Raw genomic sequence first — 56,790 nt, 5'->3', positions numbered from 1 at the left:
CGATTCGGTGTCCCGCGACGGGTCACCGCGATGCCGCCGGGTGTCCGTCCGGGCGTTGCCCGGGCGCTTCGCGACACACCGGGGCGCGCTCGACGAACAGGAGTGTGCGGGTGTACGTGGTGATCATGGGGTGTGGACGGGTCGGATCCTCGCTCGCCGGTTCACTGTCGCGGCTCGGACACGACGTCGCCGTGATCGACCGGGAGCCGGGTGCCTTCCGGCGTCTGGACGCCGACTTCGCCGGCACCACCGTGGTCGGCATGGGGTTCGACCGGGACGTGCTCACTCGCGCCGGGATCGAGCGCGCCGATGCCTTCGCGGCGGTCTCCTCCGGCGACAACTCCAACATCATCGCGGCCCGCGTCGCGCGCGAGACGTTCGGAGTCGACAAGGTGGTCGCCAGGATCTACGACGCGAAACGTGCCGCGGTCTACGAACGGCTCGGCATACCGACCGTCGCGACGGTCCCGTGGTCCACGGATCGTTTCCTGCACACCCTCACTCAGGACGGCGAACTCGCCAAGTGGCGTGACCCTTCGGGCACCGTCGCGGTCACCGAACTCCCGCTCCACGAGGACTGGGCCGGCCGGCCCGTCACCGAACTCGAGGCCGCCACCGGCTCCCGCGTCGCCTTCCTCATCCGGTTCGGCACCGGGGTACTCCCCACGGCGAAGACCGTCGTCCAGGCGGACGACCAGGTGTACGTCGCCGCCGTCTCCGGCACCGTCGCCGAGGCAGTGGCACTGGCCGGGCATCCACCGCCCGATCGGGAACGGTGAGGAGCCCTCGATGAGGAGCCGAACGTCCCTGCCCCCGACGCCGATCACCTACCCGAACGGAAGTGCCCGATGAGAGTCGCCGTTGCCGGTGCCGGAGCGGTCGGCCGCTCGATCGCCCGCGAACTGGTCCGGAGCAACCACGAGGTCATGCTCGTCGAGCGCAAGCTCGAACACGTCGAACCCGAGTCCGTCCCCGACGCGACCTGGGTTCACGGCGATGCGTGCGAGCTCAGTCTGCTCGAGGCCGCCGAACTCCAGACCTACGAGGTGGTCATCTCGGCGACCGGGGACGACAAGGCCAATCTCGTCCTGAGCCTGCTGGCGAAAACCGAGTTCGGGGTGCGGCGGGTGGTGGCCCGGGTCAACGACCCGCGCAACGAGTGGCTCTTCGACGAGTCGTGGGGCGTCGACGTGGCAGTCTCCACGCCACGCATGCTCGCCTCTCTCGTGGAGGAAGCGGTGTCGGTCGGCGACCTGGTCCGGCTGATGACCCTGCGGCAGGGCAACGCCAACCTCGTGGAGGTGACCCTGCCGGACAACACCCCGCTCGCGGGCAAACCGGTACGCAAGTTCGACCTTCCCCGCGATTCGGCTCTGGTCACCATCCTGCGCGGCGGCCGGGTGATCGTGCCGCAGCCGGACGATCCGCTCGAGGGCGGCGACGAGTTGTTGTTCGTCGCGTCCGCGGAGGTCGAGGACGATCTACGGCGTGCGGTCGGCCTGACTCCCTGAGTCGGAGCGCGGGGCGATCTCCCCTGCCTCCACCTGATCGAGCTCCACCCGATCGATGTCCGGTGCCTCGCCATCCGGGGCATCGCTGTCCGGGGCATCGCCCTGGTCGTCCTCGCGAGGCCCGGGCTCGACCAGGCGATCCGCTCGGCGCACGGCCCAGATCGTCACCAGCAGCGCCAGCCCGGCCAGCGGCCACCCCATCGCGATCCGGGCGACCGCGAGCCACCCCGTCGAGTCCGCGTCGTAGAGCTGCGACTGCACCAGATAGCGGGCGGCGAAGACGAGCATCCAGGCCCCGGTCGCGATGTCGTAGGCGCGCAGCGCGCCTCGGTGCTTGCGCCACAGGCTGCCCGAACCGTTGAGATAGCCCCAGATCACACCCACCAGCGGCCAGCGCACCAGGATGGAGATCAGGAACACCGCACCGTACGCGAGGGACGTGAAGATTCCGAAGAGGAAGTAGCCCTTGGCGTCTCCGGTGCGATAGGCGATGAACGCGGAGATTCCGACCCCGAAGAACCCGGAGATGGCGGGCTGGATCGGTTCGTGACGCCAGAGCCGCAGCAGCAGGATGGCCAGCGCGACCCCGAGTGCCGCCCAGATCGCCACGGTCAGATTCGAGATCGCGTTGACCGGCACGAATACCAGAATCGGCACCGTCGAATACACCAACCCGCTGAAACCACCGAGCTGTTCGAGGATGGACTGCTGCTTCGTTTCGGTCACCCCTCGAGAGTGCCATACGGGAGGTGGGGCCGTTCACCGGCGAGTGCCGACGCCGGTCCGGGTCAGGAATCGTCGCGCAACTCGTAGTACGGGTTGAAGATCACCTTGCGACCGCCGCGCTCGCCCACCCGGCCTCGGACCAGGATGCGCTTGCCCGTCTCGAGCCCGGGAATCCGCCTGCGACCGATCCAGACCAACGTGATCTCGTCGGTGCCGTCGAAGAAGCCCGCTTCCACACCCGTGCTGCCGGTGGTCGAGCGCGCCTCCACGCTGCGGAGACGACCCACCATCGTGACCTCCTCGCCCCTGCGGCAGTCACAGGCCTGGGTCGCGCCCTCGGCCTTCGACGACTCGGCCATCTCCTCGGCGTCGAGTTGGTCGACGTCCTCGGTGAGCTTGCGCGTCAGCCGGCGGAAGTAGCCGGTCGCGACGGATGCCATGAAGACTCCTGCAACTGCTGGACTGCGGTCGGAAATTCGGGACTCTACCCGGCAACTCTAGTCCTTCTCCCGACGCCGATCCAGGCCGCACCCGGCGGGACGAGCGCAGGAGGACGGTGCGTCGGCAAGGGTATGGGAAAGCAGGGTGCGGGAAAGGCAGGGTGCGGGAAAGGCAGGGTGCGGAAAAGCCACGTTCCGTGCGGCGGGCAAGATCGGTGTATGCACACATCCGAACGGCCGGAGGTGGCCGTGATCATGCCCGGCACGGGATCCGATGCGGCGTTCGCCCGCGCTGCGTTCGCCGCTCCCCTCGCCCGACACGGCATCGACGTCGTCGCCGTCGAACCGGACCCGGCACGCGTCGTGGGAAGCTACCGCGACGCACTCGACGCGGCGGCGGAACGCCACGGTCGCATCCTCCTCGGCGGGATCTCCATCGGGGCGGCAGTGGCCGTCGACTGGGCGCGGGAACACCCGCTGTCGTCCTGCGCCGTGCTGGCCGCGCTGCCGCCGTGGACCGGAGCACCGGACGACGCACCGGCGGCCCTGAGCGCCCGGATCACCGCCGACTCCCTCCGCGCCGACGGGCTGGCGGCAGTCACCGATCGGATGCGCTCCTCGAGCCCGGCGTGGCTCGCCGACACGCTGTCGCGGTCCTGGCGTACCCACGGGGCCGGACTGTCGGGTGCGCTCGACGAGGCGGCCGCGTACGTCGCCCCCTCCCTCGCGCAGATGCGCACGCTGAACGTCCCGGTCGCGATCGCGGCGGCCACCGACGACGCGGTCCACCCTCTGGCAGTCGCCCACGCATGGGCCGATGCCCTACCCCGGGCCGTGGTGCACACCCTGTCCCTCGACGACCTCGCCGTCGATGCCGCGGCCCTGGGGCGCACGTGCCTCGCCGCGTGGGACGAGCTCGCCGGAGCCCAGAGCACCGGCCGGGCCGCCGGAGACTAGCCGCCCAGCTGCTGCATGGCGGAACCGCCCGAGCCCCGGCGGCGCTGTTGCTCCTGGTTCGGGCTCGCCTGGTTCGGGCTCGTCGGGGAACTCGGCGCCTGTGGCGTTTCCGGCTGGGGCGCTTCCGGCTGGGGTGTTCCTGCCTGGGGCGTCGCCGCTCCGGCGGGCGACGCGGCAGGCGGCTGGGTCTGCCCGCCGTTCTGCTGTGCTGCCGCCTGCTGCTGACGAGCGGCGAGCTGCTGCTCGTGTGCAGCCGCCAGCTGCTGCGCCAGCGCGGCCGGAAGCACCACCGGCAGCGGAGTGCGCGCCGGCTGCGGCTCGTCTCCACGTTTGACCACGGTGTCGAGGAGGATGTCGCGCGCCGTGGCGACCACCGGCGACTCGGGACCGACACCGTCGCGGGGTCCGGCCACGACGCAGCGGATCATCCAGCGATACCCGTCGATGCCGATGAATCGCAGATCGGCGTTGGCCGTGACAGCGAACACCTCCCGGCCCCACGGGCCGTTCTCGACAGCCACGCTCGCCTGGTCTCCACGCAACGATTCGGCGAGGTCCGCGGCCACCTCACGCCACTGCCCCGGCGACTTGGGTGCGGCGTAGGCCGCAACCGTGACCCGCCCGTGCTCGGTGACCACGTGCACGGCCTGGGGTGTGCCGTCCTGTGCCATCTCGACCTGGAGCTGCGACCCCTCGGGCATCGGCACGTAGACCGACCCCAGGTCGAGTCGGTTCCACCGCGCTCCCACCGCGGGGTCCGCGTCGGCGTCGAGATCCTCGAAGTCGTACGGGCCCCCGTCCGGAGGCGGGACGCCCTCGTACTCGTCCGCGTAGTCGTCCTCGTCCGCATAGTCGTTCTCGGCCGCCGACTCCTCGCCGTCGCCGGCCTCGGCGAGGTACTCCTCGTCGACGAGATCGCGACGGGACTCGTCGTCGCGGGGTGCGTTCTTCTTACGCCGACCGAACATCACCGGGCTCCTTCTCCGTCGAGTGCAGAGACCCGCTCGGACGTCTGCACTCCATCGTTCTGCTCCGTGCCGTCGCTCGGCAGTGAGCTCTCGACCAGGCTCGCGTGACCGCCGCTGGATCCGTAACCGCCACTGCCCCGACTGGTCTCGTCGAGCGAATCGACCTCGACGAAGGACACCAGCTCGACGCGCTGGACGAGCAATTGAGCGATCCGGTCGCCCCGGGCGATGTCGATCGGGGTCTCCGGATCGTGGTTGATCAGGCAGACCTTGATCTCGCCGCGATAGCCCGCATCGACGGTTCCCGGCGTGTTGACCACCGACAGTCCGGAACGCGCCGCCAGCCCCGAACGGGGATGGATCAGGCCCACCGTGCCGACCGGCAGCGCCACGGCGATACCGGTACCGACCAGGGCTCGACGGCCCGGTTCGATGGTGACGTCGCCGGTGGCACACAGATCGACACCTGCGTCACCGGGGTGCGCTCGTCGAGGGACGGGAATGCCCGGGTCCAGCCGCTGCAGGGCGATCGGCGGCAGGGGGGAGGGAGAAAGGTCGCTCACGTGCAACGAGCCTACTCGTCGCGGGCGACTATCCTGGATGAGTGCCCGAAACACCATCTCGTGAAGACACCGCCGCCGGTTCCACCGCCGACGCGGCACCGACCGTGCTCTACTCCGAGCGCCTGTGGGTGCCGGTGTGGTGGTGGCTGGCCGGCCTGTTCGTCGCCGGCCTGCTCGCCGCCGAGGTCCACATGGGGGCACCCGGCCTGCGGGCGTGGCTCCCCTACGTGTTGCTCCTCCCCCTACCGATCTGGGGCGTGGTGTGGCTCGGCCGGCACCGGGTCCGGGTGGTCGACCACGGAGGGGACGTCCGTCTCGAGGTGGGCGGGGCGAGCTTGCCGGTCTCCGTCATGTCGCGGACCGCCGCGGTGCCGGCCTCGGCGAAGAGCGCCGCACTGGGGCGCCAGCTGGATCCGGCTGCCTTCGTCCAGCACCGCGTGTGGGTCGGCCCGATGGTCCTGGTCGTCCTCGACGACCCCGAAGACCCCACCCCGTACTGGCTGGTCAGCACCCGTCGGCCCGACGAGCTGGTGAAGGTCCTCGATGCAGCGAGAGGGCCGCAGGACTGACGTCCCGCGACCCTCCCGGTCGGCTGTCGGCCCACAATCTCGCGCTCAGGCCGCGATTCTCTCGCTCAGGCCGCGCAGTCCCGGCACACCAGTTCGCCGCCGGCCTCGCTGGCCAGCCTGCTGCGGTGATGCACCAGGAAACAGCTGGAACAGGTGAACTCGTCCGCCTGCTTGGGCACCACCCGGACCGACAGCTCCTCGCCGGAGAGGTCGGCGCCCGGCAGTTCGAAGGACTCCGCAGTGTCCGATTCGTCGACGTCGACGACCGCCGACTGCGCCTCGTTCCGGCGGGCCTTCAACTCCTCGAGAGAATCCTCCGACACGTCGTCGGTCTCGGTCCGGCGCGGTGCGTCGTAGTCAGTTGCCATCTCGTCTACCCCTTGTCTTCTTTTCGTATATCCCGGCCCATCGCGTGCGATCACTCCGACGTTTCGGACAATCCGCGCGGCGGCCGCCACAACGCTGCGGTTCACTGCCTTCGGTGGAGCACAACGCAGGAAGCTCTCCGACTAGTGCCCGAAATCGCCGATCGAAAACATGATCTGCGCCTCATTTCTCGTCGCCGGCGAACACGCCCCCGTCGTGCTGCTCAATCACTCGGGCGGCCAGACAGTAGCCGACGCCGGGGCTCGAGTGATAACCGATTCCGGGTATTCCGCAAATCGTCTGCAAATCGACACCAACACCCGCGCATGTTGTGACATTCGCCAGTACGCCCGTACCGCGGCTGTGACGAGGCCGGAATTGCACCGCGGACACGCGTGGAATCTAGAGTGGTTCGCGCGCGGCAAGCGGTATATACCAAGCGCAGTGTCCGACGAGAGACGAGGCGAACGTGGTTTCACTGATCACCGAGGGAAGCTCCACCGACGACCAGGGACGGCCGTTCCGTCGCCGGCGGGCGGCACCGATCCTCGCGGTGTTCTCCGTCCTGGCCCTCCTCGGCGCCGTGCTGTGGGTGACGATTCTCACGTCCGACGAGGAGACGACCGAGGCGGTCAGCTGCAATCCGCCGCCGTCGGAAGCGGTCGACGCCTCGCTCTCGGGGGACCCGGCCGCCGCGCTCGGTACCCGGGTGGACCGGTCCGTCGTCACCGACGTGGAACCGGCAGCTCTCTCGGCGACCAAGGTGCGGGTGTTCAACGGCAACGGCGAACACGGCCAGGCCGCTCAGGTCGCCGCGCAACTCAACGACTACGGATTCGCGAGCGCACCCGACGTCCAGGTGGGCAACGATCCGATCTACACCGACCAGAACCTCCAGTGCCAGGGGCAGCTTCGATTCGGCCAGGAGGGTCGTGCCGCGGCGAGCGCCCTGTGGCTGATCGCGCCGTGCGCGGAACTGATCGAGGACGCCCGCCCGGACGACACGGTCGATCTCGCCCTCGGCACCTACTTCCGGTCGATCGCACCGAACGCCGACGCCGAGGAAGTTCTGCGCTCGCTCGAGGACGCCCCTCCCGGCGCCGAGCCCGCACCCCTGGATCCGGACCTGCTCGCCGCGGCGCGCACGGCTCGCTGCTGACGATCCCGCCGGGGATCAGCCCGCCGCAACCCCCTCCGGGATCGGCTCGTCCAGCCCCAGCTCGGCCACGGTGGCGTCCAACTCGTCGGCGATCCCCGGCGCGGACGCCACCGTCAGGTCGCCGGCTGCTCCACTCGACCGCGCCGACGGCACCCGCACCCGCGCACCGGCTTCCTCCGCGACGAGCGCGCCCGCGGCCCAGTCCCACGGATTGAGCCCGTGCTCGTAGTGGGCGTCCACCCGCCCCGAGGCCACCATGCACAGATCCAGTGCGGCTGAACCCATCCGGCGGATGTCCCGTACCCGGGGCAGCAATCGCGCCACGAACTCGCCCTGCCGCCGCCGGCGGTCCGCGCCGTAGCCGAAACCGGTCGCCACCAGCGCCATGGCCAGAGCGGTGATCGGGTTGCAGCGCAACGGTGTCGAGTGCCCGGCCGCATCGGTCATGCTCGCGCCCGCCCCCCGTGCCGCCGAGTACGTCACGTCCGCGACGACGTCGACGACGGCGCCGGCGATCGACACACCGTCCCGCTGGACCGCGAGCGACACCGAGTACGCCGGAATGCCGTACAGGAAGTTCACCGTGCCGTCGATCGGGTCGACCACCCACCGCAGCCCCGCGGCATCCGCGTGGTCACCGCCGCCTTCCTCGCCGAGGATCGCATCGCCGGGGCGCAGGAGCTCGAGGCGCGCGCGGATCACCTGTTCCGCCTCGCGGTCGACGACGGTGACGGGGTCGGTGCGCGTCGACTTGGTCTGCACGGACGATTCGGCCTCGTCCCGGGTCCCGCTGACGGCGAAGATCTCCGGCCGTCGGCGCCGGATGTGCGCGGCCGCCTCCCGGGCGACCTCGACCGCCACCGCGCGCAGCGCCGGCAGTCCGGTCCCGGTGTCGGGCGGGGTGACCCCGTCGTTCGGTGCAGGGGGATTCGTGGTGTCGGAACTCGTGGTGCCGGAACTCGTGGTGTCGGAACCCTGGGTGTCGGAACTCGGGCGGGAACTCTCGGTTGCGCTCACCGGCCCATCGGACCACATCCCGATCCCCCGCCGCACCGGGAGCGCGTCGTATCGGGCGCCTGTCACCATCCACACGCACTACTGTTGCCCTCGTCGCAACACGCCCGTCTCACGTCCTGGAGGAGAGCACCCATGGGAAGACACGGCTTCGGCGTCGACGTCGGCGGTAGCGGAGTCAAGGGCGCACTGGTCGACCTCGACACCGGCGAACTCGTCGGCGACCGGATCAAGATCCTCACTCCGCAGCCGTCCACCCCCGATGCCGTCGCGGACACCGTCGCCGAGATCACCCGTCTCGCCGGCTGGTCCGGCCCCGTCGGGGTCACGATTCCGGGTGTCGTCACCGGCGGGATCGCCCGCACGGCGGCCAACATCGATCCGTCGTGGATCGGTACGGACGCGCGGGCCCTGTTCGGCGACGCGCTGGGCGGGCGGGCGGTGACGGTCCTCAACGACGCCGACGCCGCAGGCCTCGCCGAGGACACTTTCGGCGCCGGGCGCGACCGCCGGGGCCTGACGATTCTGCTCACCTTCGGTACCGGCATCGGGTCGGCGCTGCTGCACGACGGCGTCCTGATCCCCAACACCGAGTTCGGTCACATGGAAGTCCACGGCAAGGAGGCCGAGCACCGCGCGGCCTCGTCGGTGAAGGAAGATCACGATCTCTCCTACAAGGACTGGGCCAAGCAGGTGTCGAAGGTCCTCATCCGGTTCGAGGAACTGCTCTGGCCGGATCTGTTCATCGCCGGCGGCGGAATCAGCCGCAAGCACGACAAGTGGATCCCGCACCTGACCAACCGCACGCCGGTCGTTCCCGCGGCACTCCGCAACACCGCGGGTATCGTCGGTGCAGCGCTCGCGGTGGAGGCGGGAATCGCTCCCTGAGCGAGCCGGGCCGCCCCGCGTGGACGACGTCCGGACGCCACGCCGCGGCGCTCCGACGTCGGTACTTACGGGCAAGTCCGAATCGGTCGTTACAATGAAGGAGCCCGGCTGCGCGCCAGGGCAGAACCAACAGACCTCTCCGCCGGACCATCACTCTGGCGCGACGCCGCACGACACCGTCACGAAAGGGCGTACGTGGCAGCCACCGATACACGTCAGACTGCTGAATCTGCTTCGCAGACGGAACCGGAAGGACCCGCCGCCGAGGCGGCCGACGGCTCCGCTCCGGCCAAGAAGGCACCTGCCAAGAAGGCCGCGAAGAAGGCACCTGCCAAGAAGGCTGCCCGCAAGGCTCCGGCCAAGAAGGCAGCGGCGAAGAAGGCCGCGGGCAAGGCCGGCACGAAGAAGCCGGGCGATGCCGAGGACGGCGACGCCGAAGTCGACATCGAGGACATCGAGGTCACCGAGGGCGACCTCGCCGCGACCGAGGTCGTCGAGGTCGAGACCGCCGAGGAGGTCGAGGAGCCGTCCGAGAAGGACAAGGCTTCCGGCGACTTCGTCTGGGACGAGGAAGAGTCCGAGGCCCTGCGGCAGGCCCGCAAGGATGCCGAACTCACCGCATCCGCGGACTCGGTGCGGGCATACCTCAAGCAGATCGGCAAGGTCGCGCTGCTCAACGCGGAAGAGGAGGTCGAGCTCGCGAAACGGATCGAGGCCGGTCTCTATGCCACGCAGTTGATGCAGGAACTCGCCGAGAAGGGCGAGAAGCTGCCCGCCGCGCAGCGCCGCGACATGTCCTGGATCTGCCGCGACGGTAACCGCGCGAAGAACCACCTCCTCGAGGCCAACCTGCGATTGGTCGTCTCGCTGGCCAAGCGGTACACGGGGCGTGGGATGGCGTTCCTGGACCTGATCCAGGAGGGCAACCTCGGCCTGATCCGTGCAGTCGAGAAGTTCGACTACACGAAGGGCTACAAGTTCTCCACCTACGCCACGTGGTGGATCCGCCAGGCCATCACGCGCGCCATGGCCGACCAGGCCCGCACCATCCGCATTCCCGTGCACATGGTCGAGGTCATCAACAAGCTCGGCCGCATCCAGCGTGAGCTGCTCCAGGACCTCGGCCGCGAGCCGACTCCGGAGGAACTCGCGAAGGAAATGGACATCACGCCCGAGAAGGTGCTGGAGATCCAGCAGTACGCGCGTGAACCCATCTCGCTCGACCAGACGATCGGCGACGAGGGCGACAGCCAGCTCGGCGACTTCATCGAGGATTCGGAAGCGGTCGTCGCGGTCGACGCGGTGTCGTTCACCCTGCTGCAGGATCAGCTCCAGTCGGTGCTCGACACCCTCTCCGAGCGCGAGGCCGGCGTCGTGCGGCTGCGCTTCGGCCTCACCGACGGCCAGCCCCGCACGCTGGACGAGATCGGCCAGGTGTACGGCGTCACCCGCGAGCGCATCCGTCAGATCGAGTCGAAGACGATGTCCAAGCTCCGGCACCCGTCGCGGTCCCAGGTACTGCGCGACTACCTGGACTGATCGACCGGATCATTCGCGCACGACACCGATCAATCGCGCACGACACCGGCGCCGCCCTGTGCGGCGCCGGTGTCGTGCGTCGTGGTGGCCCTCACCCGTCGACCACCGCGTCGAGCAGGCGCACCACCGTCCGCACCGCGGGCGACGGATGCGCACCGTCCCAGGCGAGCGCGATCGGCAGCGTGGGAGCGTCCGACATCAGGGGAACGTAGACGACGCCGTCGAGGGTGATCCGCACCGTGGACTGGACGACCACGGCGACTCCCAGGCCGGCGCCCACCATCGCCAGAAGGCTGTAGGGGTCGGGCGCCTCGTGTGCGACGACCGGCGCGAATCCGGCGTCCGCGCAGAGCGCCGTCGTCGCGTCGCGCACCACCGAACCGTGATCGGACGGGTACGCCACGAAGCGCTCGCCCGCCAGATCCGCCGGGACGATCTCGGCGCGAGTAGCCAGGGCGTGGCCGTCGGGGACGGCGAGGACGAGCGATTCGCGGCGTACGACCCGCGTGGCCAGCCCGGCGGGGACGGGGAGCCCGACGATCCCCATGTCGAGCGTCCCGCGTGCCAGCGACTCGACCACCTCGCCCGAGTACATCTGAGGCCGCAGGTCGAGTTCGATCCCCGGCGAGCTCTCCGCCAGTTCACGGGTGAGGGCGGAGAGCACGGCGTACCCGCTGGCACCGCCGAATCCGACACTGACACGTCCGGTTTCTCCCGCACCGGCTGCTCGCGTGACGCGCCGCGCGGCATCGACCTGGGCGTCGATGATGCGCGCGGGTGTCAGTAGCGCCTCACCCGCCGCGGTGAGGCGAACCGACCGGGTGGTGCGCTCGAACAATCGTGCGCCGAGTTCGCGTTCGAGCGCCCGGATCGTCTGACTCAGCGGCGATTGCGCCAGATGAAGCCGCTCGGCCGCTCGACCGAAGTGCAGTTCCTCCGCCACCGCCAGGAACGCGTGCAGCTGGCGCAATTCCATCTCTGCCTCCGACCCGTTCGATTATGTGTGCCAGGCTCTTGATCCTCTGCGATTAGGTCTTGGACAGTACACGGTCTCCGGGCTCATAGTGATGTCGATCTCTTCTTCATCGTCCTCGTGACGGCCACCTCCACATGCCAGGGAGATTCCGTGAGCACCGCACAACCTCCGAACACCGACGCCCCCGCCGCGCCCGCCTACAACCCCCGTCAGGCCAAGCGGGCCGGAGTCACGGCATTCGTCGGTACCACCATCGAGTGGTTCGACTTCTACATCTACGGAACGGCGTCGGCGCTCGTGCTCGGCCGCCTCTTCTTCCCCGACGTCTCCCCTGCCGTCGGCACGCTGGCCGCGTTCGCCACCTTCGCCGTCGGATTCGTCGCCCGGCCACTCGGCGGGGTGATCTTCGGACACTTCGGCGACAAGTTCGGTCGCAAGAACGCCGTCATCATCACGCTGCTGCTCATGGGTATCGGGACCGTCGGAGTCGGACTACTGCCCACCTACGCGCAGATCGGCGTCTGGGCTCCGATCATCCTGGTGTTGCTGCGCATCCTGCAGGGGATCGCGATGGGCGGCGAGTGGGGCGGCGCCGTACTCATCGCCACGGAGTTCGCGCCACCGGGAAAGAAGGTCCTGTACGGAGCGTTCGCACAACAGGGTTCGCCGGTGGGCAATCTGCTGGCGACGGTGACCTTCCTCGGACTGACCGCGCTGTCCGATGCGGCCTTCGAGAGCTGGGGCTGGCGGATCCCCTTCCTCGCCTCCGCCGCGCTGATCGTCGTCGCCCTGTACATCCGGCTGCGGATCTCCGAGACACCGGAGATGCGGAAGGCCTCCGCCAACCAGGAGCGCACCCGTATCCCGCTCGTCGAGGTCCTGCGCAACCATCGCGCCGTCGTGGTGCTCGGAATCGGGGCCGTCGTCGCCGGAGTCGCCATCACCTACGTCAAGACCACCTTCGCCCTCGCGTGGGCCACCTCCGAACTCGGTTTCGCGCGCAGCGAGTTCCTCCTGGTCATCACGATCGCCCTGGTCGCCCAGGTGATCCTGCAACCGCTCGGAGCCGTACTCGCGACGCGGATGGCACCCGCCCGCGCAGTGCTCTGGATGCTCCTGCCGGAGCTGGTCCTGCTCCCGCTGATGTTCGTCCTGATCCAGACCGGCTCTCTCCCACTCGCCGTCCTCGGCATGGTGCTCGCGACCGCGCCGCACGCGATGTACTACGCGGCACTCGCCGGGATCCTCGCCCAGGTGTTCCCGACCGAGGTCCGCTATACCGGAATCTCGCTCTCGTACCAGATGTCGACGGCCCTGTTCGCCGGCACCGCCCCGATGGCCAGCCAGTTCCTCCTCACCCGCACCGCGTCGATCTGGCCGGTGGTGGGCCTCGGCATCGGCTATGTCCTGATCTCCGTCGTGTGCATGTCGCTCCTGCTCGCCCGCGGCACCGCCGACTCCCCCACCGTCGCCGTCGTCCCCGACCGCGTCGGCAGCCGCTCGTGACCGAACCGTCCCCCGCTCCCGAAGAAAGGCCCTGCGCCACCATGAACTTCACGCACCGCGACCCGGCACTGCACGCGGTTCTCGACCGCTGGATCGCCCCGTCCGACCGCGCGCTGCTCGACCCGCTCCTCGACCGACTCGGTGCGGATGCCGCCGGGCGTCTCGACACGCTCGCCGCGACTGCCGACAAGAATCCGCCCACTCTCGAGCAGTTCGATCGCGACGGAACTCGCGTCGACCGGATCGCGTACCACCCCGCCTACCTCGAGCTCTGCCGCGCCGCCTACAGCGAGTACGGGCTGTCCGCTCTCTCGCACCGCGCGGGCCTGCACGGCTGGGACACGGTTCCGCCCCATCTCGTGAAGTACCTCGCCTCGTACGTCTTCGTCCAAGCCGAGTTCGGGCTCGCCTGCCCCGTGTCGATGACCGACGCCGCCGCCCGCACTCTCCGGATGTTCGGCGACCCCGAGGTGTTCGCGCCCTGGATCGACGCGCTCTCCTCCACCGATCCCGACCGGTCGATGACCGGCGCGATGTTCATGACCGAGATCCAGGCCGGGACCGACATCGCCCGCACCGAGACGCAGGCGGTACCCGATTCCGACGGAACCGGGTGGCGCCTCACCGGACGCAAGTGGTTCGCGTCCAACCCCGACGCGGACGTCGTCGTGACCCTGGCCCGTTTCCCCGGCGGGGCGCCCGGCAGCACGCGCGGCGTCGGAATGTTCATGGTGCCCCGAACACTCGGGAACGGCGATCACAACGCGTACACGATCGACCGACTCAAGGACAAGATGGGTACGCGGTCGATGCCCAGTGGCGAGGTCACCCTGCACGGCGCCTATGCGCTGCAGGTCGGTGATCTCGACCGCGGGTTCCGGCAGATGGCCGAGATGGTGAACACGTCGCGGCTGTCCAACGCCATGCGCTCGGCCGCGCTGATGCGTCGTGCCGTGCGCGAGGCCGTCGACCACGTCCGCAGCCGGGAAGTCTTCGGCAAGCGCCTGTTCGATCAGCCCCTGATGCGCGCGACCCTCCTTCCTCTCGCACTCGACGCCGAGGCGGCACTCGCGCTCGTCGCCTACAGCAGCACGCGCCTGCAGGCCGCGGACGCGGGAGATCCCGAGGCACGCAGCCTCGTCCGCATCCTCACTCCCGTCGCGAAGCACCACGTGTGCAAGCGGGCCCGCTCCGTGACCGGCGAGTCCATGGAGATTCGCGGCGGCAACGGGTACATCGAGGACTGGGTGTCCGCCCGCCTGCTGCGCGACGCCCATCTCGGATCCATCTGGGAGGGCTCGAGCAACGTCATCGCGCTCGACGTGCTGCGGTGCATGCGCAAGGCCGACGGACATCGGACCCTCGCCGGTGCCATGCGTACCGTCCTCGCCGCGCTCGGCGACGACTGCGCGGACGGACGCGACGAACTCGCCCACCGGTGGGACGTTCTCGAAGAACGTGGGGACCGGATGCTCTCCGGCGACGACGATGTCGCCCAGGCCGAATGTGCCCGCTACACCGACGATCTGGCTCGCACCACGATGGCGACACTGCTCTACGACCTCGCCGACGACGCCCTCGCACGTGGCGCCGGCCACCGCTCGCTGCTCGTCGCCCACGCGTACCTCACCGGCATCGCCGGACAGCCGTGTCGAGTGGCGACGACCCACCTCGACGCCGTCGTGGACGGCACCGACGTGAGCCGCGACGCCGCGTCCGCCGCCTCTCCCCGCGCACTCACCACGACAGGAGCCCTCCGATGAACATCACCGACCACGGCCCCGACGCCGGCCGCTCCCCGGCGCCCCTCGCCGGCATCCGAGTCCTCGACCTCTCCAAGATCCTCGCCGGGCCCTACGCCACGATGTCGCTCGCGGATCTCGGGGCCGACGTCACCAAGATCGAACACCCCGACGGCGGGGACCCGACCCGCTCGTGGGGCCCGCCGTTCGTCGGCGCGGACGCCACCTATTACCTCGCGGTCAATCGGGGGAAGAAGTCGGTCACCGTCGACCTGAAGTCGGAGGAGGGCAGGCGGATCATCCACGAGATGCTCGCGGAGACCGATGTCGTCGTGGAGAACTTCAAGCCCGGCAGCGGATTACAGAAGATCTTCGACTACGCGGAGCTGTCCGAGCAGTATCCGCACCTGATCGTCCTGCACATTTCGGCGTTCGGCGAGGACGGCCCGCTGCGGGACGAGCCGGGGTACGACATGATCGCCCAGGCAGCAGGCGGACTGATGTCGCTCACCGGTGAGCCGGGTGGGGCACCGATGAAGGCCGGGTTCGCGATGGGCGACCTCGGTGCCGCCCTGTTCGGCCTGGTGGGCCTGCTGGCCGCCCTCGTCGAGCGAGCCCGGACGGGCCGCGGCCAGTACGTCACCACCTCCCTGTTCGAATGCCAGCTCGCGCTGCACGTGAACTGGGCCACCAACTACTTCGCCACCGGGCAGCGGCCGCAGGCCATGGGGTCCGCCCATCCGAATCTGGCTCCCTACCAGGCATTCCCGGCCTCGGACGGACACTTCGTCGTGGCTGTCGGCAACGACACGCTCTGGGCGGCGCTGTGCACCGCGATCGGGCGCGACGATCTCACCGACGATCCGCGATTCCGGCACAACCGCGACCGGGTCGAGAATCACACGCTGCTCGAGGAGGAGTTGGCCGCCGCGTTCGCGACCGGAACCGTGGAGCAATGGTGCGACACCCTCACCGCCCATTCCGTTCCGGTGTCGCCGATCCGGCACCTCGACGAGATCTACGCCGATCCCCACACGCAGGCGTTGGGGATGATTCGGACGGTGCCGCACCCGACGGTCGGGCCGCTGAACCAGATCGCGTTCCCGGTGTCCTTCGCCGGCCGTCGCCCGTCGATGACGTCCGCTCCCCCGGTCCTGGGCGCCGACACGGACGAGGTGCTGGCGCGGCACCGGGCTCCGGCGGCGACCTGAGCGACCGGGACCCGCCGCCTCGGTCAGCGACCGGTGGCGGGCCGGCGGGTGACGAACGCGTGCGTGACGTACGGCAACCGCACCGGTCCGCCTCCGGTCATCTCGCGGACCGCCGCCAGGATGCGATTCCGCTCGGCAACGGACGCGTCGATCAGGGTGCTACGGCTGGCGACCATCTCGAGTAGCTGACCGGTGGTCATCTCCCGTACCCAGTCGACGGTCAGGTGTTCGAGTGGACCGAACGGCGCCGGCACCACGGGTCCGGGTCCGTCGATCAACGTCTCGGCGGGTGAGTCGCCGATCAGTTCGGCGAGGGTGCGGGCGAAGCCGTCGCGGAGGTCACGGATGTTCCACAGCAGCACCAGCGGACCGGATGCGCGCAGCACCCGCGCCGCCTCGGCGGCGGCACGCGGCGGATCCACCCAGTGCCACGCCTGACCGAACACGACGGCGTCGACGCTCGCGTCCGGCAACGGCAGCGACTCGCCTGTTCCGACTCGGGTCCGCACCTCGGGAGAGGCCGCGGACAGCCGTTCGAGCATGCGTGCGTCCGGGTCCACCGCCACGACGTCGCGCCCGGTCCGCCGCACCACCCGAGTCAGCTTCCCGGTACCGGCCCCCACATCGGCCACGAGGCTCGGTGCCGGCGGGAGGACCTCGTCCACGAAGTCCTGCGGGTAGTCCGGGCGCCCCGTCTCGTAGGCGGTGGCCGCCTCGCCGAACGATCGGCCGGCCCCGTCCGCATGCTCACGTGTCACGGCCCCGTCCTCACTCGTCGCCCGCCCCGGTCCGCGCACCGGCACGATGTCACATTGCCTCGCCCGCATCGTCGCCCTTCCCGGGACGATGTCACAGGGTTTCGCTCAGATCGACACCCTGTGACATCGTGCCGACGGCAGGCGGACATCGTGCCGACGGCAGGGAACGCGCGGTGAGGACAGGACGGGCGGCGCAAGTCAGGAGGCGAGCGGCGGGAAGGCGCCGTCGGGGCCCGGCAGATACGGCACGGCCCGGACGATCGCCGCGATCGGCAGCGGCCCGTACAGGTGGGGAAACAGCAGGGACTCCAGATCGGACGGTACGCCCGGTTCCCACCGCACGGGGGCGGCCAGACGGGCAGGATCGACGTGCAGTGCCAGCAGGTCCGTGCGGCCGGCGAACAGGCGTCCGGCCGGGAGGTGAACCTGCTGCGGAGTGGACAGATGCACGAATCCGTCCTCCTCGAACCGGGCCGGCACCAGATATTCACCCTCGCGTACCTGTTCCCACTCGGCCACGTCGCACAGATGCAGCAGGAATCCGGGCGGGGGTGCCGCGGAGGATGTCGTGCTGTCGCCGCCGGATGCCGTCACGACCGCGACCCTATCGCGCGCGGACTCACCCGCGCGGCGCGCCCGAACCCGCGTCCCGACTCACTTCAGCCGAGCGCGAACACGCTGGAGGGAATACCTGCTGGCCTGCCGTGTTCGACCTACGTGACAACGGCGACATACGGATCGGGGAACAAGGCGTGAATCCCAAACGTCTGACAGAGTAGATCCACCGCGCAACATCGACGCGGCGGACCAGCCCCAGGCGCGAGGCGTTGAGCCGAAATGCCAGGACGGAGGAGTCATGCCCGGAACACTGACCAGTCCCCAGTTGACGGCTGCCGATCGCTGCGATCGGTGCGGAGCCGGCGCTCGGGTACGTGCCGTGCTCCCGACCGGAGGAGAGCTTCTCTTCTGCGGCCACCACGCCAACGAGCACACCGACCGGTTGCGTGAGCTGAACGCCACGATCTCCGGTGAGAGCGCCCTCTGACCTGTCAGTCCGGGTGAGGCGCGAGATCCTTCGCGCAGTCACCTCCCCCACCGAATCCGAGACCGGCGAGTGCATCCTGCACTCGCCGGTCTCGTCTCTTCCGGGCCCACTTCTTCCGGGCCCATCTTCTTCCGGGCCGATCTCTTCCCGCCCCGCCCTCACCATTGCCGCAGCGTGGAGATCCGATCGGTGAGCTGTTCGACCGAGGCGATCGCCGTCGGAGGGCCGCCGCACACGCGGCGCAGCTCCCCGTGGATCACACCGTGCGGCTTCCCGGTCCGGTGATGGTGCATCGCCACCAGGGAGTTGAGTTCGCGGCGCAGTTGCGCGAGCTGACCGGCTGCGGCCACCCGGTCGGCGACCTCCGGTGGCGCCTGCCGGACCTGCGCCTGCTCCTCCTTGGCCTTGCGCTCGAGCTGATCGGACTGACGCTGCCGCAACAGTGCGCGCATCTGCTCGGCGTCGAGGAGACCGGGAAGACCGAGATAGTCCGCCTCCTCCGCAGTCCCCGAGAAGGTGGCCGTCCCGAAGGACGAACCGTCGTAGATCACCTGGTCGAGCTCGGCGTCGGCACCGAGCGAGGTGAACGCCTTCTCCTCCTCCCCCGGCTCGTCCTTCTGGCGGTTCGCGTCGGCCAGTAGGTCGTCGTCGAGCCCGTCCTTCTCACGATGGGGCTTGCCCAGGACGTGGTCCCGTTGCGCCTCGAGCTGGCTCGCGAGGTCCAGCAGCACCGGCACCGAAGGCAGGAACACGCTCGCGGTCTCGCCCTTGCTCCGCGACCGCACGAAACGACCGATCGCCTGTGCGAAATACAGCGGAGTGGACGCGCTGGTGGCGTACACGCCGACGGCCAGACGCGGCACGTCGACGCCCTCGGACACCATCCGGACCGCGACCATCCACTTCTGGTTGCTCGCCGCGAACTCGGCGATGCGCCGGGAGGCGGTCGGATCGTCGGACAGAACGACCGTCGGCTCCTCGCCGGTGATCGAGGTCAGCAGCTTCGCGTAGTCGCGGGCGACGGTCTGATCGGTCGCGATGACCAGGCCGCCCGCGTCCGGCATCCCGCCCGCGCGCAACTGGCCGAGACGCACGTCCGCGGCGTGCAGGACGGCCGGTATCCATTCTCCGGCGGGATCGAGAGCAGTGCGCCAGGCGCGTGCGGTCTGCTCGGCACTGAGCGGCTCACCGAGCCGAGCGGTGAACTCGTCGCCTGCGCTGTTGCGCCACCTGGCCTCGCCGGAGTAGGCGAGAAAGACGACCGGACGGACGACGCCGTCGGCGAGGGCGTCGGAGTACCCATAGGCGTGGTCGGCCTTCGACCGCATCAGGCCCTCGTTGTCCGGCTCGTACGTGACGAACGGGATCGGGCTGTCGTCACTGCGGAACGGCGTTCCGGTCAGCGCGAGCCTGCGGGTGGCCCCGTCGAACGCCTCGCGGATGCCTTCGCCCCAGCTCTTGGCGTCTCCCCCGTGATGGATCTCGTCCAGGATCACGAGTGTGCGGCGAGCCTCGGTACGGACTCGATGCTTGAACGGGTGCGAGGCGATCTGCGCGTAGGTGACGACGACGCCCTGGTAGTCGCTCGACGTCTGCCCCGTCGAGTTCGAGAACCGGGAGTCGAGGGCGATCCCCACCCGCGCCGCGGACTCCGCCCACTGGTGTTTGAGGTGCTCCGTCGGAGCCACGACGGTGATCTGGTCCACCGTACGATCACCGAGCAACTCCGCGGCCACCCGCAGCGCGAAGGTGGTCTTACCGGCGCCGGGCGTCGCGACGGCGAGGAAGTCCCGCGGCCCGACCGTGAGATATTTCGTGAGTGCCCGCCGCTGCCAGGCGCGCAGCGCCGCCGCCGGTCGGGCCGGCCCGGTGTCGGACGACGGCTGCGACGGAATCGTCTCGGAACTCACCGGGCAGCACTCCCCACGACCACACGCACCGTTTCCTCGCACTCCTCACAGACCGTCGAACAACCCCGAAAGCCTAACGCCACATTCCGACACAACGTCGCGACAGTAGGCATCCGAGCGTTTTGTGAGGAATCCTGGAAGACATCATGAGCGAATCGTCAGCACCCGCCGGCCGGGACCCTTCGGCTCCCGGCGGAGGTTGGCATCCGTTACGGCGAACCTGGCAGGTGATCGCCCGCACCGCCACGAAGGCGTGGGACGACTCGATCTTCGGAAAAGCGGCGACCGCCGCCTTCTGGCAGACCCTGTCCCTTCCTCCGCTGTTGCTCGGACTCCTCGGAATGCTCGGCTACGTGGGCGGATGGTTCGGCCCGGACACCGTGACGATCATCCGGCAGAAGATCATCACCTTCAGCGGAACCGTGTTCAGCGACAGCGTGGTGGAGCAACTCATCGAACCGACCGTCGGCGACGTACTCGCCCGCGGGCGGCTCGAGATCGTGTCCCTGGGTTTCCTGCTCTCCCTGTGGGCGGGTTCGTCGGCGATCTCCACGTTCGTGGACTCGATCGTGGAGGCGCACGGACAGCAGGATGCGCGTCACCCCGTGTGGCAGCGGTTCTTCGCGCTGCTGCTGTATGTGATCTTCCTCATCCTCGCCGTGTTCACCCTGCCGCTGGTCGCCCTCGGTCCGACTCTGCTCGGGCGGGTACTCCCCGAATCCTGGCGCTCGGTGGGCAGTGAGATCGTGGACACGTTCTACTACCCGGCGGTCGGGCTGCTGCTCATCGTCGGACTGACCACCCTGTACAAGGTCGCCCTGCACAAGTCGCTGCCGTGGCACCGGCTTCTCGGGGGCGCACTCGTCGCGGGCGGGTTCTTCCTCGCCGCGAGCAGTGGTCTCCGCTGGTACCTGTCGTGGGTCACCGGCACCGGATACACCTACGGAGCACTCGCGGCCCCGATCGCCTTCCTGCTGTTCACGTTCTTCCTCGGCTTCGCCGTCGTGCTCGGTGCCGAGTTCAACGCGACCATCCAGGAGTTCTGGCCCGCGCGGGCCACCCGCATCGAGCAGATGCGCGAGTGGCTGGCGGCACAGGCGGCGGCGGAGGGCGTGGAGAGCGTGCGCCCGGTGACGACGCTGACCTGGCGCCTGGCCACCGGACCGATCCGGCAGGTCACCGACACGGCAGGCGGTCGCAGCGAGTCGGCGGAGCCGCCACCCGGGCAGGACGGCGCGCCCGAGCGCCCCGACGAGCCCGGAGCGGACGGCGACGCCGGGCGCGTTCAGTCGCCCTTGCGGAGACCCTCGTAGATCTTCTTGCAGTCCGGGCACACCGGCGATCCCGGCTTCGCGGACTTCGTCACGGGAAAGACCTCGCCGCAGAGGGCGACCACATGGGTACCCATGACCGCGCTCTCGGCGATCTTGTTCTTCTTCACGTAGTGGAAGAACTTCGGCGCGTCGTCGTCGGTCGACGGATCGTCGGTGACCTCGGGGCGTTCCTTGATCTGAGTGCTCACCCCTCCATGATGCCCCAATCGCCGCGCCGATTCCCCCCGAGGTGCGGCGCGGATTCCGTACGCCGCGCAGCGCCGCGCTCGGCATCGCCTCGAGCCCCGATGGTGCAATCGCCCCGCGGGAGTGGAACAGTAGGGGGCATGGCACGAAGCGGCGTCTCCGGCGAATCGGGTTCGTCCGGCAACCCCGTCCTCATCACCGAGGCTGCCGAGTCGTTCGAGGAACAGCATCGCAAGCGGGTCCGGAAGTACATGATCCTCATGTCGTTCCGCATTCCCGCGCTGGTGCTGGCTGCGCTCGCGTACGGGGCATGGAGCAATCCGTGGATCTCGATGGCGATCGTCGGCGCGTCCATCCCGCTACCGTGGATCGCGGTCCTCATCGCCAACGACCGCCCGCCGCGCCGCAAGGACGAACCGAGCCGGTACGACCCACCGTCCGGCCCCGCCCTCGAGTCCGGGCACCGCCGCACCATCGAGGGCTGACTCCACAGCCGAGGTCGACGTGGCCTGCAAGGATGTCCTGGTGACTCGCCGACTCGTCTCGATCGCCCCCGCCCTGCGCCGAGCGCTGGTGCGCAACCGGTTCGACACCGACACCCTCCTCGACGCGCTCGGTCCCGAGGTACACGCGGCCCTCGGCAGGAACGAGCCGGTTCCGGTACGGCTCGCCTCCCGGTCCCACGGAGACCTGGGCGTCCTGATCCGCCTGTTCCTCCTCGCCGACGACGTCCCCCGCGCGGACGCCGTCAGGGCGCTGGCACCCCTCGAGGTGACCGACGCGACCGACGCGGGCCTGCTCGAGCCCGGCGCGGACGGTGCCGTGCGTGCGGCGCTCGATCTGCGCCCGGTGGACCTCGGCCACGGCACCCGATGGATCTTCTCCGACCTCGACGGGGCACTGCGGCCCCACACGACGACGAAGGACCACGTGCTCGGCGTGGGGCACGCGTCGCTGTCGCTGTTGCGGGCCACCCCGACCACCCGCACCACCTCACTCCTCGACCTCGGCACCGGTTCGGGCATCCAGGCGCTGCACGGCGCCGACTGTGCCGACACGGTCACCGGGACCGACCTCAACGAGCGCGCGATCGACCTGGCCCGGGCGACCGCGGCGGTCAACCAGGTCGAGATCGAGCTACTCACCGGTTCGTGGTTCGACCCGGTCGACGGGCGCACGTTCGCACGGATCGTCGCCAACCCGCCGTTTGTCGTCGGAGACCCTCGGGTCCGCCACACCTACCGTGACTCCGGCCTCGACCTCGACGGCGCGAGCGAACTCGTCGTGCGGCAGGCCCTCGACCACCTCGCACCGGGCGGCACCGCGGTCCTGCTCGCCTCGTGGGTACACGTCGCCGGTGAGGACTGGCGAGCCCGGATCGCCTCCTGGCTGCCCGCGCACGGCGTCGACGCCTGGGTGGTCCAGCGCGACGTCGCGGATCCGGCGTTGTACGTCGGAACGTGGATGCGCGACGGCGGGCTGGACCCCCGTGATCCGCAGTCCGCCGAACGAGCGACCGACTGGCTGACCCATCTGGCGGACTCGAACGTGGAGGGTGTCGGTTTCGGGTTCGTGTACCTGAGGCGCACGGACGCCGCCACCGACCTGCTCGCGGAGGATCTCACCCACGGGTTCGACGACCCACTCGGCGACGAGGCACTGGCCTACTTCGAGCGGCTGGCGTGGCTGCGCGAGCACGACGTCCTCTCCTGCCGGTTCGGTGTCGACCCGCACACCGCGCTCGAGCGGGTGTACCTGCCCGGCGCCGAAGGCTGGGACCAGAAGGCTGTTCGCGTGCATCGCGGCAACGGTCCCCGATGGCAGCACGACATCGACGATCTCGTCGCCGCCCTCCTCGCGGGAATGAGTGGCCCGTCGATGGTGTTGGAGGAACTGATCGAACTGCTGGCGCTCGCCCACGGCGAAGACGTGACGGAGCTCACGGAGTCTGCGGTTCCTCTGGTTCATTCGCTCGTGCGGCACGGACTCGTGTTGCCGGCCTGATCCGGACGAGCCCCGTTCCCGATTCGGGGAGCAGGGATGTGTTCTCAGCAACTTCTCAGGACGAACAGTGGAAACTCGCTGGTCAGAGAAGGTTCGGACGGATCGCCGCGGGAACTTTCCTGCCGCCTCGGTGCGTTGATCCCTATGAGACACCACCGATGAGGAGGCAAGTCATGACAAGCCCCAGCACTCGTATCCGCCCCAGCGCCGCCGATCTCGACGCGCAGAGCCCAGCAGCAGACCTGGTCCGGGTCTACCTGAACGGAATCGGTCGCACCGCGCTGCTGTCTGCCGAGGAAGAGGTCGAGCTGTCCAAGCGGATCGAGGCCGGGCTGTACGCCGCGCACGTCCTCGCCACGGGCAAGCGGCTCACCGCCGCGAAGAAGCGTGACCTGGCGACCATCGTCCGCGACGGTGAGGCGGCACGTGCCCACCTGCTCGAGGCGAACCTGCGCCTCGTCGTGTCCCTGGCCAAGCGCTACACGGGCCGCGGCATGCCCCTGCTCGACCTCATCCAGGAAGGCAACCTGGGCCTGATCCGCGCGATGGAGAAGTTCGACTACGCGAAGGGCTTCAAGTTCTCGACCTACGCGACCTGGTGGATCCGGCAGGCCATCACCCGCGGAATGGCGGACCAGAGCCGCACCATCCGGCTTCCCGTCCACCTGGTCGAACAGGTCAACAAGCTGGCCAGGATCAAGCGGGAGCTGCATCAGCAGCTCGGCCGTGAGGCCACCGACGACGAGTTGTCGGCGGAGTCCGGAATCCCGGCGGCGAAGATCGCCGATCTCCTCGACCACAGCCGCGATCCGGTGAGCCTGGACATGCCGGTCGGCAGCGACGAAGAGGCGCCGTTGGGCGACTTCATCGAGGATTCCGAGGCGACGTCGGCCGAGAGCGCCGTCATCGCCGGCCTGCTGCACACCGACGTGCGTACCGTCCTCGCCACCCTCGACGAGCGCGAGCAGCAGGTGATCCGGCTCCGCTACGGCCTCGACGACGGCCAGCCGCGGACTCTCGACCAGATCGGCAAGCTGTTCGGTCTCTCCCGTGAGCGGGTCCGTCAGATCGAACGCGAAGTGATGGGAAAGCTGCGCGAAGGCGATCGCGCCGAGCGCCTGCGCTCGTACGCGAGCTAGTGCGCCTGCGCTCGTACGCGAGCTGATCGCACCGACCTCGCACCGGTGATCGGCTCGTCACACAGCCTGCCGGTGCGTGCCGAGAGCCGTCCGTCCCCCGCCACCCCCTCAGGTGGAGGACGGACGGCTTTCGTATGTGCGGCGCAGCCGACTGTCGATTCGTACACCCGTCCGGGGTACCGGAAGGGCTTCCCGACGTGAACCCTCACCGCAGTCGGCGTGGCCCGAGGTCGACGACACTCGGCTCCGGTCCGATCCGCACCCGTGAGTCGGTGACGTAGGCCCCCGACGGGGACGCCAGCACCGGCTCGCACGCGAGTTCGCGTACCTCCGGGATGTCGTCGGCGAGGGTCGAGATCCGCAGCGCCAGATCGACCAGCGCCCGCTTGTCGGCGGGGATCGCATTCCGGTACCCGGACAGCAGGGGCGCCGCCTTCGGTGCATCGACCAGCTCGGACGCACCGTCCTCGGTGAGCGGGAGGACCCGGTAGGCGCGGTCACCGAGCAGATCCGAGATGACCCCCGCGAGCCCGAACGAGATCAGGGAGCCGAACGACGGGTCGTCCTGCACGCCGATCACACAGGCGATCCCCTTCGGTGCCATCTGCTGGACCTGGACCAGGGGCTCGCCGGTGGCCGCGGCCAGGTCCCGGTACGCCCGGCGCACCGTCTCCTCGTCCGAGATGTCGAGCCGGACGCCGCCGAGATCGGGGCGATGCCGCCAGTCCCGGCCCACCGCCTTCACGGCGACCGGGTAACCCACTCGGCCCGCTGCCTCCGCCGCCTCGTCCGCGGACGTGACGGTCTGGAACACAGTGACGTGGACGCCGTAGCACGCGAGCAGTTCGGCGCACTCGGCGTCGCTGAGCCAACGCCCCGGGGACGCATCGAGCCAGTGCTCGACGAGTGCCTTCGCCCGTTCGGGATCGATCCCCTCGGGCCGCACCACGTGCGAGGCGGGCCTCCGCCGCCAGGCGGCGTAGCGCCAGGCCCGCGCGAGCGCGAGCGCGGCACGCTCCGGCCCGGGATACGAGGGCACCGAACCGCGGACCGCGCGGCCGGCGGCGTCGCGGACCGCGAGTACCTCGGGGATACCCTCCGCCGCCAGGAATGTGGTGACCACCGGCTTCTCGGCGCCCCGCACCGATTCCTTGAGAGCCTGTGCGAACGGTTCGACCGGCACCGGGACGGGCGGGACGTACACCGCGATGACCGAGTCCACGTCGGCGGAATCGAGGGCGTCCCGCACACCCGCGGCGAACTCCTCGGGGGTGGCCCGGGCACCGAGATCGGTGGTACGCGAGACCTGGAGGCCTTCACTGCGCGCCGCGTCCGCGGCGAGGACCCCGAGCGCGGTGGAGTTGCCCACGACCGCCAGGCGCGGCCCGGCCGGGAGGGGCTGGTACCCGAACAGCAGCGCCGAGTCGAACAGCTGGGAGATCGAGCCGACCTGGACCACACCGGCCTGTTCGAACAGAGCCCGCACGATCGAGTCGTCGATCTCCACTCCCGTGGCCGCCAACGCGGGCGGCACCGCGTGCCGCCCGCTCTTGACCGCCACGATGGGCTTGTTCCGCGCCACCCGGCGCGCGATGCGCGAGAACTTGCGGGGGTTGCCGAAACTCTCGAGGTAGAGCAACACGACCTCGGTGGACTCGTCGGTGTCCCAGTACTGCAGCAGGTCGTTTCCGGACACGTCGGCACGGTTGCCCGCGGACACGAACGCGGACAATCCGATTCCGGTGCGCGCCGCCTCGTCGAGGATGGCGATGCCGAGGGCACCGGACTGGCAGAAGAAGCCGACGTTGCCGGACTTCGGCAACACCGGGGCGAGGGTGGCGTTGAGCGAGACCGACGGATCGTTGTTGGCCACGCCCAGGGCGTTCGGTCCGATCAGACGCATGCCGTGCTCGCGAGCGGCGTGCACCAGCATCCGCTCGGAATGTCGCCCCTGCGGACCGGTTTCGCTGAAACCCGAGGACACGACGACGAGACCCTTGACCCCTTTGGTGAGGCAGTCGTCGAGAACGGCGTCGATCGCCTCGGCCGGTACAGCCACCACCGCGAGGTCGACGTCGTCGGGAATGTCGCGCACGGAGGGATATGCGCGCACCCCGCGGACCGAGCGATGCTCGGCGTTGACCGGGTACACCGGGCCGGTGAACCCGCCACGCAGCAGGTTGGTCAGCACCGCGTTGCCGACCTTCGACGGATCCGACGACGCCCCGATCACGGCCACCGAACGAGGATTGAGCACGTTGCGCACGCTGCGCGCCTCGGCGGCGCGCTCGCGAGAGTTGCGGACCGAGACCAGCGCCTCGGTGGGGTCGATCGCGAACTCCAGCCGCAGCACACCGCCTTCGAAGCTCCGACTGACCTGATACCCGGCCTCGCGGAACACGGTGACCATGTTCCGGTTCTCGGCGAGGACCTCGGCGACGAACTTGGTGAGGCCGTTCTCCGCCGCGGCTGCGGCCAGGTGCTCGAGCAGGATCGGGCCGAGGCCACGTCCCTGGTGATTGTCCGCGACGACGAAGGCGACCTCGGCCGACTTGCCGTCACCGACGTTCGTCAGGCGCTCGTACCGCCCCACCGCGATGATCACTCCGCCCAGGACCATCACGAACGCGACCCGGTCGTGGTGGTCGACGGTGGTGAAGTGCACGACGTCCTTGCGGGACATCACCGGATAGGGACCGAAGTAGCGCAGGTACCGGGTTCGCTCGGACAACTTGCCGTGGAACTCGGTCAACCGGTCCGCGTCCTCCGGAACGATCGGACGCAGCGACACCGCTCCGCCGTCCGCTGCGAGTACGTCCGCGACCCAGTGTCTGGGAAACACGTGCGCGCGTTCGAGCGCGCGAGAACGGTCGTCGTCGGGACGCTCAGTCACGGGGATCCTCCGGATCGAGGCCGAGCAGCGGGAAACACGCTCGACGGGTGGCGATGATGGCGGCATCGACGCGGGTCAGTGCCCGGTCCATCGACGATATCCCGGTCTCCGGGGTCCCTCCGGGACCGTCCCAGGCGAGATAGTCCACGTCGCCCCCGTCGCTCATCGACGTCGGCAACTCGACGCCGGGCGCGAACCCCGCCGCCTGTTCGAGCCACGAATCCGGCAGTGCCCGGGCCGGATCGACATCGCGGTCGAGCGCGGCCGCGATGAGGTGGGTCCACGCCCGGGGTACCACTCGCACGAGGCCGTAGCCGCCTCCACCGACGGCGAGCCAGCGCCCCTCGGCGTACCGATCGGCGAGATCACGCATCGCCACGAACGCGGCGCGCTGTCCGTCGACGGTCAGGGCCAGGTCCGCGAGAGGATCCTCGCGGTGGTTGTCGACGCCGCACTGACTGATCACGATCTGTGGCCGGAACGCGGCCAGTGCCGCGGGTACGACGGCGTGGAAGGCCCTCAGCCACACCGCATCGCCCGTGCCGGGAAGCACCGGGAGATTGATCGAGGTGCCCTCGGCGGCCCCGTCCCCCACCTCGCTCGCCCACCCGGTGTTCGGCCACAGCGTCGCCGGATGCTGGTGCACGGACACGGTGAGCACGCGCGGATCGGAGAGGAAGGCGTGCTGGACGCCGTCGCCGTGATGGGCATCGACGTCCAGATAGGCGATGCGGTCGAATCCGTGGTCGAGAAGCCAGGAGATCGCCACGGCCGCGTCGTTGTAGACGCAGAACCCCGATGCCCAGCCGGGCATGGCGTGGTGCATGCCGCCGCCGATGCTCACCGCGCGCCGGGTGCGTCCCTCCGCGATCTCGCGGGCCGCGGCCAGGGACCCGCCGGCGAGGATCGCACTGGCCTCGTGCATGTCGGGGAACACCGGGTTGTCCTCGGTGCCGAGACCGTGCGGCACGTCCACCTCGGTCACTCCCACCGCGTCCGAGTGTCCCGCGCGCTTGACGGCCTCGATGTAGTCCGCGGTGTGGATCCGGAGCAACTCCGTGTCACTGGCGGCCGCCGGACGGACGGGTTCGACTCCGTCCAGGACGCCGAGACCGCGCGCGAGGTCCATCGTCAGCGCCAGCCGCTGTGGATTCATCGGGTGATCCGCGCTCCAGCGGTACCCCAGGTAGTCCTGACTCCAGACCACCGCGTGGCCGCCGTCGGGGGCTGCCGATCGATGAGGGGAATTGGGCGACGCCGTCATGATTCTGCACGCTACTGCCGTGCGGCCGACGACGTCACACCGATACCGGAATCGGCATGCACACGCCGGTCCCCCGGCGTGGCGTGGGCTGACACACCGTTCCCGGCGATCGACCCGGTAGAATCGGACGGGACGAAGGGGTGTGAGAGTGAAGGATCTGGTCGACACCACGGAGATGTATCTCCGGACGATCTACGATTTGGAAGAAGAGGGCGTCGTCCCACTTCGCGCGCGCATTGCCGAACGACTCGAACAGAGTGGCCCGACGGTCAGCCAGACCGTGGCCCGGATGGAACGGGACGGGCTGCTCACCGTGGCCGGAGACCGGCACCTGGAACTGACCGACAAGGGCCGCACACTGGCGGTCTCGGTCATGCGCAAGCACCGCCTCGCGGAACGTCTGCTGGTGGACGTCATCGGGCTCAAGTGGGAAGACGTGCACGCGGAGGCCTGCCGTTGGGAGCATGTGATGAGCGAGGAGGTCGAGCGCCGTCTGGTCGAGGTCCTCGACAATCCGACGACGTCCCCGTACGGCAACCCGATCCCGGGTCTGGCCGAGTTGGGCCTCGAAAGGCCTGTCGCCACGGACGAGAAGCTGATCCGGCTCACGGATCTGCCTCAGGGCGAGCCGACGGCGGTCGTCGTGCGGCGTCTCGCCGAGCACGTGCAGTCCGATCCGGAGGTGATCGGTCGGCTACGCGAGGCGGGCGTCGTTCCGGATGCCCGGGTCGTGGTGGAGAACAAGTCCGGAGCGGTGACGATCACCGTGCCTGGTCACGAGACCTTCGAACTGTCCGACGAGATGGCACACGCGGTTCAGGTCAAGCAGGTCCAGGCTTGATGCGATGAGGTTGCTCGTCACCGGCGGCGCCGGTTACGTCGGAAGCGTGTGTGCCACTCTCCTGCTCGAGCGCGGGCACGAGGTGGTCGTCGTCGACGATCTGTCCACCGGCAATGCCGACGCGGTACCCGCGGGCGCGGAGTTCGTCCGAGGCGATGTCGCGGCACTGGCTGCGGACGTCCTCGGAACCGACCCCCGTGCACCGCGATTCGACGGTGTCCTCCATTTCGCTGCGCAATCGCTGGTCGGTGAGTCGGTGGAGGTACCCGAGAAGTACTGGCAGGGAAACGTGGTGACGACCCTGACGCTGCTCGAGGCGATGCGTGCGTCGGGGACGTCCCGGCTGGTGTTCTCGTCCACCGCGGCCACGTACGGGGAACCGGACCACTCGCCCATCACCGAGGCCGACCCCACCCGGCCCACCAACCCGTACGGGGCTACGAAACTCGCGATCGACCACGCCATCTCGTCCTACGCGGTCGCACACGGGTTGGCCGCCACCAGCCTGCGCTACTTCAACGTGGCGGGTGCCTACCGGGGCGCGGGCGAGAATCGGGTCGTCGAAACCCACCTGATTCCGCTGGTCCTCCAGGTCGCTCTGGGCCAGCGCGACAAGATCTCGATCTTCGGAACGGACTGGCCGACCCCGGACGGCACCGCCATCCGGGACTACATCCACGTTCTGGATCTGGCGGAGGCGCACCTGCTCGCGGTGAATGCCTCCACGCCCGGCCGTCACGACATCTACAACCTGGGAAGCGGGTCCGGGTTCAGTGTCCGCGAGGTGATCTCGGCGTGCGAGCGGGTCACCGGGCTGCCGATCACCGCGGAGGACGCACCGCGCCGCGCCGGTGACCCGGCCGTGCTGGTCGCCTCGAGCGACCGGGCCATCGCGGAACTCGGCTGGAGCCCGGCACACACCGATCTCGACGAGATCGTCGCGGACGCCTGGCAGTTCCTGAAGGACCTGGGCGACCGGTCCCACGCGGCCCGGCGCTGACGCCGGCAGGTCCCGAGACAGCGCTCAGTCGCCCGACCGGGGCAGGCGCACTCCGATCCGCCCCGCGCACTCGTACCCGACGTCGGCCAGTTCCCGCACCCGCTCCGGCCGGAGGCCACTGCGGAGAGCGGTATCGAGCAGCCTGGCCAGGACATGGCCGGGATCGGCCGCCAGTGCGGCATCGAGCGCGACCCCGGCCAGTGGCCCGTCACCTCGGACGTACGCGGAGTAGGCCAGCAGTGTCGCCGCGCCCGCCCGGTCCGGGTCGGGCAGCGTCCGGGTCAACGAGACCCACAATCGTTCGGCGGCCGCAGCGAGATCGCCCACCGCGAACGCCAGGGCGGCGTCCCGCACCGGCGCGTGGGCAAGGGCCGACGCCGCAACCGCCGCGGCGTCGCGGTCGGGGACGGTGCCCCGCGCGCAGGCTCGTACGCGGTCGAGCAGCGCCTCGAGCAGATCTCGGTGAGCGGGCAGGTCCTCGGCGTCGATCGGCTCCGTCCGCGCACGCAGATCATCGATCGCCGCGCCGACCCGGGCCCGATCCGCCGCGGCGGCGGGCGTCAACACACCGACCAGTTCCTCGCGGGAGGCGAGGATGGCACGCCCGCCGAGCACCTGCGCCGCCGCGACGGACGACGACCGCGGGTCCGGCTGGCGGCCTCCCGCCCCGCCGGGCGCAAGGCTCGACCACGGGGCGTCGAACGCGACCTCGGCGGCGACGAACACGTCGGCGAGGACGATGCCGCGGCGGACGAGCTCCTCGTCGAAGCGCTCGACGACGGCGAGCACCTCGGATCGGATCCGCGGGTCCGCGGGCCCGCACAGATCCGCTCCGAATCGGTCGTCGACGAAGACGAGGATCATCCCGACGGCGGGTTCTCGTTGTGCCACCGAGACGAAGCGCTCGGTCGCGTCGGCCATGACGGCTCTGCCGGTGACGCCGAGTTCGAGGTCGTGCCTCATCACCGTGCCGATTCGCGACGGTCCGTGACCGCAGAGACTGATCGCGATCACGGACCGCGTGGGCCGGAAGCCCAGCATCGCCGGTAGGGCGGCGAGGAGATCTCCGGGATCGTCGACTCGGACAGGTGCGGCCGGGTGGTCCGTTGCCTCAGGGCTGTCCGGTGTCTCAGGGCTGTCTGGGCTCTCGGGGCGGCGGGATTCTGAAGTGGTCATGGGCCCACCGTCTCCCCCCGCCACGACGACACACCCGGAAAGGGGCTGTCCGGACACGTCGTTGGGGAACGGGAAAACCTGTGGACGACACCCCGCCGAACTGCTGCACGCGACGGCGGACGACCGCGGAGTTGTCAGGGTGCAGTGCTAGAGGCCGGCCGCGCCGATCGCCTCGACGAACACGTCGTCGAGCGCGGCCGTATCCGGTTGTCTGTCACCGAAGTACATCAACGTCGCCAACACTCGGATGTCCTCCGTCTGCGCGACGAGTGTGAGCATGGACTGCCGCACCGGTGTGCTTTCCCCACCGGACGTCACCGTCCGGCGGAGAGCGGCCGAATCCTCGGCGCTCACCGGCCGCGCCGGGGTGCTCCGCGTCTGCACCTCGGAGGTCGCACCCGACGAACTCACCGTGATGTCCTCGCATTCGCGATGTCGTTCGGTCCATTCCGGCAGCGATTCCCGAACCCGCGCCACCTCCACCGTGATGGTCGACCGACTCGTCTCGTCGGTGCCCACCGCCATCACGGTCCGGTCGGGGCCGTAGCCCTGCACATCCGGCATGCACTCGAGGGGATCCACCACCGCGCCCGGGGGGACGCCGGTCAGATCGGGGGCTGCCTGTGCGACGGCCGACGGTGGCAGCACGATCGCCGGGTACTGCGGAGGGAAGGCCGCCGGGTCGAGCAGCAGCCCCGACAGGTCGCCCCCGCGGGCCCCGTCGACCATCTCCTCCGAGGCCGTCGCCGTACCGACGATCGTCTGACCGCATCCCACGGCCGCGACCACGGACACCAGCGCGAGAGAGAGCCCGGCCAGGACGCGAACACGCAGTCGGGAACCGCGCAGTCGAGAACAGTTCACGTCGCTCCTCACCGAGATACCGGGCAGTCAGTTCCTCCGCCAGGGTGCCACAACCATTCGGCTGGACGGCGCAACCTGTCGGCGGGTGGCGGACTGCCCGCGGCCACGATCTCGCCCGTAGCGAACACGGGCCTCGGGCGGGAATCACGAGCGGTGTCGCCGACGTTGTCTCCGACAGGATCCGGCGGTGACGCCGGCCGCGCGGAGCCCGATTTCGTCCACGCGCACCAACTGGGCGAAACTGGGATTCGCAGACACGTGGAAAGGGTCATTCATGGACGAGCAGTCGAAGATGTACGAACTCGAGTTTCCCGGGCCCGAACTGTCGTCCGAGGACGGTCAGGGCCCCGTTCTGATCCACGGTCTCGAGGGATTCTCCGACGCCGGGCACGCGGTCCGCCTGGCGACCACCCACCTGCGCGAGAGCCTGGAATCGGAACTCGTCGCGTCCTTCGCCGTGGACGAGCTGGTCGATTACCGCTCGCGCCGACCCACCATGACGTTCAAGACCGACCACTTCTCGGCGTACGACGCCCCACAGCTGAACCTCTACGCACTGCGCGACACGGCGGGAACACCGTTTCTGCTGCTCGCGGGCGTGGAACCGGACCTGCGCTGGGAGCGATTCGTGACGGCGGTGCGCCTGCTCGCCGAACAGCTCGGCGTTCGGCGCACGGTAGGACTGAGCGCGATTCCCATGGCCATTCCGCACACCCGCCCGCTGGGTCTCACCGCGCACTCGACGAACAAGGACCTGGTGGCAGGGCATCACAGCTGGCCGGGCGAGATCCAGGTACCCGGGAGCGCCTCCGCCCTCATCGAGATGCGCATGGCACAGCACGGTCACGAAGCGGTGGGATTCTCCGTGCACGTCCCGCACTATCTCGCCCAGACCGACTATCCGGCGGCCGCGGAGACGCTGCTGGAGAACGTGGTCGAGGTGGCCGACCTGCAGCTTCCGCTGGTCGCTCTGGGTGAGGCGTCCGCACGGGTCCGTGAGCAGATCGACGAGCACGTCGCCGACAACGCCGAGATCGAGGGGGTGGTGCGAGCACTCGAACGCCAGTACGACGCGTTCGTCACCGCCCAGGAGCAGCAGTCCAGCCTCCTCGCCGGTGACGAGGAGCTCCCCAGCGGAGACGAACTGGGCGCTCGTTTCGAGCAGTTCCTCGCCGAACAGGCCGGTAACGACCCCGGACAGCCCGGTAACGGACAACCTGGTAACGACTGAGCCGCTCGACAGGACGAACCGGACACCGGCGCGTAGGTTGAACCTGTGAACCATCCGCACCGCGGGTTCGGTTGGTTGAGAAAGTGAACCGTTGTCCAGTCTTCACGTTGTCCATCCGCACCGAGTGCAATAACCTCGGGCCACAGACAACCGATCGAGACGGCGGTTCACCCGGACCGACGACTCGGTGCAGGAGGCGAAGATGAGCAGACCTCGCGTTCGTCCACTCAGGCCGGTACCGGATGCCGAACCTCGGATGATGTTCCGCACGATCCACGGATACCGGCGGGCGTTCCGCATGGCGGGCGAGGGGCCGGCGCTGCTGCTTCTGCACGGAATCGGCGACAACTCGTCGACGTGGACGGAAATCATCCCCCACCTGGCGAAGAACTACACCGTGATCGCGCCGGACCTGCTCGGTCACGGTCGCTCCGACAAGCCTCGCGCCGACTACTCGGTGGCCGCGTACGCGAACGGGATGCGTGATCTGCTGTCCACCCTGGGCGTCGAGAACGTCACGGTGGTCGGCCACTCGCTCGGCGGCGGCGTCGCAATGCAGTTCGCGTACCAGTTTCCGCAGATGGTCGACCGCCTCATCCTCGTGTCCGCGGGTGGCGTCACGAAGGACGTCCACCCCCTGTTGAGGCTGGCGTCCGTACCGATCGCCAACGAGGCCCTCAAGCTTCTGCGAATCCCGGGTGCCATGCCGCTGGTGCAGTTGGTCGGCTCCGCGCTGTCCTCCCTGCACGGCACGTCGCTACGCCCCGGCGCCATCCTGCACGACACCCCGGATCTGGTCCGCGTCCTGTCCGCACTCCCCGACCCCACGGCGTACGAGGCCTATCTGCGCACCCTGCGGGCAGTCGTCGACTGGCGCGGCCAGGTGGTCACCATGCTCGACCGATGTTATCTGACCGAAAATCTCCCCGTTCAGCTCATCTGGGGCGACCAGGATTCGGTCATACCGGTCAGCCACGCCCATCTCGCCCACGCCGCGATGCCCGATTCACGACTCGACATCTTCCGTGGCGCCGGTCACTTCCCCTTCCGGGACGACCCGATGCACTTCCTCGAAGTGGTGGAGGACTTCCTCTCGTCCACCCGCCCGCTCGTGTACGACGAGGCCCGCTGGCGGCAGATGCTGATCTCCGGCGTCGGCGAGTCCGTGATCACCGGTAGCGCCGCCACCCGCATGGCCGTGCTCGACGCCATGGGTTCCGACGAACGCAGCGCCACCTGATTCCTCCCCGATACCCTCTCGACAGGCCGCGGCCCCTCCGATCGTCGATCGGAGGGGCCGCGGTCTACCGGGAGACGGGAGTCAGGAGTCGGAGCAGGGTCCCGAGTAGTCGATCTCGGTGCTCGCACGGAAGTCGTTGACGAGAGTGCGCACTCCGAGTTCGACCGCCGGATCCGGGACCGAGATCGTCGCCGACTGGCTGTCCAGACTCGGCTGCTCTCCGAGGGTCGCAGTCGGCAGGATTCCCTGGTAGTCGACCTCGAGTCCTTCCACTGCGTCCCTGAGCCCCGCACGGGTGAGCGTGCCCTCGTCGGCGGCCTTCTCGAGCAGCGCCTTGATCGGGTACGACAGCGTCCATCCGAACAGGTAGCCCTGGTTGGAGGGCAGGGTCCCGCCGGTCGATTCCTTGATCGCCGTGATCCCCTCGCTGTCGCCGTCCCAGCCCTGCCACGGCCCGATGTGGTTGTAGAGCGACGTCAACGCTCCCGCGGCCGGGGTGTTGAGCAGCGCCGGGTTGAAGCTGGGTACCGAGCCCATGAACCGGCCGGCATACCCGGCCTGTACCGAACCGGCGACGATCTCCGCCGCCTCCGCCGGAGTCACGGCGAGAAGGACGACGTCCGGCTGGAGCGAGACGATCTGTCCGATCGCCGCTGCCTGGTTTCCGGCGATCTGGTTGGGCGCGCTGTCGATCTGGGCCGACACCTCCACGTCGTTGGCCTCCGCCCAGAGCCGGGCCCCTTCGGCCGAGTCTCCGCCGTAGTCACCGGGGAATCCCACGGTGACGACGGTCTCCGGCTTCCCGTGTGTCTCCGCGAACCAGTCGAGGCCGATCACCGACTCGGTGCAGTAGGAGTATCCCGATTCCAGGATCAGCCCCAGATCGGTGTCAGGGAACTGGAAACCCGACCACCACGCACCGGGCACCGCGACCAGGTCGGAGGCGTCCATCTGATCGAGCACCGCCTCGGTGTTGATCGTGCCGAGACTCATCGCCAGAGCGAGGATGTTCGGCTCGATCTGTTGGTACGCGGCGGCATGGCGCTGCGGGTCGTAGGCGGTGTTGCGGGTGTTCGCGGTGACGTCGATGTCGTACCCGCCGATTCCACCGTTCTCGTTCACCGTGCGCCAGAACGCGATCTGGCCCTCGTTCATCGGCACCGCGAGCGCCGCGACCGGTCCGCCCTCGAGGTCCGACAGCACACCCAGGTAGATGCAGCCGTTGTCGGGGTTGACCGCGTCCGGACAGGGCTCCGACGTCACCCCCGTTCCGATGGTCTCCTCGTCGGACTCCTCGACGGTCGAACACGCCCCGGCGAAGACGACCGCGGCGATTGCGGGGACGGCCAGTGCTCGGCGTCCGACGCGTGATGGTGTGCGTTTCGACATCGTTCCTCCGTTGATTCTCGAAAGCGGTGGGTGGTTCCCGAAAGCGGTGGGTGGTTCCCGAAAGCGGTGGGTGGGGGTTGGTGTCCTCCTGTGGCGGCTGTGTCGGGTATCGGGTCGGTATGTCAGTACGAGAAAGGCCAGGCTCGGAAGTAGTTGCGTATTCGGGCCCACAGACCGAAGAGTCCGCGTGGTTCGAGGACGACGAACAGGACGATGAGCAGTCCGAACACGACCGTCTTGAACTCGTCGACCGTGAGGCCCGCACCCGACACGCCCTGCCCGGTGATGAACGGGAGCAGGTGCGCGGTCTCCTCGATCAGGCGTGGGAGCAGGACGACGAACGCGGCGCCGATGAGCGAACCGGACACCGTCGCCATTCCACCGATCAGGACGATCGCGAGAAAGTCGATGGACAGCAACAAGTTCCATCGGTCCGGACTGATCCGGCCGATCACGACCGACAGCAGGGCGCCGCACACACCCGCGTACGCGGACGACAACGCGAAGGCGAGGGTCTTCGTCCGCTGGAGCGGGACACCCATGATCTCCGCGGCGATGTCCCGGTCGCGCACGGCGGCGAACGAGCGGCCGACCTTCGAGCGGGCGAGGTTTCGGGCCGCGAGGGCCAAAACCACCAACAGGACCAGACAGATCAGGTAGAGGGTGACCTGCCGGGTCATCAGCAGGGGCCCGATCCGGTACGTCGCCGTGAGATCGGCCCCGAACAGGGTGAGCGTGGCGGGCGCGCGGCCGACTCCCGCACCGCCGGTCACCGAACGCCACTCCCGGAACACGTGCTCGCCGAGCATGAGCAGGGCGAGGGTCAGAGTTGCCAGATAGAGCCCACGCACCCGAGACGCCAAGGGAGCGAAGAGAAGTCCGAGTAGGCCGGGGATGATCGCGGACAGCGGCAACCACAGCGCCATGTCCCAGCCGAGGCCCCACACCCGTGAGGAGGACTCGCCACCGAAGACCGCGGCGGTGTACGCGCCTGCCCCGACGAAGAATGCGTGCCCGAGCGAGATCTGGCCGGCGTAGCCGGTGAGCAGGTTCAGCCCGATGCCGCCGATCGCGTACACCGCGGCCAGGGCGAACAGCATCGTCAGGTCGGTGCTCAGGAAGAACGGTGCGGCCAGGGCGAGCACGATCGCACCGAACGTCCACCACGCCTTGGTCGGCGTGTTCCACAGTCCCTGCTCCCGACCGTACCCGGTGTACAGCCGCGGACGCCCCCACCCCAGCGACCGCGGCGCGCGGGCCCGGCCCCGTCGCGCGTCGTGGTCCCGGCCACTCAACCCCAGCGTGGCGTGTCCGTCGGTGTCCTTCTCCGCGACTGTCATACGCGCTGAACCTCCTTGGTTCCGAAGATCCCGTAGGGCCGGATCATGAGGACGATCAGCATCACCAGGTACGGCATGACGATGTCGAAGTTCGCACCGAGCCAGGGCGCCGCGCCCGGCTGGTAGACCTTGGTCATCGTTTCGACCACCCCGATGACGACTCCGCCGATGACCGCGCCCTTCACCGAGTCGAGTCCGCCGAGGATGATCGCCGGAAGTGCCTTGAGTGCGATCAGGGCCGCCAGCGCGGACACCCCGCCCGGGGCCATGCCGATCAGCACGCCCGCCAGCGCGGCGAGACCACCCGCGATGCCCCACGAGACGGCGAACACCGAACCGGCACGGATGCCCTGGGCCTGCGCGACTTCCTGGTCCATGGCGGTCGCGCGCATCGCCAGGCCGTACCGGGACCTGCCCAGCCACCATCCGAGCGCTCCGATGGTGACGACGGCGACCACGATCTTCGCGATGTCGGTGTAGTTGACCGTCACACCGTCCACACACGGGGCGGGCATGCCGGCGATGGTCGTGCCGTCGGCGCGGCGTTGCCCACCGACGCAGAAGTTGGACAGTCCCCACGGATCACCGGAGTTGATCACGTTGTGTCCGATGAGTTTGGTGGTGACGACCAGTCCGGCCGCGAACAGACCGACCGTGACCAGGGCCGCGGCGAAGGGCGGCCTACCGATCATGGGGCGCATCGCGACCCGTTCGGTCGCCATCGCGACGGCGGCGCCCGCCAGGACCGCGCACACCACCGCCACCGGGAACGGCAGACCGAACCTGGAGGCGACCAGATAGCTGACGTAGGTGCCGAAGATCATGAACACCGGCTGCGCGAAGTTGAGGACGCCCGTCGCACGGAAGATGATCACGAACCCCACCGCGATCAGCGCGTAGACCCCGCCGAGACCGATCCCGGCGATCAGAGCATCGAGGAAGGTGATCACGGTGTCACCTCCGCGAGGTCTCCACCCGGCTGCGTGGTCTCGTCCGCGTACATGTCGTCGATGAGATCGCCGAATCTCTCGTGCAGCGCGGCCCGCCGAACCTTCTGGGTGGCGGTCAGCTCACCGTCGTCGTGATCCAGCATCTTCGGCAGGACCCGGAACTTGCGGATGTTCTCCACTCGCGCGAACCGGGTGTTGGTGTCCGCGACCACCGTGCGGACGAGGGTGAGGACCTCGGGCTTGGTCGCGAGATCCCGGTACGTCGTGTACTCGATTCCTTGTCGGGAGGCCCAGTCGCCGACGGTGTCGAACTCGATACCGATCAGTGCGGTCAGGTAGGGACGCCGATCACCGATGACGACCGCCTCCTTCACATAGGGCGACGCCTTGAGTTGGTTCTCGATCTCCGACGGCGAGATGTTCTTTCCCCCGGCGGTGATGATGATGTCCTTGATGCGGTCGACGACTCGGACATGGGTTCCGTCGACCCACTGCCCGACGTCGCCGGTGTGGAGCCATCCCGCCTCGTCGAGGGTCGCCGCCGTCGCCTCGGGCCGGTTCCAGTAGCCGACGAAGTTTCCGGGGTGCCGCGTGAGGATCTCCCCGGTGTCCGGGTCCAGTTCCAGTTCGATACCCGGTGCCGGCTCACCGACGGTGCCGAGCTTGACCCGGCCGCGGCGATTGGCCGTGGCGATCGCGCAGTTCTCGGTCATCCCGTACACCTCGTACATCGGGACCCCGAGACCGAGGAAGAAGGCGATCACGTCGGGCGAGACCGGCGCTGCCCCGGACAGTGCCGCACGCACCTTCCGCAGCCCGAGTTTGTCGCGTAGAGAACGGAACACCAGCGGATAGCCGATGGCGTACAGCACCCGGGAGCGCACGGTGTGGCTGCCGCCGTGGGCGATCCGATCGGCGGCGATGACCCCGCCGAGCACCGTCGCGATCCGCAGTGCGATGCGCTTGACCGGAGACGCCGACGCCCCTTTCACCAGAACGGTGGAGTGGAGCTTCTCCCAGATCCGGGGCACGGCGAACAGCAGGGTCGGCTGGACCTCGGTGAGATTGGCCGCGACGGTGTCGATGGACTCCGCGAAGTGCACCACCACGCCCGACGCCGCATTGGTCCACGTGGTGACCGCGCGCTCGGCGACGTGACTGAGCGGCAGGAACGACAGACTCACGTCCCGCGGCCCGGGAGGCGGCTGGAACAGGCCGTCGGCGGAGAGCAGCGTGGTGACGGCGAAGTCGATGTTCGCGACCGAGAGCATGGCGCCCTTCGGCGGGCCCGTGGTTCCGGACGTGTACACGAGCGTGGCGACGTCATCCGGGCGCGGCGGATCGTCCGTGATCGACGGGTGTGTGCGTCGATGTTCGGCTGCCGCCGCGCGGAACTGTTCGTGGGACAGGAGCTTCGGATGGTCGTAGGCGGCCATGCCACGGCCGTCGAGGCACACCACCCAGTCGAGGTCCGGGCAGCGCCCCCACACGGCGAGGATCTTGTCCACCTGTTCCTGATCCTCCGCGACCAGCACCCGGACGCCGGCGTCCCTCACCTGGTACTCGATCTCGGCGGGCGGGTTGGTCGAGTAGAAGCCCACCGTGATCGCGCGCAGCGACAGAGTTCCGAGGTCGAGATACAACCATTCCGGGCGATTCTCGGAGAGGATTCCCACCCGGTCCCCGGCCCCGACCCCGAGAGCGGCCAGACCGTGTGCCGCAGTGACGATCTCGTCCGCGTACTCGCGCCACGTGATGTCCTGCCAGATCCCCAGGCTCTTCACCCGCAGTGCCACGGTGTCCGGTGACGCCGCCGCGCGCTCGGCCACCATTCCGGGAAGGGTACGCATCACGCCTCGACCTCCTTCGCGCCGCCGAGGTACGCCCGGATGACGGCCGGATCGGCCTGGATCTGCGCGGGCGTACCCATCGCGATCCGACGACCGAAATCCAGGACCAGGACCCGGTCCGCGAGATCCATCACCAGGCGCATGTCGTGCTCGACCATGATCACGGTGACACCGAGTTCGGCTCTGATGTCGAGGATGTAGCGCGCCATGTCCTCCGTCTCCTCGGCGTTCATGCCTGCCACCGGCTCGTCCAGGAGCAGCAGTCGCGGCTCCATCGCCAGGGCACGTCCGAGTTCGACGCGCTTCTTGATCCCGTAGGGAAGCATCCCCACCGGGTGGTGCCGTACTGCTTCCAGCGAGAGGAAGTCGACCAGGTCCTCGACGAACCTGCGGGCCCGCAGCTCCTCGCGGCGGGCCCGGCCGAGGTACACGGCCGCTGCCAACGGTCCGTACCGCAGATGCTGGTGCCTGCCGAGTTTCAAGTTGTCGAGGACGCTGAGATTGTCGAAGAGCTCGATGTTCTGGAACATTCGGGCGACACCGAGGCGCGCCACCGCGTCAGGTCTCTTGCCTCGCAGCGATTCTCCGTCGAGGACGAGAGACCCGCGGTCCGGCCGGTACACGCCGGACAGGCAGTTGAACAGCGACGTCTTGCCCGCACCGTTCGGGCCGATGACCGCGAACAGTTCGCCTGCGCGCACGTCGAAGTCGAGGTCGGCGAGGGCGGTGGTGCCCCCGAACGACAGGCCGAGGCCTTCCACTTCCAGCATCACGACAGCCACCTCTTCCGTCGCCGATAATGTTTGACGTCGCGGTAGGAGGATCCGGCACCCTCGGCGCCCAGCCCGAGATAGAACTCGCGGATGTCCGCATCGTCCCGCAACACCTCGGCGGGACCGTCCATCACGATCTTTCCGTTCTCCATCACGTACCCGTGGTGGGCGATCTCGAGGGCCATGGCAGCGTTCTGCTCGACCAGCAGCACCCCCGTTCCGGCGGCATTGATCTCGACGACCAGGTCCCGGATCTGCTCCACCACACGGGGCGCCAGACCGAGGCTCGGCTCGTCCAGCAGCAGGTAGCGGGGCTCCGACATCAACGCTCTCCCGATCGCGAGCATCTGCTGCTCGCCACCGGAGAGGTAGCCCGCCCGTTGGGTACGCCGGGACGCGAGCACCGGAAACATCGTGTAGATCCGCTCGAGGTTTCCTGCGATCGACGCCCGCGGCCGGGTGTGCGCACCGACCCGGAGGTTCTCCTCGACGGTGAACTCGACGAATACCCGGCGCCCCTCCATCACCTGCCCGATGCCCGCGGCCACCACGGACGCCGGGCCCGCAGTGGTGATCTGCCGGTCGTCCACCGAGACCGTTCCGGCAGCGACCCTGCCCCGGTGGACGTCCAACAGGCCGGAGATCGCACGCAGCGTCGACGTCTTTCCCGCGCCGTTTCCGCCGAGAAGAGCGACGATCGCATCCGGCGGCACGGACAGACTCACGCCCTTGCACACCAGAACGACGTCCTCGTAGACCACCTCGAGATTCCGCACTGCGAGCAAGCTGACCCCCTTTGTGCGGTAGATCACATTCGATCGTGTCGGGAGGATCCTATATGTCCGTTGCCTTCGGCGGGAGCGATATCGACGACAGACTTCCGGTGAGTGAGCGGACGCCACTTCTCCGCAGTGAGCAGCAATCCCGCCGACACCGACCAGTAGGTATGCACTGGCGATATGACCAGGAACGGTTCGCCGACTGCCGAAATGAAGTGAACGACAATTCGCTCTCGATCCGCATGCGATCGCGCCGGCGTCCACGTAGGTGGTGGCGTCCACGGACACGACTGCGCCGAACGCTCCGCCGGGCCGACTAGCCTGGAGCGGTGCTGCTGCCCGATCTCCTGCCACCCGAGCCGAACGCCGACGCCGAATTCGACGCGTTCCTCACCTGGACCACCGATCGGGGGCTCGACCTCTACCCCGCCCAGGAAGAGGCGGTGATGGAGCTCGTGTCCGGTGCCCACGTCATCCTCGCGACGCCGACCGGTTCGGGGAAGTCGATGGTGGCCGTCGCCGCCCACTTCCATGCGATGGCGGCGGGAATGCGCACGTTCTACACCGCGCCGATCAAGGCGCTCGTGAGCGAGAAGTTCTTCGCGCTCACCGAGGTGTTCGGCGCCAGGAACGTCGGCATGATGACGGGAGACGCCGCCGTCAACCCGCACGCCCCGATCGTGTGCGCGACGGCGGAGATCGTGGCGAATCTCGCTCTGCGAGAAGGGCCGAACTCCGACATCGGCCAGGTGGTGATGGACGAGTTCCACTACTACTCGGAGCCGGACCGGGGTTGGGCCTGGCAGGTCCCGCTGATCGAGTTGCCGAACACTCAGTTCCTGCTGATGTCGGCCACTCTCGGCGACGTCGGCTTCTTCGCGAAGGACCTCACCCGACGCACCGGCACACCCACCGCAGTGGTGGAAGGCTCCGCGCGGCCGGTCCCGTTGACCTATTCGTACGCCACGACCCCGGTGGGCGAGACCATCGAGGAGTTGGTCACCACGCATCAGGCACCGGTCTACGTCGTGCACTTCACCCAGGCCGCCGCCCTCGAGCGCGCGCAGGCACTGACCAGCGTGAACTTCTGCTCCCGCGCGGAGAAGGACGCGATCGCGGACGCACTCGGTGGATTCCGGTTCACGACCGGGTTCGGCAAGACCCTCTCGCGCCTCGTCCGGCACGGTATCGGCGTACATCACGCGGGAATGCTGCCCAAGTACCGCAGACTCGTCGAGAAGCTCGCCCAGGACGGGCTTCTCAAGGTCATCTGCGGCACCGACACCCTGGGCGTGGGTATCAACGTTCCGATCCGGACGGTACTGCTCACCGGACTGACCAAGTACGACGGAACCCGCACCCGCCATCTCCGGGCCCGGGAGTTCCACCAGATCGCCGGGCGCGCGGGCCGGGCGGGTTTCGACACGATGGGTACGGTCGTCGTCCAAGCTCCCGAGCACGAGGTCGAGAACATCCGGGCACTCGCCAAAGCGGGTGACGACCCGAAGAAGCGGCGAAAGGTCCAGAGGAAGAAGGCACCCGACGGATTCGTCTCGTGGAGCGAGGCCACGTTCGACCGGCTGGTCGCCGCTCCGCCGGAGCCGCTGACATCCCGCTTCCGAGTCTCGAACTCCATGCTGCTCAACGTCATCGCACGCCCCGGCAACTGTTTCGACGCGATGCGGCACCTCCTCGAGGACAATCACGAGACCCGCGCCGCGCAACGTCGGCACATCCTCGAGTCCCTCTCGCTGTACCGCGGGCTGCTCGGCGCGGGAATCGTCGAGCGGCTCGACGAGCCGGACGCCGACGGCCGCACGGCGCGCCTCACCCTGGAACTCCAGCGCGACTTCGCCCTCAATCAGCCGCTGTCGCCCTTCGCGATCGCCGCACTGGAACTGCTCGATTCCGAGTCCGACGGATACGCACTCGATGTCGTGTCGGTCGTCGAGTCGACCCTCGACGATCCGCGTCAGATCCTGATGGCGCAGCAGCACGCCGCCCGTGGCGAGGCGGTGGCGCTGATGAAGGCGGACGGTATCGAGTACGACGAACGGATGGAACTGCTCGAGGAGGTCACGTGGCCCACACCCCTCGCGGACCTGTTGTTCCCCGCCTTCGAGACGTACCGCGGAAGCCATCCGTGGGTCGCCGAGTTCACCCTCTCCCCCAAGTCCGTCGTCCGGGACATGGTCGAGCGCGCCATGACGTTCACCGAACTCGTCAGCCATTACGGACTCACCCGGTCCGAAGGGTCGGTGCTGCGCTACCTCGCCGACGCGTATCGGGCTCTGCGACAGACTGTTCCGGCCGAGGCGCGCACCGAGGAGCTCGAGGACCTCACCGAGTGGCTCGGGGAACTGATCCGCCAGGTCGACTCGAGCCTGCTCGACGAGTGGGAGGCACTCACCGACCCCGCCGTCGAGGGTGACGAACAACAGATCGCGTTCGGGGCCGACAGTCCACGTCCCATCTCCGCGAACACCCGCGCCTTCCGGGTCATGGTGCGCAACGCGATGTTCCGGCGGGTGGACCTCGCGTCGCGGCGGCGGTGGGACGAACTCGCCACTCTCGGCGACGGGCTGGGCGCACAGGACTGGGAGGACCTGCTGGAGTTGTACTTCGACGAGTACGACGAGATCCGCACCGGGCAGGAAGCACGCGGACCGCTCCTGTTCCAGGTGACCGAGGAACCGGGACTGTGGCGGGTCCGGCAGGTGCTCGACGATCCGCAGGGCGATCACGGATGGGCGTTGCTCGGTGAGGTGAACCTCGCGGAGTCCGACGCGGCGGGCGAAGTGGTCTTCGACGAGTTCGAGGTAGCCGAGGGCTGACTCCGGGTCGGCGTTCTCGCCCGCTCGAGGGGGATCAGCGTGCTCGCCCGCTCGAGGTGTCGGTCCGCGAACGCAGCAGGGCCGCGGAGAGCGGTAGAGCGAGAACGGTCAGTGCGCCCGCAGCGATGAGCATGGATGCATTCGCATGACTCATCTGACCCGCATCGACGGCCACGCCGGTCACCGCGACGATGAGGGGCAGGCCCGTCGCCGAGTACAGCGCCACCTGACACTGCTCGCTTCCGGTGAAGGTCCGCCCACCCGCCCGCTCCGGCGAGGTGCGATCGAGCCTGGTCGCCCACAGCACCGGACCGCCGCGGACGAGCACGATCATGACGAAGAACACCAGGGGCACCCACGGTGCCTCGGCCACCGCACCGACGTCCACCCCCATGCCGGCGGTGATGAAGAAGATCGGGATGAGGAACCCGAACGCGAGCCCGTCGAGCTTCGACTCGAGCACGTCGTCGCCGGTGGGCACCAGTCGCCGCAGGATGAACCCTGCGGCGAACGCCCCGAGGATCACATCGAGGTCGAAGGCCGAGGCCATGACCAGCAGAGTGACCAGGAGCAACATCGTCCCCCGGACCGTCGTCTGGGACGTCGTCTGCGCTCCGCGGCGCACGATGTCGGCGAACCAGGTGATCGCCGCGAGATGCCGGGGCAGTCGGCCGATCAGCGCCGCGGCGACCAGGAACAGGGCCAGAGCCACCATCGACCCGAAGGTGCCACGCGCACCCAGAAGGACGGCCATCGCGATCACCGGGGCGAGTTCGCCGACCGCTCCGTGGTTGAGTACGGCCCGGCCGAGTGTCGTCCCGATCAACCCGGCGTCGCGGAGAATCGGCAGAAGCGTTCCCAGCGCCGTCGAGACCAGGGCGATGGCGATCGCCACCTCGGCGTCGACCAGACCTGCCGCGCCGAGTGCGCCGACGAGCCCGAAGGCGAGTGCGAGGCAGACCAGCCAGGTGGCCAGTGCCCGCCGCCCGCCCGGCCCGTTCAGCTCGTCCGTGTCCACTTCGTAGCCGGCGAGCAGGAACAACATGCCCAGGCCCAGCTCCTGCAAGAGGGCGATCTCACTGCCCACGTCCGCGAGGTGCAGACCGTACGGGCCGATGATCACCCCCGCCACGAGCATCAGTACCACCTCGGGCACGAGGCGACGGGGCACCAGGCCCGCGAGGATCGGCGCGATCAGTGCACACAGCACGATCCAGAACAACGACACTTCGATGCTCTGCACGACCCGATTATCCCTGGCGGAGCCCCGTCCCAGGCACTTTCGTCAGGAATCGGCCCGCTCGTCAGGAATCGGCGCGCCGCTGTTTCAACCTCGCCTGCTCGCGGCGCACCTCGGCCTGGGTGGCCCGTTCCTGCTGCAGCCATTCCGGCCGATCCGCCATCAGGGCATCGATCTCGGTGGTCGTCAGCGCTTCGGAGACACCGCCTCGCGCCAATCCCCCGATCGAGACTCCGAGCTTGGCCGCGACGACCGGTCGCGGGTGCGGGCCCTCACGCCGCAACTCCACCAGCCAATCCGGCGGGTCCGCCTGCAAGGCGTCGAGTTCGTCCCGGGTCACCACGCCCTCCCGGAACGAAGCCGGGGTGGCCGGGAGATACACGCCGAGCTTCTTCGCGGCGGTCGCCGGCTTCATCGTCTGGCTGGTCTTGCGGGAGGTCATGGCTCCAGCCTAACGACTGCGGCCGGGAAGGCTCGACGCCGGCCGGTAGCCTGACGGAATGACTGATCCGGCCGACCAGCGGACATTCCGGCTGGCGTACGTGCCCGGTGTGACTCCGGCCAAATGGGTGCGTATCTGGAACGAGCGGATGGCCGAGGTGCCGCTGGAGTTGATCGCGGTCGACACGCTCGACGCCGAGGCGGCGGTACGGTCGCCTCGCGTGGACGTCGGGCTGGTCCGGCTGCCCGTCGACCGCACCGGCCTGAGCGTGATCCGGTTGTACGAGGAAACGACGGTGGTCGTCGTGCCGAAGGACCACCTGGTCACGGCCGTCCCGGAGGTCGCTCTCGCCGACCTCGACGAGGAGGTGCTCGTCCATCCCCTCGACGATCCGACCGAGTGGCCGAGGCTGCCCGGCACGGCTGCCGGACACCGTCCCGCCACGACGGAGGACGCGATCGAACTCGTCGCGGCGGGAGTCGGTGTGCTGATCGTCCCCCAGTCCCTCGCCCGCCTGTATCACCGTCGCGACCTCACCTATCGGCCGGTCACCGACGCGCCGGTGTCCGTCGTCGCCCTCGTGTGGCCCGCGGACGAGACGACCGATCTCGTCGACGAGTTCGTCGGGATCGTGCGAGGCCGTACCGCGAACTCCTCCCGCGGTGCCCGACCCACCAGTCCGCCGGCCACATCCACCACCCCGACCACGCCGTCCTCCCCACGAAAGAAGGCACGCGCCGAACGCACTCCGCCCCAGTCCGGTCGACCTCGGCGGGGTACCCGCGGACGCGGCGGCTCCGGGCCGCGTGGGGGCAAGGGCCGGCGACGCTGACGTCGGCTGCCGGTGGCTCGCGTGCCGTGCGCGATCACGCGATCAACCGACCTGCCCGGCGATCGCATCGACGCCCACCGGTGCCACCCGCCGGAGAAGTTCCGCCAACTCGCCGTAGTCCTCCGCTCGCGCACTCGATGCACGGAACACCATCCCGATGGTCCGGCCGGGGGCCGGAGCGGTGAAACGCGCGGTGGCCAGCCGGGCCCTCGCCGTCTCCACCCGTAACGCGCTGTCGGGTACCAGGGTCACCCCGAGCCCTCCGGCAACGCACTGCACCACGGTCGACAGCGAGGTGGCACGGGTGTCCCCACCGACAGGCCGGGCATCGACGGACCGACACAGATCGAGTGTCTGATCGCGCAGACAGTGCCCCTCGTCCAGCAGGAGCAAGGGCAGCCGGTCGAGGTCCTCGGGCAGCACGTCGTCGCGACCGGCCAGCGCGTGGTCCGGCGGGGTGACGAGCACGAAATCCTCCGTGTAGAGCGCGATCTCGACGAGGCCGGGAGTATCGGTCGGTAGCGCGAGGACGGCGACGTCGAGCGATCCCGCGCGGAGCGCCTCGAGCAGGCGGGAAGTCTGGTCCTCGACGACGTGCGGAACCAGCGCGGGCATCTCGGCGGCCAGCGCCGGCAGGAACGCGGGCAGGACATAGGGTGCGACCGTCGGAATGAGCCCGATGCGCAGCGGACCGGCGAGTCGTCCCCCCGCCCCCGCCGCCGTGGCCACGAAGCCGTCGGCCGCTTCGAGAATCGTCTTCGCCTGACCGAGGAGGCGTGCGCCCGCATCGGTCACCAGGACGCGGCGCGTACTCCGCTCGATCAGCTGGACTCCGAGACCGTTCTCCAGCGCGGCCAACGCCTGCGACAGTGTGGGCTGACTCACATTCAGTCTCGTTGCCGCCGTACCGAAATGGCGGTATTCCGCCACCGCCACGAACGCACGCAGCTGCGACAGTGTCGGTTGATAAGTCTGATCACCCATGCCTATCAGTGTAGTGCCACCTATCACCTTTACCTTTTGAAACGGTTGGTGCAGAATGGACTCACACCAGAAAAACGCGGTCGGTGCACACGAACACGCACCGATCGCATTTTTCCGGGATTCCCAGCCACTCGACGCAGTGGTGTTGCTGCGCGTTGGACAGTTTCGACACGGACAGCTTCGAGACGAACAGCTTCGAACACAGGAGGAAGAGAATATGGCTCTGCTCACCATCGGCGACCAGTTCCCCACGTACAACCTGACCGCCGTGATCGGTGGCGACCTCTCCAAGGTCGACGCACAGCAGCCCGACGACTACTTCACGACCGTCACCAGCGACGACTACGCCGGCAAGTGGCGGATCGTGTTCTTCTGGCCGAAGGACTTCACCTTCGTGTGCCCCACCGAGATTGCCGCGTTCGGCAAGCTGAACGAAGAGTTCGCCGACCGTGACGCCCAGGTTCTGGGTGCGTCTGTCGACAACGAGTTCGTGCACTTCCAGTGGCGAGCACAGCACGAGGATCTCAAGACCCTCCCCTTCCCCATTCTCTCCGACCTCAAGCGTGAGCTCGCGGAGGCCACCGGCGTCCTCAACGCCGACGGTGTCGCCGACCGCGCCACGTTCATCGTCGACCCGAACAACGAGATCCAGTTCGTTTCCGTCACTGCGGGTTCCGTGGGCCGCAACGTCGACGAGGTGCTCCGTGTCCTCGACGCGCTCCAGTCCGACGAGCTGTGCGCCTGCAACTGGAAGAAGGGCGACCCGACGATCGACGCCGGCGAGCTGCTGAAGGAAAGCGTCTGAGATGTCCGTCGAGAACCTGAAGAATGCACTGCCCGAGTACGCCAAGGACCTCAAGCTCAATCTGAGCTCGCTCGCTCGCTCGACCGAGCTCGGTGAGCAGCAGCTCTGGGGAACCTTCCTCGCCGCAGCGGCCGCGACCAGGTCCGCGACCGTGCTCCGGGAGATCGCCGAAGAGGCCGCGGACGTGTTGTCGGCGGAGGCCTACAACGCCGCGCTCGGTGCCGCCTCGATCATGGGCATGAACAATGTCGCCTATCGGGCCAAGAGCTACCTCGGCGACGACTTCGCCCAGGTGCGTGTGGGTCTGCGGATGAACATCATCGGCAACCCGGGCGTCGACAAGGCCGATTTCGAGCTGTGGAGCCTGGCGGTGTCCACGATCAACGGCTGCGAGCACTGCACTGCGGCACACGACGCCGTCGTCCGCAAGGAGGGGCTGACCAAGGAGCAGGTGTGGGAGGCCGTCAAGGTCGCCGCCACCCTCCAGGGTGTCGCCCAGGCGATCAGCGCCGCCGAGGCACTCGCCGGAGTGAATGCCTGACCCCTCCGCATCCGGAGAACACGAGAGCGGGCCCCGACCGAACCTGGTCGGGGCCCGCTCCGGTGTTCTCACTCCCGGGCTTCTCACGACCGGCGTCGGTCTTCACTGCGGCACCGCCACGGGCAGCCGCGGCTCACTCAGGCCGAGAGGCCGGCCCGAGAGTCCAGCGAGCGACAGATCGGGCATCGGTGGTAGCCGAACGCCCCCACGGTCCGGTTCCAGCTCGCGATGCCCTTCCCGTCGGGACAGTCGTCGTGATCGTGGTAGAGATCCGGGTCGGCCGGACGGGACGAGTGGAAAGCGAGGATCTCCATCGGTCCACCTCCTTCGCTCCTGGTTCGAGCGTAGGCATACTCCGGGACTCGACACCGGTGCCGAAAGTCCCCATCCGGTCCCGACCAAAGTTCCCCAAGTGCCGGCCCGGGTTCGCCCAGGTCCTGTGGCGCACCGAGGTCGGGGCAGGGGCCTGCACCGAACACCGTCGCCGGACCGGGCCTCGACGCTAGAGTCGAACACATGACCACCGAAGTCGAGGTCGTCCACGTCTTCACCGACGACCAAGGGCGGCACGGGAATCCGCTTGCGATCGTCGATTCCGCGGCGGTACCGGCGCCGGACCGCCAGGAGGTGGCCGCCCGGTGGGGATTCAGCGCGACCGTTTTCGTCGATCTGCCCGCCGAGGGTGCGGACAGTGCGCGGGCCGCCATCTTCACCCCGCAGGTCGAACTCCCGTTCGCGGGGCACCCCACCGTGGGGCTCGCCTGGTGGCTGGCCGAGCACGGCCGACCCGTCCGGACACTGCACGTCTCCGCCGGGCCCGTCGAGATCCGCCGCAGCGGCCACAGCACCTGGGCGAAAGCGCTGGTCGACTGGGCGCCCCGGTTCGCGCTCGTCCCGCTCGAGACTCCGGCCGACGTCGATCGCGCGCGTCCGGACGACTACCCGGCAGGACCCCACTACCTGTGGGCCTGGATCGACGAGTTCGACGCACGGGTCCGGGCCCGGATGTTCGCGCCCGCGTTGGGCATTCGCGAGGACGAGGCCACCGGTGCCGCGGCGGTGCGACTGACGGCCCACCTGCGGCACGCTCTGCTCGTCGAGCAGGGCAGGGGCTCGATCCTGCGCACGACGTTCGGCTCCCAGGGTTGGATCGAGGTGGGCGGGCTGGTGCGCGCCGGCCGGAGCCGAATGCTCTGACCGGCGCGCCTGCCCGGGATCTACGTCAGACGTTCAGCGACTGTCCGACATAGATGAGGTCGACGTCCGCGACCTGTGCAGCCAGGTTCTCGAAGGCCACTCCGTGGGCCGCGGCGATGGCGGAGAGTGTGTCGCCGGCTCGGACGATGTAGTTGCCGGCGCCGGAGCCTGGTGCCACCGGAGCGGCCTGCTCGACCGTCTCGGCAGGAGCGGAGTACCCGGCCGAGGCATCGGTGTAGCCGCCGGCGCCGGGCGTGCTTCCGCCGGTCAGGTACTGGCCGCACGTCGGCCACGCGCCGGCTCCCTGGCCGGCCAGGACGTTCTCGGCCACGCGAATCTGTTCGGACTGGCTCGCGTTGTGCGCCGAACCCGATCCTCCGTACGCCTCCCACGTGCTCTGGCTGAACTGGAGGCCGCCGTAGTAGCCGTTTCCGGTGTTGGTGCTCCAGTTGCCGCCGCTCTCGCACTGGGCGACGCCGGACCAGTCGTGGCCGCCCTGTGCGGACGCGGTGCCGGTGCCCAGCACCAGGGGGACGGCGCCGAGTGCGCCGACGGTCGCCACCGCGCCGAGGGCGCGCTTGATCGTCATACCGGTCATGGGGGGTGGATCCTCTCGTGACTGTGTCACGGCGGCCGCCGGGCGCACAGTGTGCCCGTGGCGGCCTCGCCGCGCCCGCCTCTCGCAGGTGGTGTGCCGCCGGCCCGCCGGGCGGGGTGAAGGTGATGCGAGCCGGTCTGCCGGGTGTTCCCCGGGCACGGATTCGAACGTAGCCCTACATCACGCTCCGGTCACGGACAGGTCTCGTTTCGACACCGTCACCGCCGCCGCCACCTGTAACGGGCATTCGAGCTGGTGAGGCAGGCGAACCGGCGGGGAGCAGCGGGCCTCCCGGTCGACGACTTTCGTGACAATCGACACGACGAACGGGTGGCTCCCGTCACATTCCGTACCGGACGAAGGGGACAACGGTCCGGGTCAGCGGCTGCGCGAACGTCCCTCGGCCAGATCGGATTCGGACAGCGCGACCGCGATCTCGGCGCCGAGCCGGACCCCCGGCGCCAGCGGCAGACGGTCGCCGCTCCAGAACTTCCCGGGGTCGTACCAGTTCGTCCTGCGAGTCCCGGTGAGCAGGCCCATCGCCTCGTACGTCTGCGCCACGACCTCCGCGCAGTACGCGCTCTCCAGGTCACTCGCTCCGCCGCGTCGGCGTAATTGCACGGGCACCCGTCCGCGGAACCACCTGCCCAGCAGTTTCGCCGTCGACGGGAACGACGTCCCGTCCAGCCGCGCGATCGTGCGCAACAGCGCATCCTCCTGCACCTGGGTGACCGCTGGTTCCAGTTGCCGCAGCCACGCCTGCTGACCGTACCGTGCCGCCCACACCTGTACCGCCGCACGCAGGTCGTGTAGTTGCACGCCGCGGTGGAAACTACCGGTCCACATGTCCGGCAGCGACCGGCCCAGCTCGGCGTGCCACATGAGGGGCGGAAGGTCGTCGAGAACCACCGACATCCCCACATGATTGACCGGACTGTTGGTGAGCGTCTGGATCGTGCGATCCGCCACGGTCGTACCCCGGAAGATCCAGATGTCGCCGGTGCGGCCGGCCTCGGCCGCGGCGTCCAGGTCCACGCCCGGTCCGATCTCGCGCGACGCCCTCCCCTCGTTCATGGCGCTAGCGTAGTGCCATGCAACGCGGACACTGGTGGAAGCTCCTCGGCCTGGCCGGAGCGATGGGCGTCGCGGCGACCGGGGCGCTGGCGGTGCGCGCCGAACGTGCGCGGCGCGCATACAGCCCCGACGAGGTTCGCGAACGCCTGCACGCACGGCACGCGCAGGCGTACGTCCGGCACACGGAGTCGTCCGAGGTCACGCTCGCACCGGTACGCGGCACCCTGCGGCACCGGATCGGGGAACTCCTGCACCGCCGCAGGAACCACTGACGGCGGTGCGAGACACCGTTCGTCGGGCGCGGTCTCGTCAGGGTACGTCGGCGAAGAGCAGCCGTGCCGCGACGGAGATCGTGTCCCGGATCTGCGCGACGTCGCCGGAGCCCGAGGTCAGATCGAGCAGACAGGTGGTCAGCACATGCCCGAGCACCAGCGCTCGTTGCTCATCGTCCTCCCAGTCCGGGTCTGCCAGTGCCGAACGAACGAGTTCGACGAACAGGGGCCGCCACAAGCCGATCCCCATTCCCGCGGTGTTGCCGTGGATCGAACTCATCCCGGCATCGAGTAGATGGAGGTCCTGCGCTGCCCACTCGACGAGTGTCGCGAACGCTGCGGAGATACGTTCTGCGGCAGACAATTCGGCGTCGAGTTCGAGCGCACGCAGTCGCCCGATCGTCTCGAGTGCCCACTCGGCCATGAGGTGCTGGGCCAGTCCGTCCTTGGATCCGAAGTACCGATAGATCGTTACCGGCGTCGTCCCCGCCGCCGCCGCGACCGCGCGGATCGTCAACCCCTGATACCCCTCCGCCGAGGCCAACCTACGGGCGGCCTCGGCGATGTCGGCGCGCCGCGCACGCTCCTCGCCCTCGAAGGAACGCACCACCCGGAGCGAGTCACGCGATTGTTCCAGCAGCACACGCACGTCATCGACCACGGCTTGATGGTACCCGACCGATGACACGCATGCTATAACGTGTTATACAACGTGTGTAAAGGAGTAAGCATGCTCACTACCAGGGAACTCTTCGCCGACGATGCGCTACACGATCCGTACCCGCTGTTCGACCGACTACGCTCCGAAGCGAGCGTGCACGTCGTCGAAGACCAGCACCTCTACGTCGTGGTGGGATACGACGCCGTGCGCGAGGTACTCGCCGATCCGGGCACCTTCTCGAGCAACCTGGTGGCCGTACTCAACGGTGATTCCGGGGCGACGGCGGAGGTGCAGGTGGCCGATACGGGCGGAGTGGACGTGCTGGCCACGTCGGACCCCCCGGAGCACACCGCTCACCGGTCATTGGTGCAGAGCCGCTTCAGCCGTCGCGCGGTGCAGGAGTGGGAGCAGTTCGTCGACGAGCTCCTGGAACCACGGATCCGAAAGCTCATCGACGAAGGCGGGGGTGACTGGATGAGCGCCGTCGCCTCATCGGTGCCCGTACGGATGATCGGGAAGATCATGGGCCTGCCCGACGGCGACAGCGAGCAACTGGCGGCCTGGTCCGACGAGGCCATCGCCGTGGTGTCCGGGGTTGCGAGTCCCGAACGGGTCGGAGAGGCCCTCACCAGCGTCATCGACTTTGCCCGCTACCTCGGAGAACACCTGGACGCGGCGATCGAGCACCCTACCGGAGGCCTACTCGACACCATTGCTCTCGCGGTCGCCGACGGCACACTCACGCGGGATCAGGGCACGATGTTTCTCGTCCAGCTGGTCACGGCCGGCGCAGAATCGACGACGAGCCTCTTGGGCACCGCAGCCAGGCTCGTCGCCGCGGACCCGTCGGTTCAGACGCGGCTGCGCGCGGACCCGGACCACATCGCGGCGCTCGTCGAGGAGGCCGTGCGACTGGAAAGCCCGTTCCGAGGCCATTTTCGCACCACGACTCGGCCGGTCACCCTCTGTGGTGTGAGCATCGAGAAGGGGGCACGGGTGATGCTCCTCTGGGGCGCGTCGAATCGGGACGACACCGTCTTCGACCATCCCTCGGAGATCGACCTGGATCGCCCGCAGCCGAGAGTGCATCACAGTTTCGGACGAGGCATTCATTTCTGCATCGGCGCGCATCTCGCGCGGCTCGAGGCATGCCGGGCAATTGCACTGTTGTTGTCGCACACCACCGAGATCACCCTCGCCGCACCGGAACCCCACTACGTCCCCAGCCTCGTCGTCCGTCGCCTCGCGCAGCTCGACCTCGTACTGACGAGTTCACACCCGAACCCGTCGCCGAGTCGCGAGACATCGACGCAGGGTGCGCGATCGACCGGCCGGAACCGATGACCGCGCTGCGAATCATCCGAGCGCGGCGGCGAATCCCGCGGCGAGTTCGGCGACCTGCTCGTCGGTCATCACGAACGAGGGTGAGATCTGCATCGCACCCTGACCGGCCGCCCGTCCCGAGATACCGTGCCGGCGCAGGGTGTTCACGAACGGCAGGGCCTCGGCCGGATCCGCCAACTGGACGGCCGCCACGGCACCGATGCCGCTGCGGACCTCGGCGACCCGGGGATGCTCCGCGAGTGGCGCCAGATGGGTGTGCAGGGAACGTTCGAGACGCTGCGCCTCGCCGAGCAGATTCTCCCGCTCCAGGATGTCCAGATTCGCCAGCGCCGCGGCGGCGGCGCCCGCGTGACCACCGTAGGTGTACCCGTGCCGGAACCAGGTCCCCCCGGCGAAGAACGGCTCGGCGACACGTGGCGCGACGAACACCGCGCCCATCGGCACGTACCCGGAGGTCAGCCCCTTCGCTGTCGTCATGATGTCCGGCTGCAGATCGAACTTCGACGACGCGAACCACGACCCGCCGATCCGCCCGAAGCCGGTGACCACCTCGTCGACCACGAACAGGATGTCGTGCTCTCGGCAGATGTCGCGGACCTCGGCGAGATAGCCGTCCGGCGGGAGGTAGACACCACCGGCACCGATCACGGGCTCGCAGAAGAATGCCGCGACGGCGTCCGCGCCGACCTCTTCGATCAGCGCCAGCAGGCCCTTGGCGTCGTCCCACGCCACGGTCGCGGAATCCGGCATGAGCTCGCCGTAGCCTTCCCGGTTCACCGGGATGCCTGCCAGCGCGGTACCGGCCACATGCATGCCGTGGTACGCCTTCTGGCGGCCGACGATGATCTTCTTCTCCGGCCTGCCGGCCTCGTGCCAGAATCTGCGGGCAAGCTTCGCCGCGGTGTCCACGGAATCCGAGCCGCCCGAGGTGAAGAAGATCTTGCTTCCCGCGACCGGCGCCAGGTCGGCGAGCCGTTCGGCCAGGCGCACGGTCGTCTCGGGCGCGAAGTCACCGAAGTTCGAGAAATGCGCGAGCGTCGCGAGTTGCTCGGCGACGGCGTCGGCGATCTCCCGGCGGCCGTGACCGACGTTGGTGAACCACAGTCCCGCGGTCGCATCGAGATAGCGAGTGCCGTCCGTGTCCCAGACGTGGACTCCCTCGCCTCGGGCGACGACGAACGCCCCGGCTTCGTCCACCGCTCCCATGTCCGCGAAACCGTGCCACAGTGCCGACGCCATCGTGTTTCCTCCGCGCGTTTCCGACGAGATTCCGGCGGACGAACGCCGCCGTGCCCGACTATGCCACGCAGACCCGGCCTCGGACCTGTCAGGGTCCGAGGGGGCGAACGTCCCGCACGTCGTCGGTGTCCCTACGGCGCAGCCGTCCCGACAGATCCCCGATCGCGGCGACCCCGAACGCGAGGACGGCCATCACGGCACCGAGCACGACCAGATCGAGCATGAGCCTCGGGTACCCCTTGTCCCACGGATCGAGAAACGGATACGGGTACCAGCCGATCCAGGCCCCGCGGATCAGCGAGTAGGACGCGTACACGAGCGGATAGACCAGCCAGGTCGGCGCACGCACGAGACCGATCGGCCGGCGTGGAGGCACCAGGAGCCAGTCCAGGACCAGCACCAACGGGATGACCTGGTGCAGTATCGAATTGGACCAGCGGTCGTCGAGCATCACGTCGATGTCCGACAGGAGTACCGCGTACACGACCGCGGTGATGACCAGATACGTCGTGACGGCACCGCGCACGAGCTGCCATCGATCCGACGTCGGATCCCACACCGCCCCGGCGAGCAGCACACCCACCGCGAGCACGTTCGACTGGATGGTGAAGTAGCTGAAGAAGTTG

At 68.9% G+C, this 56,790-nt stretch carries 56 protein-coding genes (1 of these 56 only partly in view); 26 read left to right on the top strand and 30 right to left on the bottom strand.

Translation table 11 applies throughout. The annotated features are described in order from the left end of the window. Positions 1-110 precede the first annotated feature (110 nt). Both G4H71_RS20110 and G4H71_RS20105 read left to right on the top strand, forming a co-directional pair. Positions 111-779, top strand: a complete 669-nt coding sequence (locus G4H71_RS20110) for a potassium channel family protein (protein ID WP_072738641.1) — start codon at positions 111-113, stop codon at positions 777-779. A 69-nt stretch (positions 780-848) separates the two neighbouring features. Beyond that, positions 849-1,511 (top strand): potassium channel family protein, encoded by a 663-nt coding sequence (locus tag G4H71_RS20105; RefSeq protein ID WP_072738642.1) that lies wholly within the window; start codon positions 849-851, stop codon positions 1,509-1,511. On the opposite strand, the gene G4H71_RS20100 is transcribed toward G4H71_RS20105, so the two are convergent. Further along, the gene (locus G4H71_RS20100; protein WP_072738643.1) at positions 1,482-2,237 is read right to left on the bottom strand and encodes a DUF3159 domain-containing protein; all 756 of its coding nucleotides are present in this window, start codon (positions 2,235-2,237) and stop codon (positions 1,482-1,484) included. The genes G4H71_RS20105 and G4H71_RS20100 overlap by 30 nt on opposite strands. Before the next feature lie 62 nt (positions 2,238-2,299). Then, positions 2,300-2,677, bottom strand: coding sequence for a single stranded DNA-binding domain-containing protein (locus G4H71_RS20095; protein WP_072738644.1), 378 nt, complete (start codon positions 2,675-2,677; stop codon positions 2,300-2,302). Positions 2,678-2,896: 219 nt separating this feature from the next. Between G4H71_RS20095 and G4H71_RS20090 the strand changes: the two genes are divergently transcribed. Further along, on the top strand, positions 2,897-3,634 hold the full coding sequence (locus G4H71_RS20090) for a hypothetical protein (protein ID WP_072738645.1): 738 nt from the start codon (positions 2,897-2,899) through the stop codon (positions 3,632-3,634). Here the strand turns inward: G4H71_RS20090 and G4H71_RS20085 are convergent. Both G4H71_RS20085 and dut read right to left on the bottom strand, forming a co-directional pair. Next, complete coding sequence (locus tag G4H71_RS20085) at positions 3,631-4,602, bottom strand: DUF3710 domain-containing protein (RefSeq protein ID WP_072738735.1); 972 nt, start codon at positions 4,600-4,602, stop codon at positions 3,631-3,633. The genes G4H71_RS20090 and G4H71_RS20085 overlap by 4 nt on opposite strands. Beyond that, positions 4,602-5,171 (bottom strand): dUTP diphosphatase, encoded by a 570-nt coding sequence (dut, locus tag G4H71_RS20080; RefSeq protein ID WP_246442736.1) that lies wholly within the window; start codon positions 5,169-5,171, stop codon positions 4,602-4,604. Before dut ends, G4H71_RS20085 begins: the two co-directional genes overlap by 1 nt. 98 nt (positions 5,172-5,269) lie before the next feature. On the opposite strand from dut, the gene G4H71_RS20075 reads away from it, so the two are divergent. Next, entirely contained in the window at positions 5,270-5,734 is a 465-nt protein-coding gene (locus tag G4H71_RS20075) for a DUF3093 domain-containing protein (protein ID WP_072738736.1), read from the top strand. 65 nt (positions 5,735-5,799) lie between these two features. Here the strand turns inward: G4H71_RS20075 and G4H71_RS20070 are convergent, their stop codons facing one another. Next, the gene (locus tag G4H71_RS20070; RefSeq protein WP_072738646.1) at positions 5,800-6,102 is read right to left on the bottom strand and encodes a DUF4193 domain-containing protein; all 303 of its coding nucleotides are present in this window, start codon (positions 6,100-6,102) and stop codon (positions 5,800-5,802) included. Positions 6,103-6,569: 467 nt separating this feature from the next. Here G4H71_RS20070 and cei point away from each other — a divergent pair, with 467 nt between their 5' ends. Next, positions 6,570-7,259 carry an envelope integrity protein Cei gene (gene cei, locus G4H71_RS20065; RefSeq protein ID WP_072738647.1) on the top strand — a complete coding sequence of 230 codons (690 nt, stop codon included), beginning with the start codon at positions 6,570-6,572 and terminating at the stop codon, positions 7,257-7,259. 15 nt (positions 7,260-7,274) lie between these two features. On the opposite strand, the gene G4H71_RS20060 is transcribed toward cei, so the two are convergent. Next, positions 7,275-8,138: an inositol monophosphatase family protein gene (locus tag G4H71_RS20060; RefSeq protein WP_246442891.1), complete on the bottom strand. Its 864-nt coding sequence runs from the start codon at positions 8,136-8,138 to the stop codon at positions 7,275-7,277. Positions 8,139-8,408: 270 nt separating this feature from the next. On the opposite strand from G4H71_RS20060, the gene ppgK reads away from it, so the two are divergent. After that, complete coding sequence (ppgK, locus tag G4H71_RS20055) at positions 8,409-9,161, top strand: polyphosphate--glucose phosphotransferase (protein ID WP_072738648.1); 753 nt, start codon at positions 8,409-8,411, stop codon at positions 9,159-9,161. 195 nt (positions 9,162-9,356) lie between these two features. Beyond that, positions 9,357-10,700, top strand: a complete 1,344-nt coding sequence (locus tag G4H71_RS20050) for an RNA polymerase sigma factor (protein ID WP_072738649.1) — start codon at positions 9,357-9,359, stop codon at positions 10,698-10,700. Between the two features lie 91 nt (positions 10,701-10,791). Here the strand turns inward: G4H71_RS20050 and G4H71_RS20045 are convergent, their stop codons facing one another. Beyond that, positions 10,792-11,676 carry a LysR substrate-binding domain-containing protein gene (locus G4H71_RS20045; RefSeq protein WP_072738650.1) on the bottom strand — a complete coding sequence of 295 codons (885 nt, stop codon included), beginning with the start codon at positions 11,674-11,676 and terminating at the stop codon, positions 10,792-10,794. Positions 11,677-11,826: 150 nt separating this feature from the next. Here G4H71_RS20045 and G4H71_RS20040 point away from each other — a divergent pair, with 150 nt between their 5' ends. From G4H71_RS20040 to G4H71_RS20030, 3 genes are read left to right on the top strand one after another with little or no spacing between them, the layout of a single operon-like run. Further along, on the top strand, positions 11,827-13,182 hold the full coding sequence (locus G4H71_RS20040; protein ID WP_072738738.1) for an MFS transporter: 1,356 nt from the start codon (positions 11,827-11,829) through the stop codon (positions 13,180-13,182). Between the two features lie 41 nt (positions 13,183-13,223). Continuing rightward, on the top strand, positions 13,224-14,945 hold the full coding sequence (locus tag G4H71_RS20035) for an acyl-CoA dehydrogenase family protein (RefSeq protein ID WP_072738651.1): 1,722 nt from the start codon (positions 13,224-13,226) through the stop codon (positions 14,943-14,945). Beyond that, complete coding sequence (locus G4H71_RS20030) at positions 14,942-16,135, top strand: CaiB/BaiF CoA transferase family protein (protein WP_072738652.1); 1,194 nt, start codon at positions 14,942-14,944, stop codon at positions 16,133-16,135. Before G4H71_RS20035 ends, G4H71_RS20030 begins: the two co-directional genes overlap by 4 nt. Positions 16,136-16,158: 23 nt before the next feature. Here G4H71_RS20030 and G4H71_RS20025 read toward each other — a convergent pair whose 3' ends face one another. Continuing rightward, positions 16,159-16,893 carry a class I SAM-dependent methyltransferase gene (locus G4H71_RS20025; RefSeq protein ID WP_072738739.1) on the bottom strand — a complete coding sequence of 245 codons (735 nt, stop codon included), beginning with the start codon at positions 16,891-16,893 and terminating at the stop codon, positions 16,159-16,161. A gap of 198 nt (positions 16,894-17,091) precedes the next feature. Further along, positions 17,092-17,487: a DUF952 domain-containing protein gene (locus G4H71_RS20020; RefSeq protein WP_072738653.1), complete on the bottom strand. Its 396-nt coding sequence runs from the start codon at positions 17,485-17,487 to the stop codon at positions 17,092-17,094. Between the two features lie 262 nt (positions 17,488-17,749). Here G4H71_RS20020 and G4H71_RS20015 point away from each other — a divergent pair, with 262 nt between their 5' ends. Further along, the gene (locus G4H71_RS20015; RefSeq protein ID WP_072738654.1) at positions 17,750-17,938 is read left to right on the top strand and encodes a DUF7455 domain-containing protein; all 189 of its coding nucleotides are present in this window, start codon (positions 17,750-17,752) and stop codon (positions 17,936-17,938) included. 158 nt (positions 17,939-18,096) lie between these two features. Here the strand turns inward: G4H71_RS20015 and G4H71_RS20010 are convergent, their stop codons facing one another. Further along, on the bottom strand, positions 18,097-19,848 hold the full coding sequence (locus tag G4H71_RS20010) for a DEAD/DEAH box helicase (protein WP_072738655.1): 1,752 nt from the start codon (positions 19,846-19,848) through the stop codon (positions 18,097-18,099). A 146-nt stretch (positions 19,849-19,994) separates the two neighbouring features. On the opposite strand from G4H71_RS20010, the gene G4H71_RS20005 reads away from it, so the two are divergent. Further along, a complete protein-coding gene (locus G4H71_RS20005) occupies positions 19,995-21,161 on the top strand; it encodes a YihY/virulence factor BrkB family protein (protein ID WP_072738656.1) in 1,167 nt (388 codons plus the stop codon). Here G4H71_RS20005 and G4H71_RS20000 read toward each other — a convergent pair. Further along, on the bottom strand, positions 21,134-21,370 hold the full coding sequence (locus G4H71_RS20000; protein ID WP_072738657.1) for a DUF3039 domain-containing protein: 237 nt from the start codon (positions 21,368-21,370) through the stop codon (positions 21,134-21,136). The genes G4H71_RS20005 and G4H71_RS20000 overlap by 28 nt on opposite strands. A 138-nt stretch (positions 21,371-21,508) precedes the next feature. Here G4H71_RS20000 and G4H71_RS19995 point away from each other — a divergent pair, with 138 nt between their 5' ends. The 3 genes from G4H71_RS19995 to G4H71_RS19985 all read left to right on the top strand — a co-directional run bounded on the left by G4H71_RS19995 (position 21,509) and on the right by G4H71_RS19985 (position 24,511). After that, a complete protein-coding gene (locus G4H71_RS19995; RefSeq protein WP_072738658.1) occupies positions 21,509-21,853 on the top strand; it encodes a DUF3099 domain-containing protein in 345 nt (114 codons plus the stop codon). Between the two features lie 40 nt (positions 21,854-21,893). Next, a complete protein-coding gene (locus G4H71_RS19990) occupies positions 21,894-23,372 on the top strand; it encodes a DUF7782 domain-containing protein (RefSeq protein ID WP_072738740.1) in 1,479 nt (492 codons plus the stop codon). Between the two features lie 173 nt (positions 23,373-23,545). Next, positions 23,546-24,511 carry a sigma-70 family RNA polymerase sigma factor gene (locus G4H71_RS19985; protein WP_072738659.1) on the top strand — a complete coding sequence of 322 codons (966 nt, stop codon included), beginning with the start codon at positions 23,546-23,548 and terminating at the stop codon, positions 24,509-24,511. Positions 24,512-24,716: 205 nt separating this feature from the next. Here the strand turns inward: G4H71_RS19985 and G4H71_RS19980 are convergent, their stop codons facing one another. Together G4H71_RS19980 and G4H71_RS19975 are read right to left on the bottom strand one after the other, a co-directional pair. Next, a complete protein-coding gene (locus G4H71_RS19980; protein ID WP_246442739.1) occupies positions 24,717-27,404 on the bottom strand; it encodes a bifunctional acetate--CoA ligase family protein/GNAT family N-acetyltransferase in 2,688 nt (895 codons plus the stop codon). Continuing rightward, entirely contained in the window at positions 27,397-28,668 is a 1,272-nt protein-coding gene (locus G4H71_RS19975; RefSeq protein WP_072738660.1) for an acetoin utilization protein AcuC, read from the bottom strand. Before G4H71_RS19975 ends, G4H71_RS19980 begins: the two co-directional genes overlap by 8 nt. A 148-nt stretch (positions 28,669-28,816) precedes the next feature. On the opposite strand from G4H71_RS19975, the gene G4H71_RS19970 reads away from it, so the two are divergent. Together G4H71_RS19970 and galE are read left to right on the top strand one after the other, a co-directional pair. Further along, the gene (locus tag G4H71_RS19970) at positions 28,817-29,509 is read left to right on the top strand and encodes an iron-dependent transcriptional repressor DtxR (protein ID WP_072738661.1); all 693 of its coding nucleotides are present in this window, start codon (positions 28,817-28,819) and stop codon (positions 29,507-29,509) included. Positions 29,510-29,513: 4 nt separating this feature from the next. Further along, a complete protein-coding gene (gene galE, locus G4H71_RS19965) occupies positions 29,514-30,509 on the top strand; it encodes a UDP-glucose 4-epimerase GalE (protein WP_072738662.1) in 996 nt (331 codons plus the stop codon). Between the two features lie 24 nt (positions 30,510-30,533). Here the strand turns inward: galE and G4H71_RS19960 are convergent, their stop codons facing one another. Further along, entirely contained in the window at positions 30,534-31,685 is a 1,152-nt protein-coding gene (locus G4H71_RS19960; protein WP_072738663.1) for a DUF4192 domain-containing protein, read from the bottom strand. Between the two features lie 147 nt (positions 31,686-31,832). Next, positions 31,833-32,549 (bottom strand): sensor domain-containing protein, encoded by a 717-nt coding sequence (locus G4H71_RS19955; RefSeq protein ID WP_246442750.1) that lies wholly within the window; start codon positions 32,547-32,549, stop codon positions 31,833-31,835. 274 nt (positions 32,550-32,823) lie between these two features. Between G4H71_RS19955 and G4H71_RS19950 the strand changes: the two genes are divergently transcribed. Continuing rightward, positions 32,824-33,780: a proteasome assembly chaperone family protein gene (locus G4H71_RS19950; RefSeq protein ID WP_072738664.1), complete on the top strand. Its 957-nt coding sequence runs from the start codon at positions 32,824-32,826 to the stop codon at positions 33,778-33,780. Positions 33,781-33,982: 202 nt separating this feature from the next. Beyond that, positions 33,983-35,020, top strand: coding sequence for an alpha/beta fold hydrolase (locus tag G4H71_RS19945; RefSeq protein WP_072738743.1), 1,038 nt, complete (start codon positions 33,983-33,985; stop codon positions 35,018-35,020). 81 nt (positions 35,021-35,101) lie between these two features. Here the strand turns inward: G4H71_RS19945 and G4H71_RS19940 are convergent, their stop codons facing one another. The 6 genes from G4H71_RS19940 to G4H71_RS19915 form a co-directional block, all read right to left on the bottom strand. Continuing rightward, entirely contained in the window at positions 35,102-36,409 is a 1,308-nt protein-coding gene (locus G4H71_RS19940) for an ABC transporter substrate-binding protein (protein WP_083343192.1), read from the bottom strand. 122 nt (positions 36,410-36,531) lie between these two features. Next, a complete protein-coding gene (locus G4H71_RS19935; RefSeq protein WP_083343193.1) occupies positions 36,532-37,749 on the bottom strand; it encodes a branched-chain amino acid ABC transporter permease in 1,218 nt (405 codons plus the stop codon). After that, on the bottom strand, positions 37,746-38,699 hold the full coding sequence (locus G4H71_RS19930; RefSeq protein ID WP_072738665.1) for a branched-chain amino acid ABC transporter permease: 954 nt from the start codon (positions 38,697-38,699) through the stop codon (positions 37,746-37,748). The genes G4H71_RS19935 and G4H71_RS19930 overlap by 4 nt, the downstream gene beginning before the upstream one ends. Beyond that, positions 38,696-40,549: an AMP-dependent synthetase/ligase gene (locus tag G4H71_RS19925; RefSeq protein WP_072738746.1), complete on the bottom strand. Its 1,854-nt coding sequence runs from the start codon at positions 40,547-40,549 to the stop codon at positions 38,696-38,698. The genes G4H71_RS19930 and G4H71_RS19925 overlap by 4 nt, the downstream gene beginning before the upstream one ends. Then, the gene (locus tag G4H71_RS19920) at positions 40,549-41,319 is read right to left on the bottom strand and encodes an ABC transporter ATP-binding protein (protein WP_072738748.1); all 771 of its coding nucleotides are present in this window, start codon (positions 41,317-41,319) and stop codon (positions 40,549-40,551) included. The genes G4H71_RS19925 and G4H71_RS19920 overlap by 1 nt, the downstream gene beginning before the upstream one ends. Beyond that, complete coding sequence (locus G4H71_RS19915) at positions 41,319-42,098, bottom strand: ABC transporter ATP-binding protein (RefSeq protein WP_246442901.1); 780 nt, start codon at positions 42,096-42,098, stop codon at positions 41,319-41,321. The genes G4H71_RS19920 and G4H71_RS19915 overlap by 1 nt, the downstream gene beginning before the upstream one ends. Before the next feature lie 332 nt (positions 42,099-42,430). Between G4H71_RS19915 and G4H71_RS19910 the strand changes: the two genes are divergently transcribed. Continuing rightward, on the top strand, positions 42,431-44,935 hold the full coding sequence (locus G4H71_RS19910) for a DEAD/DEAH box helicase (RefSeq protein ID WP_072738666.1): 2,505 nt from the start codon (positions 42,431-42,433) through the stop codon (positions 44,933-44,935). Between the two features lie 34 nt (positions 44,936-44,969). Here G4H71_RS19910 and G4H71_RS19905 read toward each other — a convergent pair whose 3' ends face one another. Both G4H71_RS19905 and G4H71_RS19900 read right to left on the bottom strand, forming a co-directional pair. After that, positions 44,970-46,178 (bottom strand): cation:proton antiporter, encoded by a 1,209-nt coding sequence (locus G4H71_RS19905; protein WP_072738667.1) that lies wholly within the window; start codon positions 46,176-46,178, stop codon positions 44,970-44,972. A gap of 61 nt (positions 46,179-46,239) precedes the next feature. Then, complete coding sequence (locus tag G4H71_RS19900) at positions 46,240-46,617, bottom strand: DUF5997 family protein (RefSeq protein WP_072738668.1); 378 nt, start codon at positions 46,615-46,617, stop codon at positions 46,240-46,242. Between the two features lie 58 nt (positions 46,618-46,675). Between G4H71_RS19900 and G4H71_RS19895 the strand changes: the two genes are divergently transcribed. After that, positions 46,676-47,449, top strand: a complete 774-nt coding sequence (locus G4H71_RS19895) for a LysR family substrate-binding domain-containing protein (protein WP_072738669.1) — start codon at positions 46,676-46,678, stop codon at positions 47,447-47,449. A 42-nt stretch (positions 47,450-47,491) separates the two neighbouring features. Here the strand turns inward: G4H71_RS19895 and G4H71_RS19890 are convergent, their stop codons facing one another. After that, positions 47,492-48,433, bottom strand: a complete 942-nt coding sequence (locus tag G4H71_RS19890) for a hydrogen peroxide-inducible genes activator (RefSeq protein WP_072738670.1) — start codon at positions 48,431-48,433, stop codon at positions 47,492-47,494. 217 nt (positions 48,434-48,650) lie between these two features. Here G4H71_RS19890 and G4H71_RS19885 point away from each other — a divergent pair, with 217 nt between their 5' ends. After that, on the top strand, positions 48,651-49,238 hold the full coding sequence (locus G4H71_RS19885) for a peroxiredoxin (protein ID WP_072738671.1): 588 nt from the start codon (positions 48,651-48,653) through the stop codon (positions 49,236-49,238). 1 nt (position 49,239) lies between these two features. After that, the gene (gene ahpD, locus G4H71_RS19880) at positions 49,240-49,779 is read left to right on the top strand and encodes an alkylhydroperoxidase, AhpD family (RefSeq protein ID WP_072738672.1); all 540 of its coding nucleotides are present in this window, start codon (positions 49,240-49,242) and stop codon (positions 49,777-49,779) included. 137 nt (positions 49,780-49,916) lie between these two features. On the opposite strand, the gene G4H71_RS19875 is transcribed toward ahpD, so the two are convergent. Next, the gene (locus G4H71_RS19875; RefSeq protein ID WP_169847164.1) at positions 49,917-50,093 is read right to left on the bottom strand and encodes a hypothetical protein; all 177 of its coding nucleotides are present in this window, start codon (positions 50,091-50,093) and stop codon (positions 49,917-49,919) included. A 202-nt stretch (positions 50,094-50,295) separates the two neighbouring features. On the opposite strand from G4H71_RS19875, the gene G4H71_RS19870 reads away from it, so the two are divergent. Continuing rightward, entirely contained in the window at positions 50,296-50,976 is a 681-nt protein-coding gene (locus G4H71_RS19870) for a PhzF family protein (protein WP_072738673.1), read from the top strand. A gap of 25 nt (positions 50,977-51,001) precedes the next feature. Here the strand turns inward: G4H71_RS19870 and G4H71_RS19865 are convergent, their stop codons facing one another. Together G4H71_RS19865 and G4H71_RS19860 are read right to left on the bottom strand one after the other, a co-directional pair. Further along, complete coding sequence (locus G4H71_RS19865; RefSeq protein ID WP_072738674.1) at positions 51,002-51,574, bottom strand: LysM peptidoglycan-binding domain-containing protein; 573 nt, start codon at positions 51,572-51,574, stop codon at positions 51,002-51,004. 378 nt (positions 51,575-51,952) lie between these two features. After that, complete coding sequence (locus G4H71_RS19860) at positions 51,953-52,648, bottom strand: hypothetical protein (protein ID WP_072738675.1); 696 nt, start codon at positions 52,646-52,648, stop codon at positions 51,953-51,955. Positions 52,649-52,665: 17 nt separating this feature from the next. Between G4H71_RS19860 and G4H71_RS19855 the strand changes: the two genes are divergently transcribed. Continuing rightward, the gene (locus tag G4H71_RS19855) at positions 52,666-52,920 is read left to right on the top strand and encodes a hypothetical protein (protein ID WP_072738676.1); all 255 of its coding nucleotides are present in this window, start codon (positions 52,666-52,668) and stop codon (positions 52,918-52,920) included. A 37-nt stretch (positions 52,921-52,957) separates the two neighbouring features. On the opposite strand, the gene G4H71_RS19850 is transcribed toward G4H71_RS19855, so the two are convergent. Next, complete coding sequence (locus G4H71_RS19850) at positions 52,958-53,581, bottom strand: TetR/AcrR family transcriptional regulator (RefSeq protein WP_072738677.1); 624 nt, start codon at positions 53,579-53,581, stop codon at positions 52,958-52,960. 69 nt (positions 53,582-53,650) lie between these two features. Here G4H71_RS19850 and G4H71_RS19845 point away from each other — a divergent pair, with 69 nt between their 5' ends. Then, positions 53,651-54,925 (top strand): cytochrome P450, encoded by a 1,275-nt coding sequence (locus G4H71_RS19845; RefSeq protein WP_072738678.1) that lies wholly within the window; start codon positions 53,651-53,653, stop codon positions 54,923-54,925. A gap of 12 nt (positions 54,926-54,937) precedes the next feature. Here G4H71_RS19845 and G4H71_RS19840 read toward each other — a convergent pair whose 3' ends face one another. Together G4H71_RS19840 and G4H71_RS19835 are read right to left on the bottom strand one after the other, a co-directional pair. Continuing rightward, on the bottom strand, positions 54,938-56,164 hold the full coding sequence (locus G4H71_RS19840; RefSeq protein ID WP_072738679.1) for an aminotransferase family protein: 1,227 nt from the start codon (positions 56,162-56,164) through the stop codon (positions 54,938-54,940). Between the two features lie 88 nt (positions 56,165-56,252). Further along, positions 56,253-56,790, bottom strand: partial view of a Pr6Pr family membrane protein gene (locus tag G4H71_RS19835; protein ID WP_260440800.1) — the 3' portion only. The gene runs 23 nt beyond the window's last position; only the last 538 of its 561 coding nucleotides appear in the window; the start codon falls outside the window, past its right edge — the gene reads right to left on this strand; it ends in the stop codon at positions 56,253-56,255.

This window comes from Rhodococcus triatomae (assembly GCF_014217785.1).
GTDB lineage: Bacteria > Actinomycetota > Actinomycetes > Mycobacteriales > Mycobacteriaceae > Rhodococcus_F > Rhodococcus_F triatomae.
This window is presented reverse-complemented; position numbering and strand designations above follow the sequence as displayed.

Bases quoted from the DNA above. Each gene is read 5' to 3' on its own strand.
- G4H71_RS19900 (WP_072738668.1), bottom strand. From the start codon at position 46,617: ATGACCTCCCGCAAGACCAGCCAGACGATGAAGCCGGCGACCGCCGCG.
- G4H71_RS19950 (WP_072738664.1), top strand. From the start codon at position 32,824: ATGGACGAGCAGTCGAAGATGTACGAACTCGAGTTTCCCGGGCCCGAA.
- G4H71_RS20090 (WP_072738645.1), top strand. From the start codon at position 2,897: ATGCACACATCCGAACGGCCGGAGGTGGCCGTGATCATGCCCGGCACG.
- G4H71_RS19935 (WP_083343193.1), bottom strand. From the start codon at position 37,749: ATGACAGTCGCGGAGAAGGACACCGACGGACACGCCACGCTGGGGTTG.
- ppgK (WP_072738648.1), top strand. From the start codon at position 8,409: ATGGGAAGACACGGCTTCGGCGTCGACGTCGGCGGTAGCGGAGTCAAG.
- G4H71_RS19960 (WP_072738663.1), bottom strand. From the start codon at position 31,685: ATGACCACTTCAGAATCCCGCCGCCCCGAGAGCCCAGACAGCCCTGAG.
- G4H71_RS19845 (WP_072738678.1), top strand. From the start codon at position 53,651: ATGCTCACTACCAGGGAACTCTTCGCCGACGATGCGCTACACGATCCG.
- G4H71_RS20030 (WP_072738652.1), top strand. From the start codon at position 14,942: ATGAACATCACCGACCACGGCCCCGACGCCGGCCGCTCCCCGGCGCCC.
- G4H71_RS19925 (WP_072738746.1), bottom strand. From the start codon at position 40,549: ATGCGTACCCTTCCCGGAATGGTGGCCGAGCGCGCGGCGGCGTCACCG.
- G4H71_RS19895 (WP_072738669.1), top strand. From the start codon at position 46,676: ATGACTGATCCGGCCGACCAGCGGACATTCCGGCTGGCGTACGTGCCC.
- G4H71_RS19875 (WP_169847164.1), bottom strand. From the start codon at position 50,093: ATGGAGATCCTCGCTTTCCACTCGTCCCGTCCGGCCGACCCGGATCTC.
- G4H71_RS20005 (WP_072738656.1), top strand. From the start codon at position 19,995: ATGAGCGAATCGTCAGCACCCGCCGGCCGGGACCCTTCGGCTCCCGGC.
- G4H71_RS19985 (WP_072738659.1), top strand. From the start codon at position 23,546: ATGACAAGCCCCAGCACTCGTATCCGCCCCAGCGCCGCCGATCTCGAC.
- G4H71_RS20105 (WP_072738642.1), top strand. From the start codon at position 849: ATGAGAGTCGCCGTTGCCGGTGCCGGAGCGGTCGGCCGCTCGATCGCC.
- G4H71_RS19995 (WP_072738658.1), top strand. From the start codon at position 21,509: ATGGCACGAAGCGGCGTCTCCGGCGAATCGGGTTCGTCCGGCAACCCC.
- G4H71_RS19890 (WP_072738670.1), bottom strand. From the start codon at position 48,433: ATGGGTGATCAGACTTATCAACCGACACTGTCGCAGCTGCGTGCGTTC.
- G4H71_RS19840 (WP_072738679.1), bottom strand. From the start codon at position 56,164: ATGGCGTCGGCACTGTGGCACGGTTTCGCGGACATGGGAGCGGTGGAC.
- G4H71_RS20095 (WP_072738644.1), bottom strand. From the start codon at position 2,677: ATGGCATCCGTCGCGACCGGCTACTTCCGCCGGCTGACGCGCAAGCTC.
- ahpD (WP_072738672.1), top strand. From the start codon at position 49,240: ATGTCCGTCGAGAACCTGAAGAATGCACTGCCCGAGTACGCCAAGGAC.
- G4H71_RS20035 (WP_072738651.1), top strand. From the start codon at position 13,224: ATGAACTTCACGCACCGCGACCCGGCACTGCACGCGGTTCTCGACCGC.
- G4H71_RS19860 (WP_072738675.1), bottom strand. From the start codon at position 52,648: ATGAACGAGGGGAGGGCGTCGCGCGAGATCGGACCGGGCGTGGACCTG.
- G4H71_RS20015 (WP_072738654.1), top strand. From the start codon at position 17,750: ATGCCCGGAACACTGACCAGTCCCCAGTTGACGGCTGCCGATCGCTGC.
- G4H71_RS19945 (WP_072738743.1), top strand. From the start codon at position 33,983: ATGAGCAGACCTCGCGTTCGTCCACTCAGGCCGGTACCGGATGCCGAA.
- G4H71_RS20045 (WP_072738650.1), bottom strand. From the start codon at position 11,676: ATGGAATTGCGCCAGCTGCACGCGTTCCTGGCGGTGGCGGAGGAACTG.
- G4H71_RS20070 (WP_072738646.1), bottom strand. From the start codon at position 6,102: ATGGCAACTGACTACGACGCACCGCGCCGGACCGAGACCGACGACGTG.
- G4H71_RS20085 (WP_072738735.1), bottom strand. From the start codon at position 4,602: ATGTTCGGTCGGCGTAAGAAGAACGCACCCCGCGACGACGAGTCCCGT.
- G4H71_RS19870 (WP_072738673.1), top strand. From the start codon at position 50,296: ATGACCACCGAAGTCGAGGTCGTCCACGTCTTCACCGACGACCAAGGG.
- G4H71_RS19865 (WP_072738674.1), bottom strand. From the start codon at position 51,574: ATGACCGGTATGACGATCAAGCGCGCCCTCGGCGCGGTGGCGACCGTC.
- G4H71_RS19920 (WP_072738748.1), bottom strand. From the start codon at position 41,319: ATGCTGGAAGTGGAAGGCCTCGGCCTGTCGTTCGGGGGCACCACCGCC.
- G4H71_RS19855 (WP_072738676.1), top strand. From the start codon at position 52,666: ATGCAACGCGGACACTGGTGGAAGCTCCTCGGCCTGGCCGGAGCGATG.
- G4H71_RS19975 (WP_072738660.1), bottom strand. From the start codon at position 28,668: ATGACGGCGTCGCCCAATTCCCCTCATCGATCGGCAGCCCCCGACGGC.
- G4H71_RS19885 (WP_072738671.1), top strand. From the start codon at position 48,651: ATGGCTCTGCTCACCATCGGCGACCAGTTCCCCACGTACAACCTGACC.
- galE (WP_072738662.1), top strand. From the start codon at position 29,514: ATGAGGTTGCTCGTCACCGGCGGCGCCGGTTACGTCGGAAGCGTGTGT.
- G4H71_RS19940 (WP_083343192.1), bottom strand. From the start codon at position 36,409: ATGTCGAAACGCACACCATCACGCGTCGGACGCCGAGCACTGGCCGTC.